This window comes from bacterium (genome assembly GCA_041648665.1).
GTDB lineage: Bacteria > UBA10199 > UBA10199 > 2-02-FULL-44-16 > JAAZCA01 > JAFGMW01.
Genome location: JBAZOP010000004.1, coordinates 1 through 56,904, shown reverse-complemented (window position 1 = coordinate 56,904; position 56,904 = coordinate 1). Strand labels below are relative to the sequence as shown.

Annotated in this window: 57 protein-coding genes, 2 tRNA genes and 1 pseudogene (1 of these 60 only partly in view); 44 read left to right on the top strand and 16 right to left on the bottom strand. The window is 57.8% G+C overall.

Features of this window, described 5'->3' with window-relative positions; all coding sequences use genetic code 11:
* The 6 genes from WC683_03465 to WC683_03440 form a co-directional block, all read left to right on the top strand.
* Positions 1–640, top strand: the end of a protein-coding gene (locus WC683_03465; GenBank protein MFA4971645.1) for a cytochrome c biogenesis protein CcdA. It extends 1,007 nt beyond the left edge of the window; 640 of the gene's 1,647 nt are visible here — the last part of the coding sequence; its start codon lies off the left edge, out of view; it ends in the stop codon at positions 638–640.
* Positions 641–670: 30 nt separating this feature from the next.
* On the top strand, positions 671–1,210 hold the full coding sequence (gene folE / locus WC683_03460) for a GTP cyclohydrolase I FolE (protein ID MFA4971644.1): 540 nt from the start codon (positions 671–673) through the stop codon (positions 1,208–1,210).
* Between the two features lie 97 nt (positions 1,211–1,307).
* Positions 1,308–2,333 carry a hypothetical protein gene (locus tag WC683_03455; protein ID MFA4971643.1) on the top strand — a complete coding sequence of 342 codons (1,026 nt, stop codon included), beginning with the start codon at positions 1,308–1,310 and terminating at the stop codon, positions 2,331–2,333.
* Positions 2,334–2,345: 12 nt separating this feature from the next.
* A complete protein-coding gene (locus WC683_03450) occupies positions 2,346–2,642 on the top strand; it encodes a hypothetical protein (GenBank protein MFA4971642.1) in 297 nt (98 codons plus the stop codon).
* A 322-nt stretch (positions 2,643–2,964) separates the two neighbouring features.
* The gene (locus WC683_03445; GenBank protein MFA4971641.1) at positions 2,965–3,828 is read left to right on the top strand and encodes a sigma-70 family RNA polymerase sigma factor; all 864 of its coding nucleotides are present in this window, start codon (positions 2,965–2,967) and stop codon (positions 3,826–3,828) included.
* A gap of 449 nt (positions 3,829–4,277) precedes the next feature.
* Positions 4,278–4,802 carry a hypothetical protein gene (locus WC683_03440; GenBank protein MFA4971640.1) on the top strand — a complete coding sequence of 175 codons (525 nt, stop codon included), beginning with the start codon at positions 4,278–4,280 and terminating at the stop codon, positions 4,800–4,802.
* Between the two features lie 354 nt (positions 4,803–5,156).
* Here WC683_03440 and WC683_03435 read toward each other — a convergent pair whose 3' ends face one another.
* Positions 5,157–5,855, bottom strand: a complete 699-nt coding sequence (locus WC683_03435; GenBank protein ID MFA4971639.1) for a transposase — start codon at positions 5,853–5,855, stop codon at positions 5,157–5,159.
* 249 nt (positions 5,856–6,104) lie between these two features.
* Here WC683_03435 and WC683_03430 point away from each other — a divergent pair, with 249 nt between their 5' ends.
* On the top strand, positions 6,105–6,551 hold the full coding sequence (locus WC683_03430) for a hypothetical protein (GenBank protein ID MFA4971638.1): 447 nt from the start codon (positions 6,105–6,107) through the stop codon (positions 6,549–6,551).
* A gap of 51 nt (positions 6,552–6,602) precedes the next feature.
* Here the strand turns inward: WC683_03430 and WC683_03425 are convergent, their stop codons facing one another.
* The 3 genes from WC683_03425 to WC683_03415 are packed head-to-tail and all read right to left on the bottom strand — an operon-like array spanning position 6,603 to position 9,008.
* Positions 6,603–7,496, bottom strand: coding sequence for a hypothetical protein (locus WC683_03425; protein MFA4971637.1), 894 nt, complete (start codon positions 7,494–7,496; stop codon positions 6,603–6,605).
* A 43-nt stretch (positions 7,497–7,539) separates the two neighbouring features.
* Positions 7,540–8,181 carry a tRNA (guanosine(46)-N7)-methyltransferase TrmB gene (gene trmB, locus WC683_03420; GenBank protein ID MFA4971636.1) on the bottom strand — a complete coding sequence of 214 codons (642 nt, stop codon included), beginning with the start codon at positions 8,179–8,181 and terminating at the stop codon, positions 7,540–7,542.
* 41 nt (positions 8,182–8,222) lie between these two features.
* Positions 8,223–9,008: an EI24 domain-containing protein gene (locus WC683_03415; protein MFA4971635.1), complete on the bottom strand. Its 786-nt coding sequence runs from the start codon at positions 9,006–9,008 to the stop codon at positions 8,223–8,225.
* Between the two features lie 37 nt (positions 9,009–9,045).
* Here WC683_03415 and xerD point away from each other — a divergent pair, with 37 nt between their 5' ends.
* The 6 genes from xerD to WC683_03385 are packed head-to-tail and all read left to right on the top strand — an operon-like array spanning position 9,046 to position 14,096.
* Positions 9,046–9,939, top strand: a complete 894-nt coding sequence (xerD, locus tag WC683_03410) for a site-specific tyrosine recombinase XerD (GenBank protein MFA4971634.1) — start codon at positions 9,046–9,048, stop codon at positions 9,937–9,939.
* Positions 9,940–9,985: 46 nt separating this feature from the next.
* Positions 9,986–10,657, top strand: coding sequence for a site-2 protease family protein (locus WC683_03405; protein ID MFA4971633.1), 672 nt, complete (start codon positions 9,986–9,988; stop codon positions 10,655–10,657).
* A 13-nt stretch (positions 10,658–10,670) separates the two neighbouring features.
* On the top strand, positions 10,671–11,669 hold the full coding sequence (trpS, locus tag WC683_03400; GenBank protein ID MFA4971632.1) for a tryptophan--tRNA ligase: 999 nt from the start codon (positions 10,671–10,673) through the stop codon (positions 11,667–11,669).
* Complete coding sequence (locus WC683_03395) at positions 11,662–12,474, top strand: segregation/condensation protein A (GenBank protein ID MFA4971631.1); 813 nt, start codon at positions 11,662–11,664, stop codon at positions 12,472–12,474. The genes trpS and WC683_03395 overlap by 8 nt, the downstream gene beginning before the upstream one ends.
* Entirely contained in the window at positions 12,467–13,420 is a 954-nt protein-coding gene (scpB, locus tag WC683_03390) for an SMC-Scp complex subunit ScpB (GenBank protein MFA4971630.1), read from the top strand. Before WC683_03395 ends, scpB begins: the two co-directional genes overlap by 8 nt.
* Positions 13,386–14,096, top strand: a complete 711-nt coding sequence (locus tag WC683_03385) for a pseudouridine synthase (protein MFA4971629.1) — start codon at positions 13,386–13,388, stop codon at positions 14,094–14,096. Before scpB ends, WC683_03385 begins: the two co-directional genes overlap by 35 nt.
* Here WC683_03385 and dnaK read toward each other — a convergent pair.
* Positions 14,085–15,991, bottom strand: a pseudogene (gene dnaK / locus WC683_03380) (molecular chaperone DnaK). The gene WC683_03385 and the pseudogene dnaK overlap by 12 nt on opposite strands.
* Before the next feature lie 96 nt (positions 15,992–16,087).
* The gene (locus WC683_03375; GenBank protein MFA4971628.1) at positions 16,088–17,461 is read right to left on the bottom strand and encodes a thrombospondin type 3 repeat-containing protein; all 1,374 of its coding nucleotides are present in this window, start codon (positions 17,459–17,461) and stop codon (positions 16,088–16,090) included.
* A gap of 173 nt (positions 17,462–17,634) precedes the next feature.
* Here WC683_03375 and dnaJ point away from each other — a divergent pair, with 173 nt between their 5' ends.
* From dnaJ to WC683_03360, 3 genes are read left to right on the top strand one after another with little or no spacing between them, the layout of a single operon-like run.
* A complete protein-coding gene (dnaJ, locus tag WC683_03370) occupies positions 17,635–18,702 on the top strand; it encodes a molecular chaperone DnaJ (GenBank protein ID MFA4971627.1) in 1,068 nt (355 codons plus the stop codon).
* Positions 18,703–18,747: 45 nt separating this feature from the next.
* Positions 18,748–19,668 (top strand): lysophospholipase, encoded by a 921-nt coding sequence (locus WC683_03365; GenBank protein MFA4971626.1) that lies wholly within the window; start codon positions 18,748–18,750, stop codon positions 19,666–19,668.
* Positions 19,638–20,201: a hypothetical protein gene (locus WC683_03360; GenBank protein MFA4971625.1), complete on the top strand. Its 564-nt coding sequence runs from the start codon at positions 19,638–19,640 to the stop codon at positions 20,199–20,201. Before WC683_03365 ends, WC683_03360 begins: the two co-directional genes overlap by 31 nt.
* Before the next feature lies 1 nt (position 20,202).
* Here WC683_03360 and nadB read toward each other — a convergent pair whose 3' ends face one another.
* Entirely contained in the window at positions 20,203–21,777 is a 1,575-nt protein-coding gene (gene nadB, locus WC683_03355) for an L-aspartate oxidase (GenBank protein MFA4971624.1), read from the bottom strand.
* Between the two features lie 92 nt (positions 21,778–21,869).
* Between nadB and pgsA the strand changes: the two genes are divergently transcribed.
* The 6 genes from pgsA (at position 21,870) to WC683_03325 (ending at position 24,874) form a co-directional block, all read left to right on the top strand.
* The gene (gene pgsA, locus WC683_03350) at positions 21,870–22,463 is read left to right on the top strand and encodes a CDP-diacylglycerol--glycerol-3-phosphate 3-phosphatidyltransferase (protein MFA4971623.1); all 594 of its coding nucleotides are present in this window, start codon (positions 21,870–21,872) and stop codon (positions 22,461–22,463) included.
* A gap of 55 nt (positions 22,464–22,518) precedes the next feature.
* Positions 22,519–22,590 (top strand) — tRNA-Gly (locus WC683_03345).
* A 106-nt stretch (positions 22,591–22,696) separates the two neighbouring features.
* A complete protein-coding gene (locus WC683_03340) occupies positions 22,697–23,338 on the top strand; it encodes a hypothetical protein (protein MFA4971622.1) in 642 nt (213 codons plus the stop codon).
* Complete coding sequence (locus tag WC683_03335; GenBank protein ID MFA4971621.1) at positions 23,322–23,657, top strand: HGGxSTG domain-containing protein; 336 nt, start codon at positions 23,322–23,324, stop codon at positions 23,655–23,657. The genes WC683_03340 and WC683_03335 overlap by 17 nt, the downstream gene beginning before the upstream one ends.
* A gap of 344 nt (positions 23,658–24,001) precedes the next feature.
* A complete protein-coding gene (locus tag WC683_03330; protein ID MFA4971620.1) occupies positions 24,002–24,367 on the top strand; it encodes a Rap1a/Tai family immunity protein in 366 nt (121 codons plus the stop codon).
* Between the two features lie 33 nt (positions 24,368–24,400).
* The gene (locus WC683_03325; GenBank protein ID MFA4971619.1) at positions 24,401–24,874 is read left to right on the top strand and encodes a hypothetical protein; all 474 of its coding nucleotides are present in this window, start codon (positions 24,401–24,403) and stop codon (positions 24,872–24,874) included.
* Between the two features lie 150 nt (positions 24,875–25,024).
* Here the strand turns inward: WC683_03325 and WC683_03320 are convergent, their stop codons facing one another.
* Entirely contained in the window at positions 25,025–25,591 is a 567-nt protein-coding gene (locus WC683_03320) for a recombinase family protein (GenBank protein ID MFA4971618.1), read from the bottom strand.
* A 79-nt stretch (positions 25,592–25,670) separates the two neighbouring features.
* On the opposite strand from WC683_03320, the gene WC683_03315 reads away from it, so the two are divergent.
* The 7 genes from WC683_03315 (at position 25,671) to WC683_03285 (ending at position 30,957) form a co-directional block, all read left to right on the top strand.
* On the top strand, positions 25,671–25,883 hold the full coding sequence (locus WC683_03315; GenBank protein ID MFA4971617.1) for a helix-turn-helix transcriptional regulator: 213 nt from the start codon (positions 25,671–25,673) through the stop codon (positions 25,881–25,883).
* 22 nt (positions 25,884–25,905) lie between these two features.
* A complete protein-coding gene (locus tag WC683_03310; GenBank protein MFA4971616.1) occupies positions 25,906–26,193 on the top strand; it encodes a hypothetical protein in 288 nt (95 codons plus the stop codon).
* 88 nt (positions 26,194–26,281) lie between these two features.
* Complete coding sequence (locus tag WC683_03305; protein MFA4971615.1) at positions 26,282–26,965, top strand: hypothetical protein; 684 nt, start codon at positions 26,282–26,284, stop codon at positions 26,963–26,965.
* A 379-nt stretch (positions 26,966–27,344) separates the two neighbouring features.
* A complete protein-coding gene (locus tag WC683_03300) occupies positions 27,345–27,713 on the top strand; it encodes a hypothetical protein (protein MFA4971614.1) in 369 nt (122 codons plus the stop codon).
* Positions 27,703–29,214: a hypothetical protein gene (locus WC683_03295; GenBank protein MFA4971613.1), complete on the top strand. Its 1,512-nt coding sequence runs from the start codon at positions 27,703–27,705 to the stop codon at positions 29,212–29,214. The genes WC683_03300 and WC683_03295 overlap by 11 nt, the downstream gene beginning before the upstream one ends.
* Positions 29,214–29,579 carry a hypothetical protein gene (locus tag WC683_03290; GenBank protein ID MFA4971612.1) on the top strand — a complete coding sequence of 122 codons (366 nt, stop codon included), beginning with the start codon at positions 29,214–29,216 and terminating at the stop codon, positions 29,577–29,579. Before WC683_03295 ends, WC683_03290 begins: the two co-directional genes overlap by 1 nt.
* Before the next feature lie 235 nt (positions 29,580–29,814).
* On the top strand, positions 29,815–30,957 hold the full coding sequence (locus WC683_03285) for a site-specific integrase (protein MFA4971611.1): 1,143 nt from the start codon (positions 29,815–29,817) through the stop codon (positions 30,955–30,957).
* Between the two features lie 89 nt (positions 30,958–31,046).
* Here the strand turns inward: WC683_03285 and WC683_03280 are convergent.
* Positions 31,047–31,117: transfer RNA gene (locus WC683_03280), tRNA-Gly, on the bottom strand.
* A gap of 178 nt (positions 31,118–31,295) precedes the next feature.
* Between WC683_03280 and WC683_03275 the strand changes: the two genes are divergently transcribed.
* Positions 31,296–31,694, top strand: coding sequence for a response regulator (locus WC683_03275; GenBank protein MFA4971610.1), 399 nt, complete (start codon positions 31,296–31,298; stop codon positions 31,692–31,694).
* Positions 31,695–31,707: 13 nt separating this feature from the next.
* Here WC683_03275 and WC683_03270 read toward each other — a convergent pair whose 3' ends face one another.
* A complete protein-coding gene (locus WC683_03270; protein MFA4971609.1) occupies positions 31,708–33,333 on the bottom strand; it encodes a hypothetical protein in 1,626 nt (541 codons plus the stop codon).
* Positions 33,334–33,420: 87 nt separating this feature from the next.
* On the opposite strand from WC683_03270, the gene WC683_03265 reads away from it, so the two are divergent.
* Genes WC683_03265 through WC683_03245 form a run of 5 tightly spaced genes read left to right on the top strand, consistent with a single transcriptional unit; the run spans position 33,421 to position 39,378 of the window.
* Positions 33,421–34,785 (top strand): radical SAM protein, encoded by a 1,365-nt coding sequence (locus tag WC683_03265; GenBank protein MFA4971608.1) that lies wholly within the window; start codon positions 33,421–33,423, stop codon positions 34,783–34,785.
* A gap of 14 nt (positions 34,786–34,799) precedes the next feature.
* Positions 34,800–35,705: a class I SAM-dependent methyltransferase gene (locus tag WC683_03260; protein ID MFA4971607.1), complete on the top strand. Its 906-nt coding sequence runs from the start codon at positions 34,800–34,802 to the stop codon at positions 35,703–35,705.
* Between the two features lie 51 nt (positions 35,706–35,756).
* The gene (locus WC683_03255) at positions 35,757–38,027 is read left to right on the top strand and encodes a xanthine dehydrogenase family protein molybdopterin-binding subunit (protein ID MFA4971606.1); all 2,271 of its coding nucleotides are present in this window, start codon (positions 35,757–35,759) and stop codon (positions 38,025–38,027) included.
* Positions 38,028–38,029: 2 nt separating this feature from the next.
* Positions 38,030–38,515 (top strand): (2Fe-2S)-binding protein, encoded by a 486-nt coding sequence (locus tag WC683_03250; protein MFA4971605.1) that lies wholly within the window; start codon positions 38,030–38,032, stop codon positions 38,513–38,515.
* Positions 38,512–39,378 (top strand): xanthine dehydrogenase family protein subunit M, encoded by an 867-nt coding sequence (locus WC683_03245; GenBank protein ID MFA4971604.1) that lies wholly within the window; start codon positions 38,512–38,514, stop codon positions 39,376–39,378. The genes WC683_03250 and WC683_03245 overlap by 4 nt, the downstream gene beginning before the upstream one ends.
* On the opposite strand, the gene WC683_03240 is transcribed toward WC683_03245, so the two are convergent.
* Positions 39,341–39,988 carry a nucleotidyltransferase family protein gene (locus WC683_03240; protein ID MFA4971603.1) on the bottom strand — a complete coding sequence of 216 codons (648 nt, stop codon included), beginning with the start codon at positions 39,986–39,988 and terminating at the stop codon, positions 39,341–39,343. The two genes, WC683_03245 and WC683_03240, sit on opposite strands and share 38 nt — an antisense overlap.
* The gene (gene xdhC, locus WC683_03235) at positions 39,970–40,761 is read right to left on the bottom strand and encodes a xanthine dehydrogenase accessory protein XdhC (protein ID MFA4971602.1); all 792 of its coding nucleotides are present in this window, start codon (positions 40,759–40,761) and stop codon (positions 39,970–39,972) included. Before xdhC ends, WC683_03240 begins: the two co-directional genes overlap by 19 nt.
* A 183-nt stretch (positions 40,762–40,944) precedes the next feature.
* Here xdhC and WC683_03230 point away from each other — a divergent pair, with 183 nt between their 5' ends.
* A complete protein-coding gene (locus WC683_03230) occupies positions 40,945–41,346 on the top strand; it encodes a hypothetical protein (protein MFA4971601.1) in 402 nt (133 codons plus the stop codon).
* A 42-nt stretch (positions 41,347–41,388) separates the two neighbouring features.
* Positions 41,389–42,654, top strand: a complete 1,266-nt coding sequence (guaD, locus tag WC683_03225; GenBank protein MFA4971600.1) for a guanine deaminase — start codon at positions 41,389–41,391, stop codon at positions 42,652–42,654.
* Positions 42,655–42,665: 11 nt separating this feature from the next.
* On the opposite strand, the gene WC683_03220 is transcribed toward guaD, so the two are convergent.
* On the bottom strand, positions 42,666–43,763 hold the full coding sequence (locus WC683_03220) for a DUF748 domain-containing protein (GenBank protein MFA4971599.1): 1,098 nt from the start codon (positions 43,761–43,763) through the stop codon (positions 42,666–42,668).
* Positions 43,764–43,799: 36 nt separating this feature from the next.
* Positions 43,800–44,273 (bottom strand): (2Fe-2S)-binding protein, encoded by a 474-nt coding sequence (locus WC683_03215; protein ID MFA4971598.1) that lies wholly within the window; start codon positions 44,271–44,273, stop codon positions 43,800–43,802.
* Between the two features lie 111 nt (positions 44,274–44,384).
* Between WC683_03215 and WC683_03210 the strand changes: the two genes are divergently transcribed.
* The 3 genes from WC683_03210 to WC683_03200 all read left to right on the top strand — a co-directional run bounded on the left by WC683_03210 (position 44,385) and on the right by WC683_03200 (position 47,603).
* On the top strand, positions 44,385–45,095 hold the full coding sequence (locus tag WC683_03210; protein ID MFA4971597.1) for a hypothetical protein: 711 nt from the start codon (positions 44,385–44,387) through the stop codon (positions 45,093–45,095).
* A 374-nt stretch (positions 45,096–45,469) separates the two neighbouring features.
* Positions 45,470–46,483 (top strand): PDDEXK nuclease domain-containing protein, encoded by a 1,014-nt coding sequence (locus tag WC683_03205; protein MFA4971596.1) that lies wholly within the window; start codon positions 45,470–45,472, stop codon positions 46,481–46,483.
* Positions 46,484–46,532: 49 nt separating this feature from the next.
* The gene (locus WC683_03200) at positions 46,533–47,603 is read left to right on the top strand and encodes a hypothetical protein (GenBank protein MFA4971595.1); all 1,071 of its coding nucleotides are present in this window, start codon (positions 46,533–46,535) and stop codon (positions 47,601–47,603) included.
* A gap of 29 nt (positions 47,604–47,632) precedes the next feature.
* Here WC683_03200 and WC683_03195 read toward each other — a convergent pair whose 3' ends face one another.
* Together WC683_03195 and WC683_03190 are read right to left on the bottom strand one after the other, a co-directional pair.
* Complete coding sequence (locus WC683_03195; GenBank protein MFA4971594.1) at positions 47,633–50,512, bottom strand: DNA methyltransferase; 2,880 nt, start codon at positions 50,510–50,512, stop codon at positions 47,633–47,635.
* A gap of 244 nt (positions 50,513–50,756) precedes the next feature.
* On the bottom strand, positions 50,757–53,009 hold the full coding sequence (locus tag WC683_03190) for a xanthine dehydrogenase family protein molybdopterin-binding subunit (protein ID MFA4971593.1): 2,253 nt from the start codon (positions 53,007–53,009) through the stop codon (positions 50,757–50,759).
* Positions 53,010–53,260: 251 nt separating this feature from the next.
* Here WC683_03190 and WC683_03185 point away from each other — a divergent pair, with 251 nt between their 5' ends.
* From WC683_03185 to WC683_03170, 4 genes are read left to right on the top strand one after another with little or no spacing between them, the layout of a single operon-like run.
* A complete protein-coding gene (locus WC683_03185; protein ID MFA4971592.1) occupies positions 53,261–54,502 on the top strand; it encodes a PEGA domain-containing protein in 1,242 nt (413 codons plus the stop codon).
* Positions 54,503–54,512: 10 nt separating this feature from the next.
* Positions 54,513–55,274 (top strand): hypothetical protein, encoded by a 762-nt coding sequence (locus tag WC683_03180; GenBank protein ID MFA4971591.1) that lies wholly within the window; start codon positions 54,513–54,515, stop codon positions 55,272–55,274.
* 9 nt (positions 55,275–55,283) lie between these two features.
* Positions 55,284–55,715, top strand: a complete 432-nt coding sequence (locus tag WC683_03175) for an OmpA family protein (GenBank protein ID MFA4971590.1) — start codon at positions 55,284–55,286, stop codon at positions 55,713–55,715.
* A 16-nt stretch (positions 55,716–55,731) separates the two neighbouring features.
* Positions 55,732–56,847: a hypothetical protein gene (locus WC683_03170; GenBank protein MFA4971589.1), complete on the top strand. Its 1,116-nt coding sequence runs from the start codon at positions 55,732–55,734 to the stop codon at positions 56,845–56,847.
* Positions 56,848–56,904: the final 57 nt, after the last annotated feature.

Here is a 56,904-nt window from a genome sequence, read left to right as displayed (position 1 = left end):
CTCGCCTTGTTCAGGACCCGTGCTCGCCGCGCTCCTCGGCCACGTCGCGCTGCAGAGGAGTTTCCTGGTCGGATTCGGGCTCCTCGTGGTGTTCGGCATGGGCATGGGCGCGATCCTCGTCCTCTTGGGCTCCTGCTACGGCGAGCTCGCGGGCAAACTTCGCGGCGGGCCGTGGCTCGTGTGGGTTAAACGACTCCTCGGCGTCATGCTCCTGTTCCCGGCCGCCTTCTACATGGGAAGCCTTCTCGGCTGGAGCGCAGGCAGTTTCGCTCCTTCGTTCAGGCCCGGGATACAGTGGCTGACCGACGAGGCGGAGGCGCTTGCGCAGGCAAAGCGCGCGGGCAAACCCATGATGATGGAGTTCACGGCCGATTGGTGTCCGCCCTGTCGCACGCTCGAACGCGACTTCTTCAGCCGCTCCGACATCATCGAGCTGGGCGCAAAGCTCGTCTGTCTCCGCGTGGACGCGACGGTGGAGACCTCGGATGTCCGCGATCTGATAGAGAAGTACCGGGTCATGGGCTGGCCCACCGTCATCTTCCTCACCCCGGCCGGCAAGCCGATCGATGAGCTCAAGGTCGGGGACTACGATCCGACCGCGGTCGAGGAGGGGATGCGCAAGGCGCAGGAGCGCCGGTGACCTGTTCACAGCCTGGGAAGGAATTGACCGATGGAAAAAATAATAAGAGGGCTTCTTGAAAAGTTGGGCGAGGACCCCGAGCGCGAGGGGCTCGCGCGCACGCCGGCGCGTGTGAAGGAATCCCTTGCGTTTCTGACCGAGGGCTATCGACAGGACCCGAAGAAACTCATCCAGAACTCGGTGTACTCCGACAAACACGAGGAGATGGTCCTCATCCGCAACATCCCGATCTACAGCCTGTGCGAGCACCACCTGTTGCCGTTCTTCGGCAGCGCCCATGTCGGGTATATTCCGAACGAGAAGATCGTGGGGATATCGAAGATCGCGCGCATGGTCGATCTCTTCGCGCGCAGGCTGCAGGTCCAGGAGCGGCTCACCAATCAGATCGCGGACACGCTCATGGAAACCTTAAAGCCAAAGGGCGTGGCGGTGATCATCGACGCGGAGCACCTGTGCATGCAGATGCGCGGGGTGCAGAAGCGCGGCACCTCGGTCGTCACCTCCGCCATGCTCGGCGCCTTCCGCCGCCGCCCCGAGACCCGCGCGGAGTTCATGAATCTCATCAAGTGAGCGCCCTGGTCCCGTATCCAGCATTTTATGCTGTTGCCTGCCTGAGGCAAATCGGCTAGGGTGCCCCTCAAATCCAAAATCAAAAAGGGAGGTCACTATGAAGCGTTTCATGGTTGCGGCGGTTGTGCTCGCGCTCTTTGTCTTCGCAGGATGCGGCGGCAGCAGCGACAGCGGTGGAGGCGGTGGGGACGACGATCCGGCTGCCGAGACCTTTACGAATGGCGTCAGCACGCTGAACGCTTCGACCACGACCTCCGGCGGCACGATGACGACGGTGGTGACCGACGCGAGCGGAAACCAGATTTTGACTGCGGCGCTCACGGTCAACGGATTGAGCCTCACCTCTCCCGGACAGGAAGGGAGCATCGATACCGTCTTCAGCGAGGCGCTCGCTGCGCTTCCCACCAACTATGCCGCCAACATCCTTGCGACATACATCGCAGGCCAGGTGACCTCCGCCGCCTCGGCCCAGACCTTGGGCCTTGCGGCTAACTGCCTCCTCAACAAGGACAGCCCGGGCTGCGACTGGTTCCCGGACACCCAGTGCACGCTCGGCTGCTGCGCTGATCATGACTACTGCTATGATCTCAACGGCTGCAGCGCAGCCTCCTGGCTGATCATAGGGCAGTCGGTCGAGTGCATAAACTGCAACGGCATCGCCGAGGTCTGCATCGCCAGGGCGTGCGCCAACGTGGATGAAACGAGGACTGAAGACCGCTGCTACGACAACCGCTGCCACCAGTTCTACGACTGCGGCGAGGCGGACTGCTACACCTGCACGTCGCCGTGTGATGAGATCTCGCCCGCGGCATGCACTGCCGGCAGCGTGTCCAACTGTTGCGGCAACGGGACGTGCGAGGTGCTTGAGACGCAGGAAAACTGTCCCGGCGACTGCTCGGACGGTGACGGCTACAACACCTGCTGCGTTGCTAGCGACGACTGTCCCTCCGAAACTGCGTATACTTGCCCCGGGGCTTGCTGCTGCTGCGGTTACGGCGAGGTCTGCACCCAGGATGGCTCGCACGTCTGCACCGGCTCTGCGGCGCAGGTGGTGAGGGAGGCTGATGCGAGCCCCTTCCTTCCTGAGAGCTGCCTGGACAAACCGAAATCAGAGTGCAATTGAGCATGGAGAAGCATGAACGCGACTAATGCAACGGCGGCGGCGATGATCCCTCTGATCTTCGCCGCCGCCCTGTTTTTCGGGGCGATAATCCTCGATATCATCCTCATACGCCGATGGCGCGGGTGGTGGAGGGGTGCGGCATGCGTGCCGATCGCGGCGCTCGTGGTCTGGGCCGCCGTCATCGTCGTCGGGATTATTCGAAACCCCACCTCTCACAACCTCTGGCCCATGGAGCTCATCCTCTGGGGCGCAGGCGCGCTCGTCGCACTTGGCCTCCTCTCGCTCCTCAAACGCCTCATGAAGGCCTGATCTTGTTCCCGAAACCCCTTGAAAACCCGCGAAAAAAAGTGCTAGGCGTCGCATAATTGTTGAGGTATAGCAGGGGGCCATGCCTCAGTTCACTACAGCCCTGTTTCCCCAGTTGCGCGCCATGTCGGATTTTGCCGCTGTCCGCGGTATCGCTGCCTTCGGCCCGGTCTGGTCCGCTGTCGGCCGTGCGGTGCTTACGCCCAACGGCATCGATGCAGGTGCCTTCGGCAATCTTCCCTCGTCATCGGATGATCACGCCCGGTTCGTGCGGTTCAGGGAAAAGGTGATCAAGAAAGTGAGGCCGACGCTCGATCGCCAGGTGATGCGTTTTGTCGATGAAGAGAGTCCGTTCAATCACGAGGCGCTTGCACTTCATGGTTTTGACAGCCCGTCGCAGGTGATCCGATTCGCCCACGCTGCTCGCGCTCAAAAGGTCCTCTCCTTCGAGCCCGCGGAGGTGCTCATCGCATCCGCACTCGCGCTGATCGAGGGCGAGAGGGCATCGATACAGGGGCTCGATCTCTATCCCGGCATCAAGGCAAAGCGCGCGAGCGGAGGGGAGCTCCTGGATCGGGATGAGAAGATCTTCCTGCTCGAGTCGGCAAAGGCCGGCGACAACAAGGCGCTCGACTGGTTGATCTTATTCTATATGCCGTTGATAGCCGGTATCGCTCATAAAATCAGGGCCAAATTCGGCAATGGACCTTTGACCGATGATGAGCTGATTCAGATAGGGAGGGTTGAATTTTCCACTATAGTGAGACTTTATGAGGCATCGCTTGCGAGTTTTGAAACGTACGTCAAGCGTTCGCTTCCTTTGCGGCTCAGGAATGCTGTTGTTCAAAATAGCCGGAGCATAAGCAGGGAGGTCTCCTTGAACGCCCCGCTGGGCGATAGGGACGATCGCACTTATGAGGACTTGATTGAGGATACCAATGTCGTCTATCCGGAGGACGACTTCCTGGACCTGGAGCTGAGGGAAAAGCTGTTTTTGGCGATAGAGGGTTCGGGGTTAGAGAAGAGAGAGAAAATCGCCCTGTTCGAATACTACCTTGAAGAACTCACATATGAGCAGGTCGGTGAAATGCTGGCCGTTAGCAGGCAGATGGCCAGCAACCTGAGCAAATCCGGCATTGGAAAAATCTTGAGAGGATCTCATGCCGCGGATTTAAGAGATTTGTTGTGACTCCGTCACATCCCGGTCTTTCCACCTGTTTTATTCCCTTGATATCTTTAGCACTTTTCGGCAACTTCTGTGAGTAGTGGTTGGTTTCCCCTCTCCCTTGAGGGGAGAGGGCAGGGAGAGGGTGATCCCATGAAGTTCTTTGAGACTTGAGTTTTCTCAGCAGACGGGCCGGGTCGGAGGCATTTGTTTCGCTTACGGCTCGCTTACTCAGACGCCGCTCGTTCGCCTGCGCATTCGGCGTCGCGGCATCACAGGCTTGGAAGGCGACGCCTCCTGACGCCGCTCAACAAACGCCTCCGACCCGTCCCGTCACTCGGCACGCTGTGCCGTGACCGACCTGCCGCGGTCACCAGGTGTGTAATTGGAAATGCATGTCGTGTCCCTGAAATTCCGGAATACACTCTTAGGAGAAAGAGCAACGATAAAGAAGTAACAAAGGAGGATAGTAAATGAATAGCGAATCGATATCGACCGGTACTATGAACGTCTTATTTGCTGGTACTAATATCATACCAACCTCTACTGACATTGCTGGAGTCGTGGCAGGGATGGTAGTTCTTATTTCGTTTATTTTTTTTCTACTGTTACTTCTCCGTAAAAAACGCAAAGAGGGATTACTAGATTTGCTTAAAGCAATATCAGTAATTGTCATCGGAGTCCCCTTTTTTATTGGACTTATAATTTTAGGAGTTCAAATCCATTATTGGTTTTTAAATGGTACTTGGATATCGGTTGAATTGTTGTATCTTGTGTCGCGGGTATGGGGTGACACAACCACGTATGAATGGCTTCTTATGCCTACTTCATGGTTTGGTCTTCATAAAGCTGTATTTTGGATTTTTCGTTTGTCATTGCCTTGGTCTTTAATCATTTTTGGAGGGATAATATTTCTTCCACTATGGGCAGACAAAGGAAGGAAATCTCTCGATCGGTTTATTGATGTGATTGGGCATTCGTCAGATGCTCGGCAATAATTGTAAAATGGTTTGTAACACACAAAAACCTTCAGACGGAGCAAGTTCACAAAACCTTCAGACGGAGCAAGTTCACATAAAACCTTCATACACACAGACGTAGTACGTGCATAGTACGTGCAGACGGAGCAAATTTAGGAAAAATGATATCGTAAGTTTGCCAGTGGCGTGATCCAGTCACAATTGTGGTTGTGCTGAGTTTAGCTCTGTGCCTTTTGAGAGCGAACATATTTCTATTATGATGTTGAAATGATGCAGGACAGAGAGTTGGTGTATCTTCATACACTTCAACAGCAATTTTCTCTGAATCAGGATATGATTGCATGAGATGAATCTGTCAGACTGAAAGGTAGGCTACGCTGGCGGACTCGTCAGACGTATAACTGTAACATCAGTAACTTTGCGGCCCAGTCTCTCGCACAACTCTTGATATTTCCTGAGCACCCAGTCTGGATTGCCTATAAAATGTGTATGCGAGATATTCATCATTCGCCGATTTTCCATCAGCGCTTCAACGATAGCCCGATACTCGCGCTGACGCTCCAGCGTATTCCTTCCCAAAGCTAGATACGAAGGAGAGGGCGTGATGAGCGGGTCTGCCTTGCCGTAGGCATAGTAGCTGTATGAGGACCAATCGTTCTTTCTGGGATGGGTCACCTTTTTGGCCCGGTGTTGATTGAGATCGACATACGCCATGACCGTAAGCATATGCTCGTCCGACTCGATCAGCGGGGACTTAAAGCGGTCCATGACCACCTGCCCGCGCCGTTTTAGCTGCTTGTTGACGATCCTGGCGAACTGGCTGTTCACCACCCTGAAGAATGCGGAGAAGCTGTCTTTACTCTGTAAATGGCCCGTCAGGTGCGGGTGATTATCCATAAAGTTGTAGGAGTAGATCTCAACACCGTACTTGTCCTTATATTTGAGCAGGAGGTCATAGTAGGCACGTTTTGCCCATTCCCACTGAATGAGCCAGTCTTTGTTATGGCACTGCCAGGTGACATGGAAGTAAGCATCGTCATGTATGATCTCGTATCTTGGCAGGTAGGGCATACTAACAAGCATAAGCAAATGCCGTGCCAGGCAATGCCCTAATAGAAACGAGCTGAAGGGAGGTTATAAGGAAGTGGCGTTGTACACCTGCTGCGTTTCGCTGCATCGCTGCCCAATTTCGCTCCGTCTGCAAAAACGGAGGAAGGATAGCCCGACCCTCTCCCATAGACATGAAATGTTGCCCTATCGGGCACGCTGTGCTAATTTCCGATTTGTCATTTGTATAAACAATAACGAAGGGGGGAAAATATGAGATATCTGTTTGTGGTGCTGGCGCTTGTGACCCTGGTTGGCTGCGGCGGTGGCGGTACGGAATGTGCGTTCTCTGAACCCGCGACCCCGACCTATGACCTGGACGGCCAGACGTGGGAGCTGGTGGGAACCACGCCGGAAAACGACTGCCCGGTTCCCGTGACCACGTTCGACGTGAGCGGCACGTTCACGCAGTCCGGCAACACGCTCTCGGTCTCCAGCGAGGGCATCACGCTCACGGGCGAGATCTCGGCCAACCAGATCATGTGGGGCGGATCGATAACGATCGGCGGCGAGACGACCACGATCGAGTGCACAACGATGACCGTGGCGGGCGTCGAGATTGGCGACACCATGTCGTTTGCCAACGCGGCCTGGACCGTCGATTACGGCGACGGGACTTGCAGCGGCACGGCCTCGGGCACGTTCACAAGGACGCTGTAGCAGGCAAGTTTGTTTCAGATCGAAAAAAGCCCCCTTTCGGGGGCTTTGCTTTTATCTGCGGCGCAGGACGATGAGGCGGTTTTCGTATTGGAAGTGGTTGGTGGACATCACCAGGCCGGCGATGGGTTCGACGCCCATGCTGACCCTGGTTATCTCCTCCCACGCATATGGATCGAAATCGATATCCTGAATGACGACGCTGTCGGCCTGGATCACGAGAAAACCGCCGGCCGAGACGTCCCTGCCCAGATATTCCTCCAGATCGCCGAAGAAGAGGCGCGTCTTCCCTTCGTCAGACAGCGCGTCGCGTGAGAGCATGCACGGAGTTGGATTCGTCCAATAGACGATATCGGCCGAGCCGGGCGTGTCGATCTCGTCGAGATCGACCGCGTGCGTGATCAGGTGTGCGATCTCCGGCATGACCTTGTCGATCAAACGAAAATGATCCCGGGCGCGCACGTGCGACGGCTCTTTCACCGTGACCCTCGTCCCCATCCTCCCCAGGGCGCAGGCGAGGTTTGGAATGTCGCCGGGCCCGTTGTCGATCGCCGTGAGGTCGCCGGGGTCGCGGCCTTTGCAGAGCAGGCGGTGGATCGCCTCCAGTCTGGGGAAGCGCAGCTTGTTGCCGGCCAGGAGAATCATCTGTTCTTCCGAGGGTTCGGCGATCATCGTAGGGCGGCCTTGCTCATCAATGATGAAGGGTTCCCTGAGCAGTATCTCCTTTATCTTTCTGTCCAGCGCCGCAGCGCTCGTTTCGCACAGCGGCGCGAAACGAGCAGCGCTCCTCTTCAGGGCTGCGGCAGCGCCGCATGTTGCGGCGCTCGGACCGACGATTTGAAAAGGACAGGGTGAAACGGCTGCGCTGAATGCGCCCGTGGCCATGGCTTGCATGGCCGTGGGCAAAGGGGACAGAAACGCGTACGGCGCTTTGACGCAAAAACTCATGGCTCGTTATCGGCGGTTCACTTATAAAGTTTCGTGTTATTTTTTACACGGTTACCCTTGGGGAAGGCAATGGCTTGATATACCTCTGGTAATATATCGTGCGGCCCTCGGCCTTCCACTTCTCGCTGAAAAGGGTGGGGAATGCGTCGGCAAGATCAGTGACAAAAGGGGCCTCGTAGCAATTTGTCAGCCCCTTGGTGCGCGCGAGCATGCCTGACGAGAGCTCGGCGTATGGCCTGTGGTCAGTTATGAAGCTGAGCGTGCCGCCGGGCCTGAGTACCCTCGCGCAGTCCGCGAGCAGCTCCTCGTTTATCGGCCTGTGCTTCTCGTGTCGCCTCTTGGGCCACGGGTCCGGGAACTGGATGTGGATCTCGTTCACCGTTCCCTGGGCGAAGTGGCGGGGGAGGGCGGCCCTAGCATCGTCCTGGATGATGGTCACGTTCGCGAACCTGCGCCGCTCGATCCTGGCGATCAGCTTGTCCACGCGCTTTCCCTTGATCTCGATGCCGACTATCTCCGCGTCGGGATTTGACTCGGCCAGATGAAAGAGGAAGTCCCCGCGTCCCGGCCCGATCTCCACGATGAGCCTGTTGCCGTGCGTAGGATCGGATGCGCAGGGATACACGAAGGAGGCCTTATGCCTTTGGGTTTGTGTTACAGTGTCTTTAGAACGCCGTACCGGCATGACGGGTGTTATGCAATATCAACGCGATGGGTGTCAATCCTTCAAGTTTTTTCTTTAAGGTATTTCTCGACGTACAAGAGCGTCCCGCCGACGACCATGGGGGGCGCGAAGATGAGGGCGAAGAAGGGGACGATGAAACCCGCGCCGAGGCCGATGAGCGCCCACTTCTCGCGTCTGGCGAACGCCCATCTAGTTTTGAAGGGCACGGCCTTGCGGCCAAAGGGGAGGTCTGCGTAGGAGAAACCCAGGTCCCATGCGCCGAAGAAGAAGATGAGGACCACGTACAGCGGGCCGCCGACTATGGGGATGAAGCTCACAACGAACAGGACCACCGGTATGGCCAGCAGGACCCCGGCCTTCGTGGACTCGACCTTTATCGTGCGCCACAGGTCGGAGAGGAACTTCTTCAAGGTGAAGGGAGGGGGCGGGATGCCCGTGACCATGACCTCCACGCGCTCCGAGAGCATGTCGTTGAACGGGCCTGCCACGACGAAGCTCGCGGCATACGAGACTATGAGGAAGATGATGAGGCTGAGCAGCACGATCAGGATCTGGAAGAGCATGTTGCCTGCCCAGATGATCCAGTTTATGAGGTGCTGCCACCAGGCGTCCGCGACGGCGAAGCCGTGGATTCCGAGCCTTGCCGCGAGCCACGTGTACAGGTCCCCGTAGAAGTGGGCGAAGAGGGCGATCATGGCCGCGAGCAGTATGATGTTGATGACGGTCGGCATCACGGCCCAGGCCCACAGCCTGGGATTGCCCGCCAGGAAGGTGAAGCCTTTGAGAAGATATCTGAAGCCTGCACCGAGATCCTTGATTATGCGCATGCCGATGTATTAGATTAGTTTTCAGATTGAGGCAAGAATGTTGATCGACCACGCCATCGACAAATACCTCACCCACCTCAGGGTCGAAAGACACCTCTCTCCGAACACGCTGGAGGCGTACGGCCACGACCTGCGCAGGTTCGCGGAGCACATGGCGGCCGCGGACGTGACGGACGCGCAGGTCGCGAGCGACAAAGAGGTGCTCTCGTTTCTGGTCTTGCTGCACAAAGGGGATCTGACCTCGCGCAGCGTGACCAGATACCTAGTGGTCATACGCGGCCTCTTCGCCTTCCTTTTGCGCGAGAAGGCGATAGAGAAGGACCCGACCGCGCAGATCGAGTTCCCGGCGCGCTGGAAGAAGCTCCCTCATTTCCTCTCGCTCGAACAGGTGGACGCGCTGCTGGCCGCCCCGGATCGCCGCACGGTCTTGGGTCTTCGCGACCACGCCATCATCCAGCTGTTCTACGCGTCGGGGTTGCGCATCTCCGAGATCAGCACGGTCACGACCGACCGCATAAACCTCCAGCAGGGCTACGTGATGCCGATGGGCAAGGGCTCGAAGGAGAGGATTGTGCCCATGGGAAGGAGCGCGATCGATGCGCTGACGGAGTACCTTGCCGACGGAAGGCCCAGGCTCGCGGGCAAGCGCATATGCGAGAGGCTCTTCCTCTCCAATCACGGAGGCGGGATATGCCGCCAGAGGCTGTGGGAGCTCATAAAGGAACACGCGCGAAAGGCCGGGATTTCGATCAACGTCACCCCACACATGCTGCGCCACTCGTTCGCAACGCATCTCATCGAGCGCGGCGCCGACCTCAGGATCGTGCAGGCCATGCTGGGGCATGCCGATATCTCCACGACCCAGATCTACACGCACGTCTCCCGCGCGCACCTGCAGGATCTGTATAAGAAGTTCCATCCCAGGGCGTGAAAGCCCGCGAATTGACTTTCCGGGCGGTTTCAGATAGCAGGTCTCAATGCACAGCCGGATCATCGACTTCGTCCTCTTCTACCCCCTGTTCCTCTTCTCGCTCTCGTTCCACGAGGCTGCGCACGCCTATATCGCCGATAAATTCGGCGATCCGACCGCCAAGCTCCTCGGCAGGATCAGCCTCTCCCCGTTCCCGCACATGGACCTGATAGGCACGGTTATCCTGCCCTCGATAGGCATACTCACCGGCGCGCCGGTGATAGGTTGGGGCAAGCCGGTGCCGGTCAACCCCTACAGGCTCAAGGGAGAGGCTAGAAAGTCGAACCTGTGGGTTGCGATCGCGGGCCCTGCCTCCAACATATTGCTGGCCCTCGTATTCGCGGCCCTTGTCAGGCTCTTCGTGGCCCTGTTGCCGAGCCTCCCTATGTCGTGGCTCGTATCAGGGAGCATCGGCGCGACAATATTCGGCGGGATGTACGCCATCTTCGAGATGGGCGTTGTCCTCAACCTCGTGCTTGCGGTATTCAACCTCCTGCCCATGCCGCCGCTTGACGGAGGCTCGGTGTTGAGAGGCATCCTCCCCGCATCGAGTCTGGATTCGTTCGACCGCTTCTCGCGCTACAGCTTCATGATTTTGCTTGTATTGTTCGTAACCGGATTGCTAAGGTACATCCTCGTCCCGGTCCTCTATGTGGCCGGATTTCTGCTCCCTAGTTGAGCCAGAGGGCAAGATGGCGGCAAAGAAACGGATACTCAGCGGCAATCGCCCGACCGGAAGGCTCCACTGGGGCAACTACTTCGGCGCGCTCAAAAACTGGGTCGGTCTGCAGGACGAGTACGACTGCTACTACTTCGTGGCGGACTGGCACGCCCTGACCACAGGCTACGAGCACACCGAGGGGATCTGCGAGTCGGTCAAAGAGGTTCTCAAGGACTGGCTCGCGGCAGGCCTCGATCCGAAAAAATCCACCATCTTCATCCAGTCGTGGGTCCCTGAGCACGCGGAGCTGCACCTGCTCCTCTCGATGTTGACCCCGCTGGGCTGGCTCGAACGCGTGCCATCGTTCAAGGACATGCAGGCCCAGCTCGCCGACCGCGACCTCAACATGTACGGGTTCCTCGGCTACCCGCTCCTGCAGGCCGCCGACATCCTCATCTACAAGGCGGACTTTGTGCCCGTGGGCGAGGACCAGCTCGCGCATCTGGAGTTCGCGCGGGAGCTCGTGCGCCGCTTCGCGTTCATCACAAAACACGACGTCTTCTCCGAACCCAAGCCCATGCTGACCGAGGCCCCGCGCATCCCCGGCATCGACGGCCGCAAGATGAGCAAGAGCTTCGGCAACGCCATATACATGGCCGACAGCGATGAGGAGATCCGCAAGAAGATGATGGCCGCGATCACGGATCCGGCCAGAAAGCGCAGGCAGGACCCCGGCGACCCGGATGTCTGCAACATCTTCGCGTATCACAAGCTCTACACCGACCGCGCGAAGGTCGCGGAGATCGCTTCGCAATGCCGCTCCGCCGGCATCGGTTGTGTGGACTGCAAGAAGCTCTGCATCCAGAATGCGATCGAGTTCTGGACGCCCATAAGGGCCAGACGCGAGCGCTGGGAAGGCAAGGACGATGAGCTGCTGGCGATGGCCAGGGCCGGCTCCGAGAGGGCGCGAGAGGTCGCGCGCCTTGTGATGGAGAAGGTCCGCAAGGTGATGGGAGTGGTCTATGGATGACTACAGGGTAAATCTTGAGGTCTTCGAGGGGCCGCTGGATCTGCTCATGCACCTCATCAAGAAGAACGACCTCGACGTCTACGATATCCCGATAGCGTTCGTGCTCGAGGAGTATGTGCGCTACATCGACACTCTCCAGGAGCTGGACATCGACCTCGCAGGCGAGTTCCTGCTCATGGCCGCGGAGCTCGCGCACATCAAGTCGAGGCTTCTGCTGCCCGAGGGCGACGCCGAAGGCGAGGAGGATGAGCTGGACCCGAGGGCGGACCTGGTGAAGCGGCTTCTCGAGTATCAGCGCTACAAACAGGCCTCCGAGCAGATACTCGAGCGCGCCATGCTGGGACGCGACGTCTTTACGCCGATGCAGCCGGAGAGGGTGCTCGTGGAGTCGCAGGGCCCTGTCGAAGGGGACATATACGAGCTGGTGGAGGCGTTCTCGAACATACTCAAGAAGGCGCCGCAGGGGGAGTTCCACGACGTGGCGGTGGACCGCATCTCGGTCAACGACCGCATCTACCAGATAGTGGGTTTGCTCCGGAAGGGCGCCACCACCTCGATCGAGGAGCTCCTGCCGGAGGCGATCACCCGCTACGACATAGTCATCACGTTCATCGCGCTGCTGGAGATGGCGCGCATGAAGATGATCAAGGTGTATCAGAGCAGCACCTGCGGCCTGATCCACATACAATACACGATGGATGATGTGCCGGAGGAGGAAGTGCTCCGGCTGGTCGAGAAGGAAGCCACCGGCTTCGACAGCCCGAAGGCGGATGCTGATGGATCCACAGGGAGGCAAGATGGATAATTCACAGCTCAAACCCATCATCGAGTCCATGATATTCGTCTCTGAGGAGCCGCTCACGGACAGCGCCATCGCGATCGCCCTTGCGGACGCAGGGGTGGAGAAGGCCCAGGTCTGCGAGTGCGTGGTCGAGATAGAGAAGGAGTGGAACGAGAATCCGGCCAGGGGGATCGGTCTCTCCAAGGTCGCTGGCGGCTATCAGTTTCGCACCAAGGAGGAGTGCGCCGAGTGGCTGCGCAGGCTGGCCATACCCAAGCCCATGCGCCTCTCGGGGCCGGCGCTGGAGACGATGGCGATCGTCGCATACAGGCAGCCGATCATGCGCAGCGAGGTGGAGAAGATCCGCGGCGTGGATTCCGGTGGTGTGCTCAAGACGCTGCTCGAGAGAAAGCTGCTCCGCATAGTCGGCCGCAGCCAGGAGCCGGGGCAGCCGCTCCTCTACGGCACGACCAAGGAGTTTTTGGAGATCTTCAATCTCAACACGCTCAAGGACCTCCCGACGCTGAAGGACCTTGACGATCTGATGAGGGAGCGCCGCGAGCAGCTCGGGGCCTCCGCAGGCGCTAAGGCGCAGGGGTCGGGCGACGACGAGGAGGACCTGACCGAGGTCATCGGCTCGGATGAAGAGGAGGAAGAGACCGAGGTCATCAAACGTCGCCCGCTCGACGAGGGCGAGGAGAACGAAGAGGACATGGAGGCGCTCTCGGAACTCGAGAGCCAGATCAAGGGGCTCAGGCGACTCGAGCGGGAGATATTCCCCTCGCAGCAAGAGGAGTCGCTGGAAGCGGTCGAAAACCCGGTGCAGGGAGAGGGCGGGGATGCGCAAGATGGAACCGGAAAGATGGAAACGACCTCTGAAAAAGAGGCGTCCGAAGCCGCGGCCGTATCAACAGACAATCCGGCTGCCGGAGAAGATGCGCCTCCAGAGGTTTATCGCCCTGTCGAGTGAGCTGTCGAGGCGGGCTGCCGAGGCGGCGATCGCGCGTGGCGAGGTGTCGGTGAACGGGGCCGCGGTCGCGGGCAAGGGGACCACGGTCGATCCGTCGCGCGACCGCGTCGAGCTCGCAGGCAAGCTGCTTCAGATTCCGCAGGGCCGCACGTACATCGCGTTCTTCAAGCCGCACAACACCATGGTCACCAAGAGCGATCCCGAGGGCAGGCCGCTCCTATGGGACCTGATTTCGGAGTGGAAGGGAAGGCTCAATTCGGTCGGCAGGCTCGACTTCGACTCAGAGGGCCTCATCATACTCACCGACGACGGCGACTTTCTCAACATCCTCACGCATCCCAAGCATGAGATATGGAAGACCTATCGCGTGCGAGTCAAGGGTGAACCCGCTCCCCATGACCTCGACGCATTGAAGAACGGCGTCCCGCTCTCAGACGGCGCTGCCCTGCCTGCGCGCGTGCGCAGGATCGACAAGGGCGACGGAAACGCGCTCATGGAGATATCGATCCGCGAGGGGAGGAACCGCCAGGTGCGCAGGATGTTCGACGCGATCGGCTATCCGGTGATCAGACTCCGCAGGATCGCGGTAGGTCCGGTGAGGTTGGGCAGGCTCACGCCGGGCAAGTGGCGGCACCTGACGCACGACGAGGTCCAGGGACTCATGTCAGTCCTTTGATTCTGTGAACTCGGCGTCCACGACCTTCTCGTCCTTCTTCTCCTCATCCTTCTTGGGCTCCTCCGCGCTTCCCGTCGTCTGCGGTCCGGGCTCCGTCGAGGTGGCCTTGTACATCGCCTCGGCCATCTTGTGCGAGGCCTGGGTGAGCTCCTCCATCGTCTTCTTTATCTTTGCGGCGTCCTTTTCCTCTATCGCCTTCTTGCATGCCTCGCAGGCCTCTTCGATCCGCTTCGCGTCTTCATCCGCGACCTTGGAGCGGTTCTCCTTCAGAACCTTCTCGGTGTTGTAGACGAGCCCGTCGGCCTGGTTGCGCAGATCGATCTCCTCGCGTCTCTTCTTGTCCTCGGACTCGTGGGACTTCGCTTCTTTGACCAGCCTGTCGATGTCGTTCTTCTCAAGGCCGGAGCTCGCGGTTATCGTGATCTTCTGTTCCTTGCTCGTGGCCTTGTCCTTGGCCATGACGTGGACGATGCCGTTGGCGTCGATGTCGAATGTGACCTCGATCTGGGGGATGCCGCGCGGCGCCGGCGGTATGCCGTCAAGGTGGAAGCGGCCGAGCGTGCGGTTGTCGCCCGCCATTTCGCGCTCGCCCTGCATGACGTGGACCTCGACCGAGGTCTGGCTGTCGGCCGCGGTGGAGAAGACCTGGCTCTTGCGCGTGGGGATCGTGGTGTTGCGTTCGATCAGCCTCGTCATCACGCCGCCCAGCGTCTCGATGCCCAGCGAGAGGGGGGTCACGTCCAGCAGAAGCATGTCCTTCACCTCGCCGGCCAGCACTCCGGCCTGGACAGCGGCGCCTGCGGCGACGACCTCGTCCGGATTCACGCCCATGTGGGATCTTTGCCGAAGAAGTCCTTGACGATCTTCTGCACCTTAGGGATGCGCGTGGAGCCTCCGACCAGCACCACCTCGTCGATCTCCGAGGCGGATTTACCCGCGTCCTTGAGCGCTTTCTGGCACGGCTCCAGCGTCTTGACCAGCAGGTCGTCCACGAGCGCCTCGAACTTGGCGCGCGTGAGCTTCAAGTTCATGTGCTTGGGGCCCGAGGCGTCTGCGGTGAGGAACGGCAGGTTGATCTCGGTCTCCATGGTCTGGGAGAGCTCGATCTTCGCTTTCTCGGCGGCCTCCTTGAGGCGCTGCAGCACCATCTTGTCCTTGGACACGTCGATGCCCTGATCCTTCTTGAATTCGTCGATGAGGTATTCCATCAGCCTCTGGTCGATGTTGTCGCCGCCCAAGTGCGTGTCGCCGTTTGTGGAGTGCACCTCGACAACGTTCTCGCCGACCTCCAGGATCGATATGTCGAATGTGCCGCCGCCGAAATCGAACACCGCGATCGTCTCGTCCTTCTTCCTGTCGAGGCCGTAGGCGAGCGCGGCCGCGGTCGGCTCGTTGACTATCCTCTTCACGTCGAAGCCCGCGATCTTCCCGGCGTCCTTGGTCGCCTGGCGCTGGCTGTCGTTGAAGTAGGCCGGAGTGGTGATCACCGCCTCGGTGACCGGCTCGCCGAGATAGTTCTCGGCGGCGCGCTTTAGCTTGCGGAGTATGTGCGCCGAGATCTCCGGCGGGGCGAAGGTCTTGTCGCCGACTATCACCTCCGCGTCGCCGTTGTTCGCGTGGCCTACCTTGTACGGGACTATGCGGATCTCCTCAGGGACCTCGTCGTACTTGCGGCCCATGAAGCGCTTGATGGAGTAGATCGTGTTGTCGGGGTTGGTGATTGCCTGGCGCTTGGCGATCTGGCCCACCAGGATCTCGCCGTCCTTTGTGAACGCCACCACCGAAGGGGTGGTGCGGCTGCCCTCCTCGTTCGGTATGATCTTGGGCTCGCCGCCCTCCATAACAGATACGCAGGAGTTGGTGGTGCCCAGATCGATTCCTATTATCTTTCCCATATTTGCCTCCATTGCCGGATTGATGAATCTGAACGCAGGGCTGATATGGGGTCTTTTTGCAGTGTAGTCAAGGGCTTTGGGGATATCGGCGTGCGGCTACGTGGTGCCGTCGATCTTGAAGGAGACGCTCTCGGCCAGCTCGTCCTCATCCAGGCCGTCGGCGCTGAAGGATGCCTCGCAGATCACCTCTTCGTCGGCCGCAGGCGAGGGCAGCTTGAAAGTGATGTCCTTGAAGAATATCTCGCCCGGGTCGATCGTCTCGGCGCGGCAGAGGACAAAGGTGCCGTAGTTGAGGCATCCGGCCGGGGCCTGTATCACCGAACCCGCTGGCGGGCTGAAGCGGAGGTCGCCCTTTGAGACCGCGCTGTGGCCGCGGTTCTCCACCAGCACCTTCACCTGGGCGTTCGATCCGGCGGCGAGCATGCCGGACGAGGGTATCGGCGTGGTGAGGCTCTGATAGACGGCTACCGATACGTCGCGTATCAGGTCTATGGGGATTGCCTCCATCTCGAGTTCCTGTTCGTAGCATTCGGCTGAGGGCTCGAGCTTCACCTCAGTGGCGCCGATCTCGATATCCTCGTCCACCGCGAGATTCAGCGTGACCATAGTGAACCCGCTTGCCGAGAGGGAGGGGCCGCCGGTCTGCGCCTTTTCGGAGCTCGTCGTGGCCTCGCTGAAATTGACGATGTTGAATATCTGGTCGTAGGAGTCCACGCCGGTCTGCGTGGCCGACTGATCCAAGGTGACTCCCTCGGGCAGGTTGAGCGGGTCGAGCACGCAACCCTGCGGATACGGTATCTTCACGACGCACGTCTCTCCTGCATAGCATTCGATCTTGAGGCGCTTCGGCATCTCTGCGAGGACCTTTGAGAAGTTCATCGACACCGGTATGTCCACCTCAAACCCCTTGAACTTGACGTTGCGGCAGTACTTGGAGCCGCTCCAGCCGTCGGGTTCCGTCGTCGTCGTGGTGGTCGTGGTTTCTTCCTCGCTTTCCTCGTCTTCATCATCGTCGCAGAGATCTCCTATGTCGTCGCCGTCCGTGTCGAGCTGGTCCGTGTTGACGTCGTACGGGCAGTTGTCCGCGGTGTCGATTATGCCGTCGCCGTCGCTATCTGAAGTTGAGGTCGTCACGGCCTTTGGCACTTGCGCCGAGACTTCCTGTCCCAGCGACTGCATCACGTAGGCGAAGTTTGCCTCTGCGAAGGAGAGGTCGGTCTCCACGCAGAGGTAGCCTGACTTTGCCTTGACCGGGACGTTGAAGAGCCCGGCCTTGTCCGCATATTGCTCTGCGACGAGCTTGCTGTCGCGCGTGACCATGAGTTTTGCGAATGGGATGCCGGACTCGCCGCTGTTCATCTCGCCGTTTCCGTTTTTGTCCAGGAAGACCGTGCCGGTTACGCTGCTCTGGCATCCGGCGAGGATGACTGCCGTCGCCATGAGCCCGAGGAGAATGATGGTTTTTCTCATAAATTCACCTCTTGGTTTTGCCACCGATTATATCTTAAGCAAAGCGCGTGCCATAGCATTTAGATAAAAAATATTATAAAACAAGCAATTAAGATGAGAAACGATTCTCTATTTGAGAGGATTGTCAATATGTTGACGATTGAACTGCCGGCTGATATGCGCGGGGACTCGATATGATCAAGAGGGACTACTACGAAGTTCTGGGGGTCGCGCGCAGCGCGGGCGATGCCGACATCAAGAAGGCCTATCGCAAGCTCGCGCTCGATTTTCACCCTGACCGGAACCCTGATCCTGCCGCAGAGGAGAGGTTCAAGGAGGCCTCCGAGGCCTACGAGGTGCTTTCGGATTCCAGGCGCAGGCAGATATACGACGCCTACGGCCACGAGGGGCTCGCCGGCGCCGGGTTCCACGGGTTCACGGACATCGGCGACATCTTCGGTTCGATGGGGGACATCTTCGAGGAGTTCTTCGGCTCCATGGCGGACTTCGGCTTCCGGAGCGGAAGGGGCGGCAGGAGGAGGGCGCGCGCCGGCGCCGACATGAGGTACGACCTCACGATATCTTTCATGGAAGCGGCGGAGGGCGTGGAGAAGGAGATATCGATCTCGCGCGTGGCGCTCTGCGAGGTCTGCGGCGGCAGCGGCCAGGAGCCGGGTTCGAAGAGGGAGAGCTGCAGGGCTTGCGGCGGCAGCGGAGCCATCATGCAGCGACAGGGCTTCTTCATGATCCAGACCACCTGTCCGGAGTGCCGCGGAGAGGGCGAGCGCATAGAGAAACCTTGCAAGGAGTGCAAGGGAGAGGGGCGCAGGCCGAGCCACGACAAGATAAGCGTGAAGATTCCGGCGGGTGTGGAGAACGGGATGCAGCTCGTGCTCCGGGGCAAGGGACATCAGGGGGAACGCGGGGCGCCGGCCGGCGACCTCTTTGTTTTCGTGAGCGTCACGCCGCATCAGCTCTTCGAGAGGTCAGGCGACGACATAGTCCTCACCATGCCGATCTCATTCCCGCAGGCCGCGCTCGGCGACACGATAAAGGTGCCCGGCCTCAAGGACGAGGCCGAAATAAAGGTGCCGGCCGGGACGGAGACGGGAGATGAGATCCGCATAAAGGGGGCGGGCATCCCTCGCCTGAGGTCGAGCGGCAAAAAGGGAGACGAGATAGTCCGTTTCGTGGTCAAGACGCCCAAGAATCTGAGCAAGCGACAGAAGGAACTGCTCAGGGAATTCATAAAAGAAAAATAGCTTTGCGTTGCATTCTCCGCACGGATTTATTAACAGGATTTTGCGATGCCGATGAATATCTCCATAAAGTACGCGACGTTCTCCGGCGGGATCAAACACTTCTATCAGCACTGGATCCCCTCCGATCCGCAGGCGCTCGTCGTATATGTCCACGGGCTGGGCGATCACTGCGGCAGGTACTCGAGGCTCGTGCAGGCGTTCTCCGACGCAGGCATAGCGGTCGCAATGTACGATCAACGCGGGCACGGCCTCAGCGAAGGGAGGAGGGGCCACGTCGAGCGCTTCAACGAATGGGTCGATGACTTGGCCGCGTTCGTGCAGTTCTCCTCTTCGGCCGTCTCTCTTGAAACGCCCATCTTCATCGTGGGTCAGAGCCTCGGCGCGCTGATCTCTATCAATTACGTCCTGACGCATGCCGCGAGGATCGCAGGAATCGTTACGATTTCAGCTGCGCTGCAGCCGACGGTGAATATCCCCGGCTGGAAGAGGAAGGTGGCGACGAGGCTCTCCGCCGTGGCTCCGTGGTTCACCATACAGAGCGGCGTAAAGCTTGCTGATCTCACGAGGGAAGCCGAAGAGGTCGAGGCGCTGGCCAGGGACCCCTTGTTCCACACCAGGCTCTCCATCGCGGCAGGTCTCGAGATCGAGAGGAACGCGGGGCTGGTGGGCGGCATGCCGCACAGGCTGCACGAGCCGCTGCTCATGCTCGCCGGCACGGCCGATCGCGTATGCGACCCGCAGGCGAGTTCGTGGTTCGCCGCGCGCGCCAGCTCGATCGACAAGGCGTGCAAGGTCTACGACGGCATGTCACACGACCTGTTGCACGATCACGGCTGGCAGGAGGTCGCGAGGGATATGCGCGACTGGATCTATGAGAGGGCGCGGACGATATCCGCGCACGGCAATCAATATCATCTGGGCGGGAGGATCGAGGTATGTCAAGACGTCTCACATGCGCAGCGATAGCGTTGGTCCTGTTTTTGGCGCCGTCAGCCTCGCAGGCCGGGTACCGGTGGGATCTCAACAAGATGACGAAGACCGGCCGCATCTATCATACCAGCGCTTGGGACGCAGAGCTCATCTGGCACGCGACATTCTTCGACGACGCGTTCCGCGAAGTCTTCAAAAAACAGCACCGGAAGATAAAGCATCTCGACCCGATAGACGCCGAGCGCTTTGAGATGGAGCAGGGCCAGCGCCACGGCGAAGGCTGGGATTTCTTCGTGTCGATGTACACCAAGGATGAGTATAAGGATTTCTCGACCTATGAGGATTCGTTCTGGCGCATCGAGCTCAAGACCGGCGACGGGGAAGTCGTAAAGCCGATGCTCGTGGAGAAGCTGCAGATCACTCCGTACGAGCGGAAGATGTTCCCTTACCTCGACAGGTGGTCGAGGGGATACAGGGTCACCTTCCCGAAGGTCCCATTGGGAAACGAGATTGAGCTTACGATCATGAGCGTCGTCGGCGCATCGACGGTGAAATGGAATATCCGCTGACCTATCTTCTGAAAGACCTTTTGAGGATCGTGTCCTTCCTGAACTTGTCCTTCTTTTCCGGGTGATCGATGGTGAAATGCAGGCCCCGGCTCTCCTTGCGCGCGAGGGCGGATCTTATGATGAGCTCCGCCACGAGCGCTATGTTCCTCAGCTCCACCAGGTTTGAGGTGACCGTGAAGTTCCAGTAGTACTCGTCGATTTCCTTCTTGAGGAGGATGATCCTGTTCTTCGCCCTGATGAGCCTCTTGTCGGATCGGACGACGCCCACGTAGTTCCACATGGTCCGGCGTATCTCGTCCCAGTTCTGAGTGATCACGACCTCCTCGTCGGAGTCCGTGGCTCCGCCCGGGTCCCACGGGGGTATCGGGGGCAGCCTATCCTTTTCTTCGGAGAGCCTGAGGATGGCGGCCTTCGCGGCCCTGGTCGAGAGGACCACTGCCTCGAGCAGCGAGTTGGAGGCCAGCCGGTTCGCGCCGTGAAGCCCGGTGCATGCGCTCTCGCCGCAGACCAGGAGCCCGTCAACGTTCGTCCTCCCCTCGATGTCGCAGGCGACGCCGCCGCAGAAGTAGTGGGCCGCCGGGACCACGGGTATCGGCTCCTTCGTGATGTCTATGCCGAAGTCCAGGCACGTCTCCAGGATGTTGGGGAAGCGCTCCCTCAGATAGTCCGCGCCGAGGGCGCGCGCATCCAAATAGACGTAATCGTCGCCCGTGCGCTTGAGCTCCGCGTCGATCGCGCGGGCCACGACGTCGCGCGTGGCGAGGTCCCCGCGCTCGTCGTATTTCTGCATGAAAGGCTCGCCGCTCTTCAATGTGAGCGCGGCCCCCTCGCCGCGCACCGATTCGGATATGAGGAAGGACTTCGCCTTGGGATGATAGAGACACGTGGGATGGAACTGCACGAACTCCAGGTTTGCGACCGCCGCGCCGGCCCTGTATGCCATGGCGATCCCGTCGCCGGAGGCGACGTCGGGGTTGGAGGTGTACAGGTAGACCTTGCCTGCGCCGCCGGTCGCGAGCACGACCGTGCGCGCGGCGAACGGCTTTATCTTTCCCTTCTTTATATCCAGAACGTAGGCGCCGATGCAGCGCTTGCCTGCGGTGACCAGGTTGACCGCTATGTGGTGCTCGAATATCGAGACGTTCTTGTGTGCTGATAGGGCCTTTAGCAGCGCGTTTTCGATCTCGCGGCCGGTTGTGTCGCCGGCGTGGAGGATCCTCCGGTGGCTGTGCCCGCCCTCTTTCGTGAGGTCGAAGGGCCATTTCTCGCCCTGCGTGAAGCGCACGCCCCAGTCCACCAGTCTTCGCGCCTGGGTGGGTCCGTCGCGCACCACATCCTTCACCACCTGCTCCTTGCAGAGCCCGTCCCCTGCGGAAAGGGTGTCCTGTATGTGGCTTTCGAAGGAATCGGCCTCGCTGACCACCGCGGCGATGCCGCCCTGGGCATATGTGGTCGCGGTCTCCTCAACCTCGCGCTTGGCGAGAAGGGCGACCGACCCGCTCTCCGCGACGGTCAAGGCAAAGGTCAGCCCCGCGATCCCGCTGCCTATGACGAGATAATCGTAGTTGTTCTCCACGCGCGGTAAGTACCAGAGATATCCGGGCTTTACAATCTCTTTGACAAAACGGCGGGCAGGGCATACAGCCTTCAGGCTCGTGGGGAGGGCGCTTGTCCGGAGCTTATCTCAACCTGCCTAACTGGATAACCATGGCGAGGCTGCTCGCCGTGCCGGTCATATTTGTGCTCATGCTCTTTCTCGACGACTCTGATCCGGGCATTCGCCTCAACAGACAGCTCTCATTCACCGCAGCCCTCTTCTTCACAGTGGCCATGTGTTCGGACATGCTCGACGGTTATCTGGCCAGGAAGAGGGGGATCTCCAGCACTTTCGGCAAATTCCTGGATCCGCTCGCCGACAAACTTCTCTTCCTCGTCCCTGTGATCATGATGATACCGCTCGGCAGGCTGCCGGCCTGGCTGGCGGTCGTCTTCCTCGTGCGCGAAGTCACCGTGACGGCGCTGCGCGGGATCGCCATCGACGAGGGGGTCGTGATCGCCGCGAGCCACTGGGGCAAGTACAAGGCTGTATTCACCACGGTGGCCTGCGTCGGGCTGCTGGCGCACTATCCGTTCTTCGGCATCGACTGGAGGCTCATAGGATGGGCGTTCATGCTGCCCTCCGTCATCCTTTCGATCGGCTCAGGTATTCATTATGCGGCCGGATTTTTTAACGGGCTCAGGCGAAAGCCCGCGGTCGCTTGACATGGTTTGGGGGCGATGATAAACCCCCGCAGCTTTTTTTAGACATTGAAAACTTGCGGGAGTAACTCAGTGGTAGAGTGCAACCTTGCCAAGGTTGACGTCGCGGGTTCAAATCCCGTCTCCCGCTCAAAGATGTAGAAAAAAATCAGGAAGTTAGAAAAGGCTGAGGCCAATTTGAGCCCAGCCTTTTTGCTTTTTGGGATAGATGCGAATGAGAAAGTGGGGGCCATAAATTGAAAGCGACTAACGATCAAATAACTTTGGCAGCGGTGGAGCAAAACACTGAGCTGGCCGCGTCTCCTTCCAGTGCAGAGATTGCCCGCATGGCGGCCTTTGTTCGCCGGGTGAGGGAAGCACCCAAGCCGCCCAAGCTAAGTCGCAAGGCAGGCGACGATAAGGACGTGACGCGGATTGACAATTCCTGCGATTATATGGCCCTTGTTGAAGCAACTGGGACTATTGACGGTGATTTGTCGGGAGTATTCCTAGATCAGGCACAACGAACTGTACCGTACCGAGAGATGCCAAAGGTTGACAGATGTAATATCGCCCTCGCCGCATTGCACGGCATTAAGCCTAAGGATGAATTGGAGGGGATGCTTGCCGTGCAAATGGTCGGGACTCACAATCTGGCAATGACTTTCATGGCAAGGGCAATGTTGGAGGGGCAGACCTGTGATGGCGTTGACGCCAACATCTCCAGGGCCACGAAACTCATGCGGACCTTCACAGCCCAGATCGAGGCCCTCAACCGTTATCGAGGGCAAGGCCAGCAAAAGGTCATTGTCGAGCACGTCCACGTCAACGAAGGCGGTCAGGCGATTGTCGGACTCATAGGGGAGGGGGGAGGGGTCAAGCATGGAAAGGGCGGATAAACCCCATGCCCAGCGGCGGGGCTGGCTGAAAAACGGGAATTTGCCGGGGGACTTTTCAAAAGCTCCCAGATGCGGCGCAAAGACAAGGCGAGGGACTTCCTGCATGGGGCCTGCCATGCGCAACGGGCGGTGTCGGATGCACGGCGGGTGCAGCACAGGCCCCCGGACTCCCGAGGGGTTGGAGCGGATCAGGCGGGCGCATTTGAAGCACGGCCATTATTCAAGAGAGGCAAGAAATGAGGCTCGCCAACTAAGACAGCTTTTTAATGAGTGGCAGTCATTACAAGAAACGATGGACGGAGAGCCGACTTTATTCTAGCCCTTCAAATAATTCAGATATAGAGATACCGAAAACCTTGCAAAGCCTATATGCTGTCTTCAGATTTATGGGCAGGCCTGCCTCGATCCGCTGATAATGACGCGTAGAAAAGCCATGGGACAGCATGTCCTCTTGAACCAAGCCCTGATCCATGCGAAGCTTCCGCACGCGTTGGCCGAGGCGCTTAAAGAATCTCTCAATTTCCTTATCTGTCAGTCGGATAGCCATTGGGGCTATCCATTGCCTTGATGCGTCTTTTTGCACCACGCCACAAAAGACGTATTTTATTGACCCTATTTGACCGTCATGATTAGTTGACTTGTCAATTTCATTGGAGGGAGATTATGAAAATAATACTTATTGCTGGATTGATTTTGTCTTTATCAAGCGTTGCTTTTGCGGGTGATAAAACCGCAGGCGAACTTTATGACGAATGTCACAAGTTGGGGAAAGCGCCCTCCGATCCTAAAGCTCTCATATCCGATGTATATTGCGCCACATATATTGACGGTGTTATCGATGGTAACAGGATCACGTCCGACCTCTATCCTCAGAGCCGATTCATCTGCATGCCTAACAGTGGGGTATCCGTTGACGATGCAATCGGAATATTTTCGAAATGGCTGCAAAAGTATCCCAAGGAGAAAAAAACACCTGCTCGTTCTGGCGTGCTGCTTTCTTTAAAAGAAAAATTTCCTTGTAAGAAATAGCTATCAACGGAAAGGAATTGGGAAAAATATATTATGAAGATTCACTTGGCGTTAGGTTTGATTGTAATAGTGTGCATTGCTCTTAGTGCTGGTTGCGATATTGCACATGAGAAAACCGTTTATGTAATTGTATGTGATCGAACATCTAGCCGACCCGTTAAGGTTAGGTTGTTAATGGAAGGCCCGGAAAAGCATGAGTATAAAATTTATCCAGTAGGGCAAGTTGTCACGAAGAAAATAGATTCAATTGGTTCGATTACCTATCAGAACTGCTCCATTTATGACGCGGATAACTGGACATGCCTTGAAAAGGATCAAATAATTTCTGCTGGAATGGCCGACGGTACTTATTCACCCCTTTATAGAAAATTATCAGAAAATCTTTTTGAAACGCGTATTCATTGGTTAAGGTATTGGATTTTGAAAGCTCGATCATTAATCAATAAGGACGCTATCATTTCATCCTGTGAATATGAGAGACAAGTTTTAGACTTAATGGGTCCTTAGAGATTTCAAAACCTTCACCTTTTGAGACAGCGAAACAGCCCGATTGAGGGTGCGTAATTACAGGGAGTTTGAGGCTCGGTTTTAGGGACCCTTTTGAAACAAGAAAGCCCCGCTCGATGGCGGGGCGTTTCTTTATCAGGCTGGCCGTCCTTATGCCGCGAGTGCTCTTGAAAGCGTGGCAGTCGAGACCCCAGCGAGAGCAGCCACCTGGCGCAAGGATTTGCCCTCAGAGCGGAGTTGACGGGCAAGGCTGAGGTCAAGGCTGGCCTTCGGGCGTCCGCAATGCTTCCCTCGGCTCTTGGCTGCCTTCATCCCTGCCTTGACCCTCTCCGCTATAATCGCCCGCTCAAATTCCGCCACGGCCCCAAGGAAGGTAAAAACCATGCGACCCGCAGGCGTGGCCGTGTCGATTGCCTCTTGAAGGCTCACAAATGCAACCCCAAGGGCTTGCAGCTCGGACAGGACCTTAAGGAGATGGGAGACTGAGCGGCCAAGCCTGTCAATTTTCCACACGCAGACCGCGCCGATCCTCCCGCGCCTGGCATCGGCAAGCATCTCATCGAGGGCAGGGCGGCTCTCCTTGGCCCCGCTGATATGGTCAACATATTCCTTATGTACCTCAAGCCCCCGGGCCTTGGCATATTGGCGAAGGGCATCGAGCTGAAGGTCGGCTTTCTGATCTTCGGTTGAAACACGGCAATAGATTGCAATCTTCATATTTGTCCCTCCATATGTCCTTTATATAGGACACCTGGAATAACTTGTCAACGCCAACCGTCTGTTATATAGGACACTTATGATTAAATATAAAATAGGTAATATGGCTAAATCAAAGGGGTTTTCAGCGAGGCGGCTTGCGGATGCAGCGGGTGTAAGCCCTAACACAGCCGCTTTGCTGATAAAGGCAAAGAATCATAAAGATTACAATGTCTGCACTGATGTGCTTGATAAGGTCTGCACTGTTTTTGGTTGTCGGCTGGACGATATATTGGAATATCGAAAGAGGTAAGTTCACATATGGGGGGAGAAACATGTCGCGCAAACAGTTGAAGGTGATCGCCTGGACGCTTTGGCTTATAGCTTTTGTGTGCGCATTGGTTGCTTTTTCACATATCTACAATCCTAATTATCCGAGATGGGTTAATTACGAAGGAGGGGGACGGGGTAGATCGCGGTATGTGTCACCGTCAGAAACGGGCTATAGGTTTTCACCCGGGCCGGACAACGGTGCGGGCTGGGTCATCGGCATGATCGCATGTATTGGTGCGGGAATGTTTGTTAATATAACAGCTAAGAGGATAAGCGAAAAAGAGAAGTGAGATAAAGACGGGGCTAGGGTCGCTCCCGAAAAGCGGCATCCCTATCCGCCTGCCCCTTCAATCTTTCAGGGAGACTGCGAGGGGCGGGGTGAAAAAAGGGAGAAGGTCCGAAAGACCTGGATCGGATTATGAGAAACTCAAAATAGCCTTGAGATGTGGTCTGACAAAATACCAGCAGTACACGCCAATACGCACGGAAACCGTGGTAGATGGCGTAAAGAGAATCAGCGGTTGGTTTTATAAAATTGGCTGTGATGACGAAGCCGTTCTTTCCTACCTCAATAAATTGAGTGAAAGTGGGATTAAGAGCATAAGACCCTTCTGTTTTATCCTTGCTGACATTATCGAATGGTACCATTTGGCTAGCGAGAAACGTTTTCAGTTCTCTCGCGACAACATGAAGAAAGTAAAAAAACTGCTCGAACTGACTCGTTGGTTTAATAAGAACTACACTTACGAGCATGTCATTATGAAACGACCGCTATCTGTGAGGCATGTAATGTGTGATGCAGAGGATGTATTGGAAGATGTGATGAAGACTGCACAGCAGCGCAATCAAATGCCTAAAATATCTTGGAATGAATCTCGTGATATGAATATTGCCTGCCTTGTTTCCTGCTTGGTTGTGGACTGCGGAAAGAGCCACCAAGAGGCAATAGACACATTGGCATTTCTCTACGAACAGCATCCTTGCAACAGTGATCGACGCGTGCTCAAAAGCAGTACGATCAAGACGATTGTCAAAAGAGAGTTCGAGAGACTGCAAATATAGTCTGGCCTGCCATCAACACTTGGGTGTTGATCTCACACCCATCTGAAACCTCCACTTACTAGTCATTGTAATTCTTATTCTATAAACCTCCGGTAAGCAAACTGGAGGAATAGATGCTATCTCAACAATTCAAAGATAGATTGAAGCTCTGGCACGAGCCGCAATATCGTGTGGCTCTAAAAGCCGATGTTAATCCCTCACTCTTGAGTAAGTGGGTTATTGGAGCGCAGCGCGTCCGTAATGGCGATGCGCGCCTTGTTCGCGTTGGGCAAATACTAGGGCTAAAACCGGATGAAATATTTGAGAAGGATTCGCGGAACTCATAAACAAATGCCCCGGCAGCTTGTCGGCGGACCGGGGCAGAAAGGAAATGCAGATAATGAATAACGTTAATTCAGGGACGTATCAAGAACTAAATTTCTTTGACCATGAAGTGGCAATTGTTGCCTTACATGTTTACCGCAGAAATGCTGTCGAACGTTGGAAATGGCTTGACCGCCTCGTTGCAGATCGAGCCTGCCTGCAGACGCAGATCGCTCGCAAACTGCATAACGAAGGCCGGTTGAGCGATGAAGACTTGAAGCGCGTATGGGCTGAAATTGATGAACAGCTTTATGCATACGACGACGCGCTTAAGGTGCTGTATAGGCGAGAATTGCTTGCGGAAATTGATGCCACTATTGCACGTCTAAGGAGGGCAGCGCGGACCGACCGTGAACAGCGAGAGGGGGCTTGTCATGCCGCATGAAATCGCGCCAACGCTTCAAGCTGCTTTGGAGCAACCCTGCCTAACAATCGCACACTCGTCTCTCAAGCGTGTATATGAGGACATGAGGGAGGCCGTGCGGTGTTCATTCCCAGCATTGTGGCCTCAGCTCCATGCTTATCTTGCTGCAACTGCGTCCCTATGTCTTTCAGATTTCCCTTTGCCTGTAACTATGATCGCTATGGGTCCGTCAGGCTCCGGCAAAACTGAGCCGCTGACATGGATTATGAGGTCCGGCCTTGTCGGGATCGTCAGATGCGATAGTTTTACGCCGAAGGCATTTGTCTCTCATGCTTCAAATGTCAAAAAGGAACAGCTTGAAAAAATAGATTTGCTGCCAAAGTTGCGCGATGCGTGCCTTTGCACAAAGGAGTTGGCGCCTCTCTTTTCCGGGCGTGAAGATGATATTCGCGTTGCCTTCGCTCAGCTTACAAGTGTGCTTGACGGCGAGGGACTCGTAACATCTAGCGGCACACAAGGAACGCGCGGCTATTCCGACCCAATCAATTTTGTCTGGCTTGGCGCTACAACGCCGCCGCGTCCTAAAGTCTTCGGTCTGATGGCTGCTCTCGGAACGCGGCTCTTTTTCATTTCAACGGATTCAAAGCGTCCTAGCGCCCGTGATTATGCTGCGTTGATTCGTGGTACAAAGAAGCCGTCTGTCAACCGCGAGGAGTGCGCTGACAAAGTTAGGGTGTTTTTAGAAACGCTATTTGAGAGCGTCCCTCGACGCTCTTTGTCTATTCATAAGATTGGAGTGTCCGAGGAAATTGCGTCTTCAATCGGCCTATACTGTGAGGCCCTGACTCTGCTACGCGGTGGACTGTCTCTGAGCGATGGCAATACAACGGATGATGACCGCCATGGGGCGCCCGCGATTGAGCACGGTTGGCGAGCCGCCCAAGTCCTTCAAGCACTTATAGCGGGTTCGGCACTGATTCGCGGGGCAAGTGCCGCTGAGTTGGAGGATTTGCAGTTTGTGGGACACGTTTGCCTCAGCTCAATGCCGGAATATCGGCGACTTGTCTTTGAGGCCATGCTTGAAGCTGGCGGTCAAACAACTGCCTTGGAAGTTGCCCGACTAAAGGGGATGGCCAAAAAAACGGCCTTGCATCACCTTAAAGAGCTGGCGGTGCTTGCGGTTCTGGACGCTGATACGGATGGCGAGCCGTACAAATTCACGTTAAAAAAAGATTTTCATCCTCTCCTGACGCACACACGGGCAAATCGAGTAACACCTCCCCCGGAGCACAACCGCATTTCGGGTAACACCCTAACCGCTCAAAATGACTTGCTTGCAGGTGTTACTCAAAATGACGGTGTGTGTGAGACATCGCCTTCATGGGATGGCGATGCAGTGCAGCGGTACAAGGATTCCTTCTCCCGGACATCGCAGCTGTCGTTTTCTCCGCCTTCATTGCCACATCAGGGCGACGAAGATGAGGGATATGTGCCGGGACCCGACTTGCCGGAGGGCTTCTGATGAAAGCCAGCTCCGAAATCCTTGAGCTAATCGAGGGACGATTTGAAAGGATCGAGTGGGCTGACTTCGTCCAGCTCCCGGTGAGAGAGATATGCCGCAGGCCCTTTGTCCTCAAGGCGCACGGGCTTTATTTCGTGGGAGACGGCTGGGGAACGGATGTTGGCAAAATCGTTGCTCGGAAGTACCCCGGGAAAGTCCGGCACCTGATTGAGTGGCTTGAGATCGTCCTGCCTTATTGGTCCTCAGACCTCATGGACAAGCCCCTTGCTGGCATTCCGCTGCGAAAGATCGGGGACGGCAACGCCTCGGAGATATTGGCGAGGATTCTGGAGTTGGCAAGGCAGCAAGCGGAGGCGGTTGCGTGACGGACGCATGCAATAAAACCGGGAGGCCCTTGACGCATAAGGAACTCTGTGACTTCCTGCAATGTGCCAAGTCCACGGTAGATCAATACAATCGTGAAGGGATGCCGCGTTTTTATGTCGGCAAAGGATGCCGATACGTTCCTTCCGAAGTCCTGACTTGGCTGAAACGGAGGTGCAGCCACAAAGTGGCACCCACAGAGGAGACGACGTTTGACCCTAGAAAGGAGCTGGCTAGGTGACTTCAAACGTCTACGTACGGCATTACCGAACCAAGAAGGGCGAGAAGCGGTATTACCTTGTGGTACGGGAATATGGGCGTAGTGACAGAAACATTCAGCTGGGATGCATCGGCAAGAAAGAAGCCGAGATACGAAGGATGGCCGTACTGAATGAATTGCTGAACGGGACGCACCAGCAAACGCCCACGGTGCGGCTGTTTTTGGGCGAGTTTTGCGATAAGTTCCTTGCCGATTTTGCGCAAGGGACACGCGCCCCCGGTACGGTGAGGCTTTATCGGGATCGGTTGGGGAAATTGCGGCAGGAGTTTCAGGGTTGCCATTTGGACCAGATCAATCGCGAAGGTCTGGAACGATTCATCGGCACCCAGCTGCTCAACAACCGCTCCAAGAATATCCTGCTTAGCGTCTTGCGGCTTCTGTTTCAGAAAGCAGTTGAATGGCGGTATTTGGCCGTATCCCCGGCGCAAGGTGTCCGTCGTTGGACCGAAGAAAAAGGCGGCAGTCGTTCTTTGACAGAGGCGGAATTGGGTCGTTTGCTGGACATGGCTACCCCGTGGCAAAAGGCGGTGCTCTTGGTCATGGTCCAGTCGGGCATGAGGCCGGGCGAACTCTCCCAGTTGAAATTCGAGGATATCAATTGGGACGACCACTTGCTCAAGATTGTGTCCGGCCATGAGCGCAAAACCAAGAACAGGGAATCGCGGGTTATCCCGATGGCTCCTGACTTGGAAGACACGCTCGAATTTCTCAAAGAAAACTGGCCCAATATGCAATACGGCAACGGAACCAGCCCCCGCCCTTATTTGCCGCGCACCACGGCACAGAGGGAGTATGTGTTTTGTCATGGGGATGGCCGTCCGGTCGGCATATTCCGCCCCAGCATGAACCGGCTCTTCAGCAAGGCGGGGATTCAGGGAGTGACGTTGCACGGATTGCGCAAGACTTTCTGCTCCCTGTTGGCGCGGCACGGAGCGCATCCCAAGGAAGCACAGACCTTGCTGGGCCATGCCGACGTTCGGTTAACGATGGAGATTTATACCGAGGTTCAAACGGATCAACTGCGGCGCGCAGTGAATTTATTGCCGACGATTCGGGACCTGCAAAAGACAAAATTCCGAGTCGTAGAAAGCGCAGTTTGACCCGGCTTTTTGAAAAATTGTGGGAGTATTGTGGGAAAATCAGAGGGATGAAAGCGGCGGTATTCTTATAACTGCTTGAAATTCCTTTGAGCGGGTGATGGGAATCGAACCCACGTATGAAGCTTGGGAAGCTTCCATTCTACCATTGAATTACACCCGCTGATTTTACCGATATTACACCCGTTTATTTCGGGTTGCCCCCTATAACACCGCATTTTCCCAGAGGCAAGCGGATCATTTAGTTGATGGGTATCAGCGGATTTGCCGGGGCTGGGTTTTTGAGCCTTTTTGTAATATAATAAGTATAAGGAGCGTGTTTTCCCCCAAGGGGCGTTTATATGAGGGCAGAGCCTGCAAAAAAGATCAGGGTGATGATCGTGGAGGACAACCAGGACATGCTGGATATCTACAGGGGCATGTTCGCGGGCGAATCGGGTTTTGAGATCGAGCTCATGAGCGACGCGATGCAGGGGCTGCGCAGGGTCGAGGGCGGCCGCTTCGATGTAATAGTGCTCGACATCATCATGGAGCCGCTCTCGGGCGAGTCCTTTTTCGTCTATCTCAGGGGCAACCGGAAGACCATGAGTTTGCCGGTGATCGTCGTGAGCTGCCTTGATCCCGAGTCGCTCTCGACGATAGAGAAACTCGATCACGCCATCATCCTGCAGAAGCCGATCCGCAAGGAAGACCTCTTCGGAGCCATAGGCGAATGCGTCGCTAAGTACGGCCGATCGTAGCCGAAGATCGAAATCACGGCTTCCATCCCTCGATCAGGGCCAGGGGAATGTTCTCATGCAACATGACCTTTTGTTTTTGCGGAATGATGACCTGCATGATTTGGTCGGCATGTTTCCGTAGCAGATCCCCTACATTTTTATGCCAATCAGGCAAGTACCCCTCTATGCTCCAGCCATAAACAGGGTGGGGGGCTGGGATGAGCTCGGGCGCCTGTTCGTCTTTTTCCGGTATCCAGGGGAGACCGCCGACCATCCATACCCGGCCGCCGGATCGCAGGGTTTTTGTCATCTTCTCGATCAAGGGGTCGATCGCCTTTTGCGGGGATTCCATGTGTCGCCGGATCACCTTGTCGTATTCCGCCAGCTCTCCTTGCGGTATGGGAGGCAGGGTCATCCATGGCGTTTTGCCGGCGTAGTAGCGGTCGAACGAGATGCCGCAAAAATAGGGCACGACCACGACAAAATCTCCCGGCCGTTCGTTGTGCATTATGTTGGCGGCGATTATATCGATATTCGTCAGACGGACGTGGGCCCGGCTCCAGATCGTGGGGAGGCATATGGAGATAATGAGGCATGCTGCGGCCATCCTTCCGACCCATGCGCGGCGGCTCTCGCCTAAGGCGCCTGACGCAGCTTCCACCGCCATCGCGAAGAGCGCTATCAGAGGGATGGTCCTCCACGGGGAGGGGCCTATCTTGACGAACCATATAAAAAGGATCTGCCCCAGGGCTGAGAGCAGTATGGCGCCTGCGGCGTACAGGCTTGTCGCGAACCGCTCGCGCCTTTTTTCGGCGTCCTGGCCTGACAGCATGTAGAGCACGGGCGCGATCAACACGCCGGTGATGAGCAATGTCCACAGGTGGGTCATGGCTGATCCGGCGGAGCCGAACGAATTGTGAACCACTTTCCAGAAGGAGATTTCCATGAGCTGCGCCTCAATCGTGGCGATCCAGTCGCCGTCTTTAAGCAGCGCCAGGGCATAGGGGATTAGCGAGAGGCCAGCGATCGCTCCTGCCGCTAAGGCGAACAGCGCGCAGAGCTTTTTGCCGGCCGCGATGCCGGCGACGGCGGTCGCTGCGCAAAGAGCGGCCACCAGGTGGACGCCTTGAAAACTCGATTGCACGACAAGGATTGCGGCGACGGCCGCAAAGGCGGCGTTCTTGAACGACGGCTCCTCAAGCATCTTTTGCAGCAAGCTGAAAAGCACAACGATAAAAATCACGGCAAGTCCGTACGAGCGCAGAGAGGCGCCCCAGTAGAAGACGGTCGGGTTGAAGGCCAGGAGCGCCAGGGCCAGCAGCGGGGGGCGCCTTCCGAATTTGATCCCCCGCCAGACCAATGCAGCCGCTATCCCCAGGGAGATGAGGAGAGGGAACAGGCGGAGCCAGGCGTCCGAGGCGGCCGTCCCGATTTTTATCCAGAAATGGAGGATCGCGGTGAACAGCGATGGGGCGCCGGCTATTTCAAAGTTGGCCAGGGTGCTGAAGAACGTCGGCATGTCCGCTACGGTGAGGCTGCTGACTTCGTCGCGCCATAGGGCCCCGACATTCACATAAAACACGCAGTTCAAAAAAATGAAGAGCAGGCAGGCCAGGGAGAAGAGGATCCAAGAGATCAGCTTGAGCTTGTGGGCCGACATTGACGACTTGCATAATAAGGAAATGGAGCGCAGTTGGCAACGAATCTGATTGCTAAAGAATATATATCCCCTTATCCTTGGGGCAAGATGTCACGCATTTTGCTGGTCAATCCACCCTCCCGGAGGAACGTCTATCTAGCCACCAACGTCCGTGTCGGCGCACCCAGCTATCCGAGCCTCACCCTGGCCACGATCGCCGGTCGGCTGGCGGATTCGCACGATCTTCGCCTCCTGGACCTCGACCTGTACGGCGACCTCGGCCCTCCGATCGCAACTGAGCTCGCCCGGTTCCGGCCCGAGATCGTCGCCTCGACGGCGAATACCCCTGATTATCCCTCCGTCGTGCGGATCATGGGGCATGTCAAGGCGCTGGACCCACGCATCGCAACGATAGTCGGAGGGGTGCACGTGACTGCGCTTCCGGGCGAGGCCATGAGGGAGCCGGCCTTCGACGCCGTAGTCGTGGGGGAGGCGGACGATGTCGTGCCGGGGCTTTTCGCCTCGCCGCCCAGGCGCGGCGACCTAGCGGTTCGGGTCGACGGGTCTCGCGTCTTGGACCTCGACGCGCTCCCCTATCCGGCATGGCGCCTGTTCGCCCTCGATCGCTATCGGAACTCGCGCCTCTCCTCCAGGAAAAATCCGGTGGGCCTCATTGAGACGAGCCGGGGGTGCGCGTATCACTGTTGTTTTTGCAGCAAGCTGACGTTCGGAAGCGCCTTCAGGGCCAAGGATCCGGAGCGCGTCGTGGACGAGATGGCCTTTCTGCTCAAGAGCGGATTTCGGGAGATCCACATTACGGACGACAGCTTTACGCAGGATATCGATCGGGCCAAGAGGATCTGCGAGGGGATATTGCGCCGCGGGCTCAGATTCCCCTGGTCGCTCATCAACGGGATCCGCGTCGATTTCGTGGATCGCGAATTCTTCAGGCTGGCGAAGCGCGCGGGCTGCTGGCAGGTGGGGTACGGCATCGAGTCAGGGGATCAGCGCATCCTGGATATCGTGGGCAAGAAGACCACTTTGGGCCAGATCGAAAACGCCGTCACGCTCGCGCGCGAGGCCGGCGTCGCCACCTTCGGCTTCTTCATCTTCGGCCTGCCGGGCGAGGACGCCGAGTCGATGGAGAGGACGATCTCCTTTGCGAAGCGGCTGCCGCTGGATATCGCCAAGTTCGACATATGCATCCCTTACCCCGGGACCCCTTATTACGAGGAACTTCGCTCGAGCGGATCGATCCTCACGGATGACTGGGCGCTCTACAACTGCCATCAGGTCGAAAAACCGCTCTTCAGACATCCGAATCTCAGCTGGGAGGAACTCGTCGTTTATTATAAAAGGGCGTTTCGCGAATTTTACTTCCGGCCGGGCTATATAGCGCGCCGTTTTGCGAGGAGCCTTTGCAGGGGGGACCTGTTCTCCGACGCCAGGGCGCTCCTGATGGGCAGGTGGTGAGAGGGACCGAGATCATGTGCGATCATAATCATGCGACGCCGTTCGACAGCTTCGATGGGAAGCGTCTGCTTCGATGCGAGAGCTGCGACCTGATCTTCCTGGAGGCGTCGCGGACGGAGGAGGAGGATAGGGCGCTGTATGAAGACTATTACCACAATGAGATAGCGGGACGGTTTTTATTCGGCGTCGAATCCGTCATCCGCCTCTTCCGCCTGTTTCGCGCCTTCAAGATCGTCAGCGTCTGCCGGCATGCGAAAAGGATACTCGACGTGGGGAGCGGCCGCGGCTTCACTCTCTATTATCTGCGAAAATTTTTCGGTTTCACCAGGACCGTCGGAACTCAGATATCGAGGCCGGCATATGAATTTTCGCGAAATTTCCTCGGCCTTGAGATATACGACCGCGACCTGCTGGAGCTGGACTTCGGGGAGGAAAACTTCGACGTGGTGATCATGTGGCACGTCCTGGAGCATCTGCGCGAACCCGAATCGTACGTCCGTCGGATATCAAAGCTTCTCTGCAAGGGGGGCGCGTTCATAGTCGAAGTGCCCAACTTGAACTCATGGACCCGCCGGATGACTGGAAAATATTGGCTGGGTCTTGATCTCGAGCACCATCGCTGGTTCTTCACCCCGGAATCCCTCACGCGGCTCCTGGAGCGGTGCGGGTTGACTGTGGGGAAGGCGCATACCTTCTCGCTTGAGTATTCTACGTTTATTTCGGCGCAGAGCCTGATCAGCAAGGCCACGAAAAGCGATCATGTCTTTTTCCGTTTTCTCCAGAACGGCGGCTTGACCTGGCGGGTGTTTTTTCGCATGGCGCTTTTTTTGATAATCGCGCCCTTCTGTCTCATCGCCAACCTCCTGCTCTATTTCTCGAAGCGGGGCGAAGTCATCTTGCTCGTGGCTCGTCGCGTATAGAGAGCGGTCTTTGCCCTTGATTTCAGGACGGCCGGCCGTTAGAACCTCCGTATGGCCGAAGTTGGACGAAGCATTCCGCGCGCCGACGCGGGGGAGAAGGTCACAGGCGCCGCCGCATACGTAGACGACATACAGATGCCCGGCATGTGGCACGGCGCGATCGTTCGCTCCGACATCCCCCGAGGCAGGGTGATATCGATCGAACTCGATCCGGCGTTCGACTGGAACCGTGTTGCGGTCGCGGGCGCAGAGGACATCCCCGGCAAAAACTGCGTGGCCATGATCCGCGAGGACCTGCCGCTCATCGTCGAAAAAGAGATAAGGCATGCGGGCGAGGCCCTCCTCCTCGTCGCGGCGCCTACCCGCGAGCTGGCCAGGGCCGCGGTCAGGGCTGTGCGCGTGGAGAGCGAGGCGCTCCGCCCGGTGCTCACGATCGACGAGGCGAAGGCGGCCAAGACGAAGATATTCGCGAAGGACAACGTCATCCATCGCTGCGACATAAAAAAAGGCGACGTCGAGGCGGCCTTGAGGAGAGCGGAGATCGTGGTGGAGGGCTCCTACGAGACCGGGCCGCAGGAACACATATACATCGAGACTCAGGGCATGATCGCGGAATGGAAAGAGGGCGGGGCCCTGTCGGTCGTGGGGTCGCTGCAGTGCCCCTACTACGTGTCGCACGCGCTCTCGGTGCTCATGGGGGTGCCGGAGGAACGGATATCGGTGCGCCAGTCCGTGGTTGGCGGCGCATTCGGCGGCAAAGAGGACTATCCGTCGATACTTGCCGGCTACTGCGCCGTGCTCTCGCGCAAGTGCGGGCATCCTGTGAAGATCGTCTATGACCGCGACGAGGACATAAGGGTCACCACCAAGCGGCATCCCTCGCGGGTGACGCACAGGACCGGGATGAAGAGGGACGGCACGCTCGTGGCGATGGACATCTCCTTCGAGCTCGACGCCGGCGCGTACGTGACGCTCACTCCGGTCGTGCTCTCGCGCGGCGCGATCCACTGCGCGGGACCGTACCGCTGCCCGAACGTTCGGGTCCGCGCCAGGGCCTTTGCCACAAACACTCCGCCCAACGGCGCGTTCCGCGGCTTCGGGGCGCCGCAGGCCTTTTTCCCGCTGGAGGTCCACATGGACCGCGTGGCAGAGGCGGCGAGGCTTTCTCCTCTTCAGTTTCGAAGGAAGAACTGCCTGAAAAAGGGGGATACGACCGCTACCGGACAGAAACTCACCGAGAGCGTCGCGGCGCTGCGCGTGCTCGAAGAGGCCGCGAAGCGTTCAAAGTTCGACAAGCGCGCTAAGGAGTCGGCCAGGCCCTGCGGCAATATCAAACGCGGGATAGGAATGGCGCTCTTCATGCACGGTGCGGGTTTCACCGGCTCCGGCGAGGCGAAGCTCAAGGGCAAGGCCTCGTTGAGGCTGGAGCAGGAGGGCAGGATCGCGATACTCACCGCATGCACCGAGATGGGGCAGGGCGCGCACACGGTGCTTCGGCAGATCGCTGCGGATCAGCTCGGCGTGGATGCGGATATTGTGACCCTGCCCACGCCCGACACCGCGTATGTCCCTGACAGCGGTCCCACCGTGGCGTCGCGCACCACCATGATCATGGGCGTCGTGCTGGGGAAATGCGCGGCGAGGATCAAAGAGGAGCTCTTCAGGTTCGCCGCAAAGGAGTTCGGAACAAAACGCGACAAGCTCTCGTTCAGCGGCAGGTATCTCGTGGATGGCCGCAAGCGCATCGCGGAGGCGGGGGAACTCATAAAGGCGTATGTCTTCAAGAAAGGCGTCCATGTCGTCACCGATGAATACGAGATGCCGCCGGGGCTCAGGTGGGACGACAAGACATATCGCGGCGACGCCTATCCCACCTATTCCTGGGGCTGCGACGTGGCGGAGGTGGAGGTGGACATGGACACCCTCGAGGTGCGCGTCCGGAAGATGTGGCTCGCGCAGGACATGGGCCGCGCCATCAACCCGGTGCTCGCGGCGGGTCAGATCGAGGGCGGCACGCTGCAGGCGCACGGCTGGGCGACCATGGAGCGCGTGGCGATGGACGCGGGGCTTGTGAAGAGCGACAGGCTGCAGACGTATATCATACCGACCGCGATCGACGCGCCCGAGATGGAGACGATCATAATCGAGGAGCCGTACAGCCTTGGGCCCATGGGTGCAAAGGGGCTGGGTGAGCTGCCGATGGACGGCGGAGCTCCTGCGATAGCGAACGCGATCTACAGCGCCACGGGCCTGCGCATGTGCAGCCTGCCGATCACGCCGGAGAAGCTGTACGAGGAGTGGAAGAAGAAGGAAGGCGAGTGACGATGTCTTCGATCATAAAAAAGATTTTTGTCAACAACACAGAGCGCATCGTCGATGCGGAGCCACAGATGCGCCTGCTCGACGTGCTCCGCGCAAGGCTCGGGCTGACCGGCACCAAGGAGGGCTGCGGCGAGGGGGAGTGCGGCGCCTGTTCGGTGCTCCTCAATGACGCTGCGGTGGACTCCTGCCTCGTGCTGTGGGGCCAGCTAGCCGACGGCGACAGGCTCGTGACCGTGGAGGGGCTGGGGAGTGCTGCGCATCTTTCGCCGCTGCAGGAATGCTTCGTGAACAAGGGCGGGGTCCAGTGCGGTTTCTGCACGCCAGGCATGCTGATCGCCGCGCAGGCGCTCTTGATCAAAAACCCGTCGCCCACGCGAAATGAGATCTCGCAGGCGATCGCGGGAAATCTCTGCCGCTGCACAGGCTATGCGAAGATCGTGGACGCGATAGAGGAGTGCGCAGCCAGGCGGAAGGGAAAGAAGAGATGAGCTTCGAATATCACAAGCCGCCCACCCTGGGCGAGGCCATGGGGCTCTTGGTGATGTACAAGGGTAAGTTCGCGGCGCTCGCCGGCGGCACCGACCTCATCGTTCAAAGGCGCACGGCCGCGCGCGAGCTCTCGGGCGTGGTCGACCTCTCCTCCATAGAGGAGCTCCGCGGCATTGCGCTCATGCCGCAGGCGGTCGAGATCGGCACGATGGAGACGCACGCGGCTATCGCGGCGAACGATGCGGTGCGGAAGCATCTGCCCGCGCTGGCGGAGGCGTGTCTCACCATAGGCGGGGCGCAGATCCAGAACAGGGGCACCATAGGCGGCAACGTGATGAATGCGTCGCCTGCCGGAGACACTCTGCCGGTGTTGCTCGCGCACGGGGCCGAATTCCTGATCAAGAACCTCGAGGGCGAGCGATGGGTTCCTGCGGACAAGTTCTTTACGGGCTACAGGAAGACCGCGGTGGAGGAGGGCGAGCTGCTCGCGCGCATCCGCATCCCCAAGTCCGACAGCAAGGAGCGCGCCGCTTACTACAAGATCGGCCAGCGCAGCGCGCAGGCGATATCAAAGGTCTCCATGTGCGTGCGCGCGAGGATCCGCCACGGCGGCATAGAGTGGATAAAGATCGCGCTGGGCAGCGTGGGCCCAGTGCCTGTGCGCGCCTCCGGCACCGAGGCGCTGCTCAAGGGGCAAGTCTTGAGCGAGGGGCTGCTAGGGAGGGCGCGCGAATCGCTCGCCGACGAGATCGCGCCCATCGACGATATGCGCTCCACGGCTCAATACAGGAAGTTCGCTGCCGGCGGGCTGATCGTGAGGTTCCTCAGGTCTGTGAGGAAAACCTCTTCCAATCATCCATAGTGTTTATGTTCCTTACGACCGATGGGCTATTGACCGGCAGGCCCATCACGTTGCACGCAGCCTTCAGTTGCGCATCCAGACGCGCCGAATCCTGGCCAGGGTCCAACGCGGCCAGGGCCTCGCAGAAGCTCTTCGAGAGATAGACAGGGTGTCCCTTTTTCCCCTCGTACTCAGGCACGACGGCCTCAAGGTGCGGATTCCTCAGAGCGGTCTCTATGAGGGCTGTCACCACCTCTGTCGGGATGCCGATCGCATCCACCGGGAGTATGATCGCGCCGCAGGCGCCCGCAGAGAGCGCATTGCGGATTCCTGCGACGAGCGACGAGAACTGTCCCTTCTCCCATTCGGAATTCACTATCAGCTCTGCGCTGAGCGCGGGGAGGGCCTTCCTTATCGTGCCTGCGTCCGCGCCCACGACCACGGCGACCCTCCTGCAGCCCGACTCCGCAAGCATGTTGCACTGGATCTCGAGCAGGGTCTTGCCCGAAGCGGTCGCAAGCAGGGCCTTTGGTTCGCCCATGCGCTGCGATGCTCCTGCTGCGAGCACTATGCCGAAAATGGAATGATCCGTGGGCTTCATGAATTCATCCTTCACAACTTGAAGTGGCATCTGCCGGTTTCAAAGTCATCCGGTTTTTCATGTAGCTGTATCAGCTGCGCAACTATCGCCACTGCGATCTCGAACGGGGTTTCAGCTCCTATGTCGAGTCCGATCGGCACGGAGACGTGCGAGATCTGTTCGTCCGTGAAACCCTCTGCCTTGTATTTTTCAGAGAAGAGCTTCCACTTGCTGCGCGAGCTTATGACGCCGAGATACCTGGACGGCTTCTTTAGGCAGTATCGCACGATTGCCTCGTCGTGCACGTGTTTGTGGGTGATGCAGACCACGTGGAGGTCCTCTGCGAACTCTATTTTGGGTAGAAAATCGCTGGGCAGCTCGTTGATCTTGTGCAACACGTCCTTGAACGCGTCGGCTGCGAGCCGATCTTCGCGCTCGTCCACGAGCGTGACCTCGAAGTTCGCTTCTGCGAGCATGGGGCAGAGTTTTTCAGCCACGTGCCCTGCGCCGAAGACCACGATGCGTTTGGGGGGCACGATCGGTTCGAGGAATATCTCCACCTCCCCGCCGCACGGCTGGATGCCCTGCTCCGTGAGATCGTATTTCTTGAGTTCCGGCGAGCGTCTTCGCAGGATCTTGCGCGCGTCATCTATCGCTTGGTGCTCGACTCCGCCGCCGCCGACTGTGCCGAAGCTCTCGCTTGCGGTCACGATCATCTTCGCGCCTGCGTGCCTGGGCGCCGAACCCTTCACTTTGACCACAGTGGCAAGGCAATAAGGGATCTTGGATTTCCTGAGTTCATTAGATTTGTTATCTACGTCCATAGTCCCCCTCTTTGTAAGGAGTCATAACATATGTGGCGCCAGGCTCCAATTCATTGACGCCCTTATCATTTCGAAAATCAGCCAAGCTTGTAACATCCCGATTTATAAGGTTAAATTATCATCAAAAACTGGCATCCATTTTGCTCATTTATCTCTTCGTCGGCCTGTCCGATCGGAGGGGATATGGGAAGGCTGTATTCTCCTGTAGTCATTATCATCATTATCATGCTCATCGCCGGTTCTGTCGAGGCGCTCGACCAGGCGCAGGGGAGCATCAGGATCGAACCGTTGCCTGAGCAGACGGGCGACATGTCCAGCGCAGTGGTCGCGGAGGAGTATAGCTGCGTGTTCGAGGCTCACGGAGGGCACGGATATGGCTATGCGTGGGGGCACAGCGTGCTGCCTGTGGGACTCATCCTTCAGATGGATGCGGAGGTGGAGGGCAAGGTCTATATCGAGGGCATCCCGGAGAAAGAGGGCAGATACGAGATCACGGTCAAGGCGACCGACGTGGTCGATTCATCGATGGGCGGCGAATTCCATTATACCCTGACCGTCTCTCCCAATCCTGCAGCTGCCGAGTGAACTGCCCTTGAATTTTCCGGGGCAGGCGCGTAGCTTCAGCGCATGGCAGAACATACGATCTTCCGAGGCCGAATAATAAATCCGCTGAGTCCTGAGAGGACGGACGACATCCGGGACGGGATGCTGTCCGTGGACGCCTCCGGCCGCATCGCATCCTGCGGCGCGTTTGATTCCAAAGCCAAAGGCCGCGTCGTCGATCTCTCGAACAGGCTCATCATCCCTGGACTTGTCGACTGTCATTCGCATATTCCGCAGCTCGACGCGCGCGGCAGGCATGGCGCCACGCTGCTCAAGTGGCTGGAGAGGTTTATTCTCCCTGCAGAGACTGCTTTCTCCGATCCAGCGGTCGTCGATGACATCGCGCGCCGTTTCTTCAAAAAACTCATCCTCAACGGCACCACGACTTCTGGCCTCTATTCCAGCGTGCACGAGGACGCGACTGACCGCTGCTTCGAGATAGCGTACGGTTCCGGCGTCCGCTGCTTCATCGGAAAGGTGATGATGGACCGGAATGCGCCGACAGTCCTCATCGAGAAGACCTCTGATTCGCTCGCAGCGAGCGAGAGGCTCTGCGCGCGCTGGCACGGCGCGTGCGACGGCAGGATCTCTTACGCATTCACGCCCAGGTTCGCGCCGACCTGCAGCATGGAGCTGATAAAGGGCGCGGCCGATCTCGCCCGCAAATCCGGCGCCTATTTCCAGAGCCACATCGCGGAGACGCTGGATGAAAATGCGCGCGTGCACGAGCTCTTCCCAAAGTACCGCGACTATGTGGAGCTATTCGAGGACGCGGGCGCGCTGGGTGAGCGCACGATACTGGCGCATGCGATCCATCTCTCTGACGATGAGTTTGCGCGCTTGGGCAAGTCGGGCACAAAGATCGCGCACTGCCCGACCTCCAACTTCTTTCTCAAGAGCGGGAATATGCCTGCGGACAAGGTCGAGTCTGCGGGGATAATCTACGGCCTCGGCACCGACGTTGGCGCCGGCACCTCGATATCGATCTTTACGGCTATGCGCCATGCCGACTACGCGCAGCCGCGCGCGGCTGTTGGCCCCAGGAAGGCCTTCTGGCTCGCCACCATGGGCGGGGCCGCCGCGATGTCCATGGAGCGAGAGATCGGCAATTTCGCTCCGGCTAAGTTCGCGGACTTCTGCGCAGTGGACCTCTCCGGTATCGATCCGAACTGCAGGCAGTCGGAGCTGGCGTGCGACGAGATACTCTCGCTGCTCATGTACCGCGGCGACAGCAGGGCGATCGAAGCTTCATATGTAGCAGGGAACAAGTTGGACGTGGACGCGATCTGAAGGGCGCGAATCTAGCGTTTGAACAGACCCTTTACTCCCTCGCCGATGGATTTTGTCTTGCTCATTATCTTTTCAGCCGGGCTCAGGAGGTCGGGTATCGCCTTGGCCTGAGCCAGTATTCCATCGCCTATGCCGGCGGAGATCTTGGAACCCACGTTGAAGTCCCCCTTTTCGATGTTGCCCTTCACCGTGACGTCCGCTTCCACGGGCGCGCGTTTTTTAAGCACAAAGGCGTTGATCAGGTCTCCCTTTATCCCGCCGCCTGCGCGTAGGTTGTAGATCGTGGCGTGATTGTTGGCCAGGAGTTCGCTCTTCTTGGAAGTGGCCTGGCTGGTGATGGAGATTGTGCCGCCGACGATCGGGAAGGGCGTGCTCCCCGCGTAGAACGAGCGGTAGTAAGTGATCGGCGAGTTGCCGATTATCGAGCGCAGCTTGAAATTGACGCCCTCTGCGAAGAGGTTCAGCCTGCCCCTCACGTTCAGCATGCCTTTGTTGTCGTCTATCTTGGCGTCGATGTTGAGTTGTGTGGGCAGTTCGTCGGGGTTGTCGTTCGGCCGTATGTCGCTCACCTGCATATTGAGCTTGGTGAGCCTCAACCTGTGGCCTTCGGACTTGTCGACGTATGCGATCTCTCCGTCGCGGATCTTGACCGAATCGATCCTGACCTCCCACTCATCCGCCTTGTCCTCATCGGCCTCGGTCTTGGCCTTCTCCTCGTCCGCCCCAAGGTCGAGCGCATCCCAGTTGAAGTCGGTCTTCGTTTCCTTGATGACGTTGATCTTCGGATTCACGAGCACGATCTTGCGCGCATGGATCGTCTTTACCAGCAGATCGCGGGGCGAGAGCGCAACGCGCAGGGCGTCGGCCTTTGCGAGGATGTGCTCGTCATCCTCCTTGCCGGCTGGGTATATCTTGATGTCTTTGAGCACCAGAGATGCGGAAAACAGATTGACGCCGTAGTCGCCCACGTCGATCGCAAGACCGATGATGTCGTGCCTCTGCCGCTCGATTGCATTGATGGCTCCCCTGGACGCGAGCGCGATGGTCCCGACCATGATTGCGACGAGCGCGACCGCTGAAAGGATCGTTATGATGAGCTTGTTTTTCATATTTGTCCCCATGTCGTGTCTGTGGTCGCAGCGCCCCTATTTCAGCAGCCTGGCCGCTTTTTCCACGGCCTGGAATATCTGCTGATATCCGGTGCATCTGCAGAGGTTGGCCGACAGCGCCGTCCTTATCTCCTCCCTCGTCGGATCGGGATTTGAATCTAAAAGCGCCTTTGCGGCGAGCACCATGCCGGGCGTGCAGAAGCCGCACTGTATCGCGCCGCAATCTATGAAGGCCTGCTGGATGGGGTGGAGCTTGCCGTCCTGCTCCAGCCCCTCGATCGTCGTGATATGCGGCGAGTCGTGGGCGATTTCGCCGATCTTGATGCGGCACGACCTCCGCGGCTTGCCGTCGATGAGGACTGTGCATGCGCCGCAGGCGCCTATTCCGCAGCCGCGCTTTGCGCCGGTGAGGCCGAGGTCCTCCCTGATTATGTCGAGCAGGGTCCGCCCCGGCGGGCAAGAGATGTCCACCTGTTTGCCGTTTACTATTATTCTGTATGAGCCCGTCATCGTCTCCTCGAACGGAATATTCTCTAATAATTATAGCGCGATAATGAAAGCAAAAATTTTTCAGCTGATTTGCCTTTTGCCTTTGCCCCATGATCGGGTAAAATCCCCCAAATGAAGGTCCTTCCGCTCCGTCTCGTGATGATAGCCGCGCTTGTCTGCGCTGCGCACTTGGCCTTGGCGCAAGAGGTGGAGCCTCTGTCCGGACAGGAAGAGGCTGCGGTTGTCCCGGCCGGAGATCGGTGGCAGCAGGTCATATCAGAGGAGGGTAGGTTCAGGGTCGAGATGCCGGCCCTCCCCACGTTCAAGACCAGGACCAGGGAATACGCGGTCGGCGAGATCGAGGAGAACTCCTACGAGCTTGAGACAAAGGACGGCGTTTTCGCCGTCGAGTACACCGATCTTCCGAGGATTGTGCTGATGTTCGGCCGCGGCATCATCTACAGGATGGCCAAACGGAACTTCCTCAGGGAGAACCATGCCCGCGAGGTCGATTGCGCTGATTTCGATCTCGGGCCGTTCGAAGGCAGGGAGCTCCTCTTCAAGGTGGAGGACGAGGGCAAGGCGCCGGCGCGCGCCGGCGTGGCGCGCTTCGTGCTGGCGGGCAAGAGGCTCTATGTCGTCATGGCAGAGGCAAAGGGAAAAACCATGGACGTGGGATCTATGGGGTTTTTCCTTGATTCGTTCGAGATTGTGGCGGGCGTCTCGGGCAGGAGGATGCATAAGTACCGCGAGATGCAGCAGGAGACGCTCTCGCCGGAGACCTTGCCTGCGAAGATTGCGCCCAAGTCAGTAGTACCCCCTGATGAACTCATAACAAAGTGAAGCAATAGGGGACGGTATTTTCTGTAGACGGGGCGGACCGTGGACACCCCTCTCGCTACGGTTCCTCGACTCAGACGCCGTCTCGTCACCTGCGCATTCGGCGCCGCAGCATTGTAGGCTTGGAAAGCGGCGCCTCCTGACGCCGCTCGCGGGATATCCCCGGCCCGCCCCATCAAGCGGTACCCAACGCCATACTCGACAAACACTCCAAAAAGGAAAAGCAGATGGTTGGCGCAGTAATTGCATTAACTGAAGATCGGTTTTCTTAACAAACAGTAAAACAAAGGGAATTCCGCCATGTGGATGCCGAAAACACTGCAGGGGTGCTGCGAAACGCTGCAGTTGTATACGCGGGGATAGATCTAGGAGGTTTTATGACAAACCTTGTTCCACGTGATTATGGCGGGCTCCTCCGGTCTATAAAGGATCGAATTCGAGCTGCACAATACGCGGCGCTGAAAGCCGTGAACAGACAGCTTATTGAGCTCTACTGGGATATCGGCCGCATGATTGTTGAGAGGCAGCGGGGCAGGACATGGGGAAAGGCGATCGTGGAGCGACTTGCGAAGGATCTGCGGAACGAATTTTCAGGCGCCAGAGGTTTTTCGGCCTCTAACCTATGGAGAATGAAGGTTTTTTATGAAACTTATACCAAAAGCCCAAAACTCGCGCCATTGGCGCGAGAAATTGCCTGGTTCCATAACGTCATCATCATGGAGCGGTGCAAGGATGAGGCGGAGCGGACGTTTTACCTCATGATGACGCGAAGGCATGGCTGGTCCAAAAATATCCTCATCCATCAAATAGAGAACCAGAGTTTTCAGAAATACCTCGCCAATCAGACGAATTTTGAAAAGGCCCTCCCTGTGGAGACGCGGGTTCAGGCAGGGCTTGCGGTTCAAGACGAATACACCTTCGATTTTCTGGGGATTGGCGATGAGCATGACGAGCGCGAGCTGGAGTGCGCTATTCTCTCAAAGGTCGAAGCGTTTCTCAGAGAGATGGGCGGGATATTCTCATTCATCGGCAGCCAGTACCGGCTGGAGGTCGGCGAAAAGGAGTATTTTATCGATCTGTTGTTATTTCATCGGACGCTCAAGTGTCTTGTGGCCTTGGAACTCAAGGTCGGAGAGTTCATGCCGGAATATGTGGGCAAGATGCAGTTCTATCTTGCGGCGCTCGATGATCTCGTGCGCATGCCCGACGAAGGCTCCTCCATCGGCATCATCCTGTGCAAGTCAAAAGACAGGATGATCGTCGAATATGCGCTTCGCGAGTCGAAGAAGCCGATCGGCGTAGCGACGTACAGGGTTGTCTCAAAATTGCCGCGCAAGTATAAGGATTTGATGCCTGTCCCAGAACGAATTGCAGCTCTAATTATGCCTTGATAATGCATTCGGTCACTGCAATAAATCATAAGGCTAACGGGAGAACGTCGTGCCTTATAAATGCGTATATTGTGGCGTTGTCCAAGAAGCTCCTTTTAAGAGGGAGCATGTGATTCCTCGTGGCATTGGGACATTCAGGGACGAAGGTGGTAATGAGTTCATTTTGACAGATAAAGTGTGCTCCATTTGCAATAATGAATTAGGTATTTGCGAGGGCGAGCTATGTTATGCAGGTCCAGAAGCGATGTTCAGACGGATGGCAGGAATAAAGGGACGAAGCAGAAAGGAAAAAAACAATCCATTTTACTCCAATCGTTATTCAAGAGAACCTATAAGGCTTGAAGGGAGATTTAGGGATTCAGATTTTCCAGCTCTGTTTGAGATCGATCCGCACACGGGTTTAATGAGGGACTGCTCTCAGATGGTATTTATTAATCCGACTTCTGGGCAATGGGAGCATATACGGCTTGAGAAGGGCATGAAAAAAGAGGACCTTGTTGCGGAGATTAAAAGAAAGGCTGGGCGAACTGATATTGAATTTAATATCCTTTATGACGAAAAACTTGATGTGGGCTGGTTGAAGCCCCTTTTAGGCGATGATTACAATAGAATTACATTAGTTAAGGAAGGGCAAGCCGATTATCATGAAAAAATTGATACGACGGGTATTTTTACGATAACTGAGAAGCATCATAGGGCAATTGCTAAGATTGCATTTAATTATATGATGGTTCAGAGAGTCTGTGGTATTTCCGGATACGAATACGAATTTGAGGCTGTTAGAAACTTTATTCGATATGGCAAGGGTCATCCGAATGATTTTGTCAGACTTACAAATGAACACGTGCTCGAAAATGCTGATATTGGGTGGCGGCCAGGCGAGTATGGTCATATAGTGACGTGCAGTGTTAATAAAATTGTCTATTCATGCGTACACTTATTCACCGGTAAACTTTCACATGGAACATATAAGGTGAGGCTTGGGAGATCTCCTTATACGTTGATTCAATGTTCTGACACGGTTGCGCATTGGTTCAGAATTACATCAAGACCGAAGGATGACAAAGATAGTGGCGAGATTATACCCGTAACAGTTATACGCCATGTAAAGAGGCCATGATAAATGAATGTTACGACAAGTGTTTGTTTTTAGTTATCATGCATTCGCACGTAATCTTCAGTTACAAACTCCGAGGGGTCATCCACAATGGCAGGGAGGCCGGGGCCCTGGACAGGCTTGCCTTCGGATTCACGCTCGGCGACCTCGTGATTGAGACCTAGGAGGAAGGCGAGGATGTCGTCACCAGGCTTCATGCCGTAGACATTGCGTACTGCGGCGTCGAGCTCATCTTGAGCGTCCCGTAGCGCATTGTTGCCCGGCAAGTCCAGCGTGCGGTAGAGGTCGCGCAAACACCAGTTATTTTCAGCCATAATCCTTCGCCTGAGCGCGCGGAGTTCGAACGCGGCTTTAGCGATCGCACGGACCTGTTTTATCGTGGGTGCCTGGGGCCAGGGAAAGCTGTTGAACACGGTCTCTGATGTATATCGAAAATCACCTTTAAGGGTCGAACAACGTTCTTTAAACCATACCCAGTGTATTGCTGATTGCAAGATGCCGAAGGAATAGTCGTCAGGGAGAGGGAAGACCTGCAGGGCATCATTCGGATGGATGGTGCTTGAAATAAATTCAAATATCGGGCGCTTTGTGACTCGTCCGCAGGTAATGTATCGATTGATGTTTCTGATTTTGATGATGAGTTCTTCTCTCGCGTATGAAAGCAACCACCATTTGTTCAAAAAGTTAGCGTGATGGTGATTGACCTTTGCCCTTGGATTGTCGGCAAGCGCCTTGTGATTTCGTGATTCTTCTTTCGCAGCAGCCTCTTGACGGTCGGGCAGCACAATTTCTTCGATGCGTGAAAAAAGCTTTCCATAACTCTTGGCTTGAAAGATATCTCGTGGATGAAAGTCGATGACATAACGCCGTGGCAATGCGGCAATATTTGACAGCATTTCATCAGCGGTAAGGTAGGGGGAGAGGATCTCTTTGAGAGAGGGATCTGCGGCGATCATTGTTCGAGCTTCGTCCTCAGGGAGCAGAAATCCCTCATGTCCGTGTGTCTGACCCTGGTAACAGGCTGATGATTCCGCGTTGCATCTCAATGTCTCGGCGCCTGTCACATCCGCATGGCTGGAGAGCGATGAATTGATGGAATCGAGTCTCTCAACTCTCCAGGGGCTGTCGATATTGTCACCTAATTGCGTGAAGAGCTTTTTCTTTCCCTTCTCACGGCCTTTTACCCAATTGACTATCGAGACATGGACCGCTGAGTCGCCGGACCAGACCTGGGTGGCGACTGCCTCCGTGATCGTACCGCCGTTTTCCACTATGTAGTCGAGCCCGCTTTTGCGGGAATAGGTCTGACTTATGGTGTTGGTGCCCACGAGGCCAGCCCTTCCACCCTCCGCGAGCTCGTCATGCGCACGCCGGAACCAATACACGCAATAATCGGCCCGTCCGGACATCTCGGGGTATTTCTCGCGTATTCGATTCACATAGTCCCGGCCAAACTCCTGTTGCATCTTGTTCTTTGACTGATAGGGCGGATTGCCGATGATCGCATTTGCCCTCGGCCACGTGCAGAAGAGGGCATCGTCGCAACGTATGTTGTCGTCTAGGTTGTCAAGGGGGAGAGGGTGATCAAAATGGAAACTGTCCTGGCCGGAGCGCTGCCGCTTCTGCGCCTCTGCCACTGCAAGTTCTTTTGCCAGCATGAGCGTGACCTTGGCCAACTCCACGGCAAAGGAACTGATGTCGATGCCGTAGAACTGCCTGGTGCTGACGAGTGAGGTCATGGAGGCGCTGTCGCGGAACTTTTTGCCGAAGGATTTCCGGATTGTCGCCAGTACATCCATTTCAAGGCGCTTGAGCTCGCGATAGGCGACATAGAGAAAGTTGCCACATCCGCATGCGGGATCCAGCATAATGAAGGCGTGGAGGTCGCGAAGGATGTCGTTGAAATCCTTGATCGTCTTTGCAGCCGCGATGCGCGATTGCCACGGCCGCACGATAGTTGGCAGCACAATCTTCTGGATGTCTGCTTCGCTGGTGAAATGCGCCCCGAGGGCGTGTCGCCGTTTCTGGTCCATGCTGCTCTGAAAGAGGGTGCCGAAGATGGGCGGCTGGACTTTGGACCAGTTTTCCAACGCCGCTTCGATGAGAAGTTCGATTTCATCATTCCTGAGTTCAATAGGCTGACATTCGCGGAAGAGTCCTCCGTTGAAGTATTCGACATCCTTGTAGCGACCACCGCTTGCCGATACCTGGGTGCCCATCTGTCGGAAGAGACCGCCGAGAAGATCGTAGGAATGACCGCTGTTGCGGCAATCATAAAGCAGTTCCGTGAAGATGCCGCGTGGCAGGAGATCAAAGTCCTCGGCAAACATGGTGAGGACACACTGGAGGATGAAGCGCTGCGCCTTCTCACGTTCTTCGCCGCGGGCAATGAGGGCGTTGAACGCCGAGGCGACCTTGTCGGCTGCTACGCGCGTGACAGCGACGAGATCGTTGCCAAAGAGCGGTTTTCCGCCCTCGGGGAAGAGGAAATTGAGGGCCGTATAACGATCCGCAAGTTCTTCAATATTCAGCCTGTCGACAGGATCTTCGATCTGGGCGTCGAAATCGTAGATCCAGAATTCATCAAAATTGCAGAGAATGACATAGCGAGGACGATGGGGAACGAGCTGCAACCAGTATTCAAAGGCCTGACGATAATGATCTTCCAGATCTTCACCACGGCTCTTCATCTCCATGAGGAGAAGGGGCTTCCACAGGAGATCTGCGTATTTTGTCGTGCCGCCTTTTGCTTTGACGCGGTACTCTAAGGTGGCGCCTGCTTCCTTGTAGCCTGCATGACCGAAGGCCTGAAAGAGGCGATCACAGAAGACCTGAGCCTCGCCCTTCTCGTCACCCTTCAGGGATCGCCAGTAATCTATGAACTCCCTGATTTTTGAGACTGTTTCACTCAATCGCTTGCCTCCGAGCGACTAAGCTAATGGTAAAAGCTTATCGGGTCAACCTTCAAACAGTTCTGCGGTAAGGGGTTAACCTGCGGTTGGCTTCGGGTGGCGCCGGATCGGGGGACCCCCATTTGACGCCAGCAGCCGCGGAAAGTCATTCGCATAGACTCTGTGATTGAGTGCGGCGATGCCGCAAATGGGGGTGATCCGCCGACAGGACCCGAAGCCACCATGTTGCTCCGGGTTCATGCCCCTATCTTTTCAACACATCGAGGATCTTTTCGGGCGTGATCGGGAGTGAGAGGATGCGCCTGCCGGTGGCGTAATATATCGCGTTCGCCACGGCCGCCCCCATGAGCTCGTTGGTCGGTTCTCCGAGCGATTTCGCACCGTACGGCCCGTCCGGGTCCGGGTTCTCCACCAGTATCGCCGTCATCTCGGGCGCGTCGGTCGAGCGCGGGATGCGGTAGGTGTTTAGGTTCGTGTTCTGTATGATGCCGTCCTTGTGGACGATCTCCTCTTTGAGGGCGAAGCCCAGTCCCATAACGATTCCGCCTAGCACCTGTCCTGCGGCCATCTGCGGGTTTATCGTCTTTCCCACGTCGTGCGCCGCGACCACGCGCAGGACAGAGACCCTGCCTGTCGCGGGATCGACCGTGAGCTCGCACGCCTGGCAGCCGTAGACGTATGTGAAGTAGGCGTTCCCCTGGCCGTTCCTCTCGTCGAAGCCGACTTCAGGGCCCCGGTAGATGCCGAGCGCGTGCAGATACATCCTTCGATTGTGGCATTCCGCCACGGCCTTGTCGAAGAGGACCTCCTTCTTGCGTTCCGGGTTTCTGATCATGCCGTTCTTGTAGATGTATCCCTTTCTCGACGGCCCGATCAGCTCGCGCACTACCGGCCGCATGTCTGATTTTATCTTCCTGCACGCGTCGATCACTGCATTGCCGCCCATGATCGTGCCGCGCGACGCGACGGTTGGGCCGCCGTCCGGTATGGAGCTCGTGTCCGTGTCGATGAAGACCACGCGGCCGGGTCCGATGCCCAGTTCTTCGCAGAGGATCGCCGCCATCGCGGTCTTGAGCCCCTGTCCGTTCTCCGAGACCCCCACTTCGAGCAACGCGGAGCCGTCCTGCTGCACGTTCACGATCGCGGAGCAGAAGTCGTTGCCCTCCGCGCCGAGCGAGACCCCCCTGAAGCTGCACGCGAATCCCGCGCCGTAGAGGAGCCCGTCGCTGCGCGTCCTCCCCCTGGAGGAGGCCCTGAATTTGCCGTTCCATCCGAACTCCGAGAGGGCGCGTTCGGCTACCTCCGCGATCGCGACCTTGTGCCTCGAGAGCTTCTGGCCGGTGTGCGTGGCGGAGTTCTGCCTGAAGAAGTTTCTCTTCCTGAATTCGTACGGATCGAGGTTTGCCGCCTCGGCGCAGATGTCGATGAACGACTCGCAGGCGAAGACGTGCTGCGGGGATCCGAATCCGCGCATCGCGCCGGTGAAGGTGTTGTTCGTGTAGACCGCGCGCGAGTCGCACTTCACGGCCGGTACGGCGTAGGGTCCTGCGCACTGGACCGTGGGCCTCCAGATGACGAACGGCGAGGTGGAGCAGATGGGACCCGAATCCGCGGTGATGTCTATCTCCATCGCGGTGAGCTTGCCTTCGTTGTCCATGCCCGCCCTGTAGGAGAGCTCCATCGGGTGGCGCTTGTACGATTCCCGGATCGACTCTTCGCGCGTGTATGTGATCTTGATCGGCCGACCGGTCTTTATGGCCAGAATCGCAGCGCGCGCGCAGACCACGGAGATGGTGTCGTCCTTGCCGCCGAAGCCTCCGCCGAGCGTCGTCTGCACGATGCGCACGCGCGAGAGCGCGTGTCCCGTGGCCGCGGCGACGAAACGGCGCGTGGTAAATGGGTGTTGCATGCCGCCGTAGACGACAAGCGATCCATCCGGCTCAGGCGCCGCCACGCAGGACTCAGGCTCCAGATACGCGTGCTCGACAAACGATGTCGCGAACTTCGCATCGACCAATAGGGCGCTTTTTTTGAGCGCAGGGGCGGTCTTCCCCTTCCTTATCTTGAACGAGGTTACGACGTTTCCCCGCCCTTCGTGCATCCGGGGCGCGTCGGGCCTGAGGGCTTCTTCAGGTGAGAATATCGGCTTGAGCAATTCGTAATCGACTTCGATGAGCGAGGCCGCTTCTCGCGCGGCGTCCGCGCTCTCGGCCGCGACCATGGCGATCACGTCGCCCATGTATCTGACGCGATCTTTCGCCATGACCTGCTGGTCGGCGATGATCCCGCCCACGAGATTCGAGCCGGGCACGTCGCGCGCGGTGATCGCCGCGGCTACTCCGGGATATGCGAGTGCCTTCTCCGTGCGCACGGCCTTTATCCTCGCTGACGGATGGGATGAATGGAGCGGCGCGGCGTGGAGCATGTTGTGAAAGACCAGGTCGTCCGCGTACCTGGCCTTTCCGGTAACCTTCTCGTGGGCGTCGATGCGCTTCATGGGTGAGCAGTGTAATGATCGAAGAGGATCGAAGTCAACCGACTGCTGTGATTTCGGCACAGGTGTATCGATTCGCTGCACCCGGCGCAGGACAGAGGCTTTGCGATCAGCGTCCCCCGCACGGGCTGATCCGAGAAATTGACGCGTGAATACCGCCGGTTGTCTCGATGCCGGCCTCGTTATGGGAAAAGTTGGCACGTCGATTGCTTATATCCGACGACATGCCCTTCCCAAAGGCGGTCCAAAGATCGATGGCAATCTTGAGCGCAGCGCTCGTCATGGCGCAGCCGGCCCTCTGCTCGGCCGGGGCGCAGCGCTCGGTGGCCGTACAGGCGATTGCGGATGACGATTCGGACGATGCCAGCAGGGAGATCGCGCGCGAGATCTCTGATGCGCTGAGGGCCTCTACCTCGCACCATATCGTCGACTCCGATCTTGCGGCCGGAGTCGCGGCCTACCAGGAGCCGTCTGCCGCCTCATTGCCGGACGCCGCTGTCCTCATAAGCGCGGCCAAGGACCATTATTTCAACTTCAGATACGACGACGCGAACCAGTCCCTGGAGCGCGCCATCACGCTGCTTAAGGCCGATGGGGGCGCGGCCGATGCAAACGCGCTTTTGCTCGATGCGTACGTCTCCAAGGCGCTGATCGCGAACTCGCGCGGGAAGAAGACCCCTGCGCGCGAGGCGCTGGACAGGGCTATGCAGATAAACCCCATGCTCAGGATGACCGCGGACGATTATCCGCCCAGCATGATCTCTCTCTACGAAGAGGTGAGGGCGTCGCGCGCAGGGCTGCCCGCCGGCTCGCTCTTCGTCCGCAGCATCCCGGAGGGCGCGGAGGTGTTCCTCAACGGCATATCGCAGGGGATATCGCCGCTCGCGCTCGAGGGGCTGCCCGCAGGGAATTACTCGCTTGCGCTCAGGGCCAACCGATACGCCAGGGTCGAGAGGAGCGTCGCCATAGCCGCAGGCATAAGGACGCAGGTGAAGCAAAGGCTCAAGTGGGCGAAGGAGGGAAACGGTCCCGACGGAGGCGCTGCCCACGGCGAGGCCTCTGCGGCGGTGCGCGACGGAATACGCATAGCGGATGCGCTCAAGATCGAGCGGGCCGTGCTCATAGATGCGGATGCGGCCGGCGAAGGCTCTTGGGACGTGACTGCGCGCACGATCGATCGGACGCTTCGCGCGGGAAGCCGGCCGCTCAGGATCGAGGGGCTGGGCGCTGACGAACGAAGCGCGGCGCTGGCAAAACTCGTGAAAGGGATTTCGGGCCAGATCGATCTCGACATGGCCCGGGACCCTGCCGCCAGCATCTATCCTCAGGGCGAGGCCGACGCGATCGTCCTGGCGAAGCGAAAGAAGCCGCTTGCGCGCAGGCCGCTGTTCTGGGGCGCTGTCGGCGTCGCGGCCGCCGGGGCGATAGTCGGCGGCATCCTGGCTGCGATGTCGGGCGGAGCGAAGACAGGGGAGATAAAGGTGACCTTCAAATGAGGGCGATCATATGACCATCGAAGAGATGAAGAGGATCATCGCGTTGCTCGCGCTGCTGGCGCTGGCGGGTTGCGGCGCGGGCGAGTTTTCCGGCGCCGGCGGGGGCATGCTGGCTGTCAGGGTGAGGCATGCCGCGAGCTTTAACCCAAACATAGAGCACGGCCGCATAGAGATGTATCGCGTGACCGTCGACGGCGAGGGGATGGAGCGGCCGATCGTGGCGACCTTCGACGGCAACGCTGAAGAGGGGATAGTGAGCGGCGTGCCCACCGGCGATAACAGGACCGTGGCGGTGGAGGCCGTCAATCCGAACGACGCGGTCATACGCGCGGGCGAGGCCTTTGGCGTGAAGGTGAATGGAGGTGTTACCGAGGTCCCGGTGGACATGGAGGCGGTGCCGATATTCACCAACATCGCTTCCGGAAACACGATCGACAACACGAGGCTCGTGTTCAAACTCTTCTCAGACCCGTCGAATCCCGTCGAGGTGCTCGAATATGAGGGCGATGAGCAGACAGCTCTGGTCGACGCGTCCACGAATCTCTCTGAGATATACCTGGATCAGTCCACCGGATTGGGAAAGTTCGCGCCGTTGCCGATACGACCGGGAAAGAGGGAGTTCGAGGTGAGGGACATGCTCACCGGCCGTTCGCACAGGGCGATCGTGCTCATGATCGATGGGACGCACCGCAGGCCCGCGCCGTTGGTGAGCACGACGGCGGTAGGCGAAGGGTTGTCGGGCTGCAGCGCGCCGTGGTGTGCTGCTTTGTGAGGAGGTGCTGTGAAGAACGTCATAATTACATCGTCTCTCGTCCTTATCTGCGCAGCCGGATGCGCCTCAACGGATAACGTGAAAGCCGCGACAGCGACCGCTGTCCGGACGATGCCGACGGAGCGGGTCCATTTTCCTACGGCCGGCAGGGCGGTGCTCGAAGAGGACCTTCCGAAGATCTCAAATAACGCAAGGTGGCTGGAGGAGAACCCCGGCGCGATCGTGGTCATAGAGGGCCACTGCGACGAGAGGGGCGGGCGTGAATACAATATGGAGTTGGGCGACCGAAGGGCCCGCTGGGTCATGGGCAGGCTCGCGGAGGAGGGGGTCGAGGGTTCGAGGCTCATCGTGATTTCAAAGGGTGAGTCGGAGCCCCTGGAGCCGGGACGCGGCCCGCGCGCATTGGAGAAGAACAGGCGAGTGGAGTTTGTGCTCAGATAACCAAAGGAGGTTTGAGATGAAGTCGTTCATGAGGATGGCGGTCGTGCTGGCCCTGTTTGCGCTGCCCGCGCTTGTTTCCGCCGAGCAGCCCTCTGTGCCGCAGGTGTTGGGCTTTCACTCGGTCATCCGCGACGAGGGAGGCAACCCGATTGCGGACGGCGAGCGGAACGTGGCGTTCAGGATCAAGGATGCGCAGGGCCTTGCGGTGTACGAGGAGACGCAGGGTGTGGCCTCGGTGGATGGCCAGATCTCCGCGCTGATCGGCAACGGGCTCGATGCGAACGGCGCGCCCACGGGCGGCGTTCCGCTGGAGGCGATAGATCCGGTAGTCGGGCGCTATCTCGAGGTGGAGGTCGAGGGATATTCGCCGATCTCAGACATGGAACTCGCCTCTGTGCCGTACTCGAGCTATGCGCAGGTGGCGCTCGGGGCTGTGGACAAGAGCGTAGGCTTCGAGGCGCTTGCCGACGGGGCTGTGGACGAGATCGCGAAAGCGATCACCGGCGGCGCAGGCAAGGAGGCCATAGTCCTGAGGGAAGAGCTGGACACGATCTACAGCGGCCAGGACTCCGCTTCGTATATCGGCGTTGCACCCGCCGGGCTCAGCTATTCGACCTCCACGGACCTGCAGAACGTGCTGGGCGACCTGGACGGCGCCATCGCGACGAACTCGCAGGGCATAGCGAACGAGGCCGGCCTTCGCGCGAGCGGCGATTCGCAGAGGATATCGAGGTCCGGCGATACGATGAACGGCACGCTCACCATGAACGCCGGCATCGTGATGGCCGACGGTCAGACCGTCGACGGCTACGACGTCGGAAATGAGTTTGCGGCGCTGAACTCGCGCACCGCGAATTTCGGCAGGATAATCTGGGGCAGCGTTACCGGAGGCGTGACCCCTTCGATCATAGGGCCGAACGTAAGCGTCTCATACGTCAGCGCGGGCACCTACAGGATCAATTTCAATTCGCCCATGCCCTCGGAGCAGTATGCGTTGATCGCATCGACCAGGGCAGGCACTTCGGAGACTCCGGGGGTGCCCAGGATATATGAGAAGTCCGCAAGCGGGTTCACGGCTCAGATCCCGGGCGCGGTCTCGAACAACTTCGACTTTGCAGCGATAGGCATGTGACTCGAATTCCCTCTCTCTCCGAAGTTCGCGGTTGCTTTTGCCGGTGTTTCCGCTAGG

Coding starts and splice junctions, on each gene's coding strand:
- folE (MFA4971644.1), top strand. CDS start 671: ATGGAAAAAATAATAAGAGGGCTTCTTGAAAAGTTGGGCGAGGACCCC.
- WC683_03455 (MFA4971643.1), top strand. CDS start 1,308: ATGAAGCGTTTCATGGTTGCGGCGGTTGTGCTCGCGCTCTTTGTCTTC.
- WC683_03450 (MFA4971642.1), top strand. CDS start 2,346: ATGAACGCGACTAATGCAACGGCGGCGGCGATGATCCCTCTGATCTTC.
- WC683_03445 (MFA4971641.1), top strand. CDS start 2,965: ATGCGTTTTGTCGATGAAGAGAGTCCGTTCAATCACGAGGCGCTTGCA.
- WC683_03440 (MFA4971640.1), top strand. CDS start 4,278: ATGAATAGCGAATCGATATCGACCGGTACTATGAACGTCTTATTTGCT.
- WC683_03435 (MFA4971639.1), bottom strand. CDS start 5,855: ATGCCCTACCTGCCAAGATACGAGATCATACATGACGATGCTTACTTC.
- WC683_03430 (MFA4971638.1), top strand. CDS start 6,105: ATGAGATATCTGTTTGTGGTGCTGGCGCTTGTGACCCTGGTTGGCTGC.
- WC683_03425 (MFA4971637.1), bottom strand. CDS start 7,496: ATGAGTTTTTGCGTCAAAGCGCCGTACGCGTTTCTGTCCCCTTTGCCC.
- trmB (MFA4971636.1), bottom strand. CDS start 8,181: ATGCCGGTACGGCGTTCTAAAGACACTGTAACACAAACCCAAAGGCAT.
- WC683_03415 (MFA4971635.1), bottom strand. CDS start 9,008: ATGCGCATAATCAAGGATCTCGGTGCAGGCTTCAGATATCTTCTCAAA.
- xerD (MFA4971634.1), top strand. CDS start 9,046: ATGTTGATCGACCACGCCATCGACAAATACCTCACCCACCTCAGGGTC.
- WC683_03405 (MFA4971633.1), top strand. CDS start 9,986: ATGCACAGCCGGATCATCGACTTCGTCCTCTTCTACCCCCTGTTCCTC.
- trpS (MFA4971632.1), top strand. CDS start 10,671: ATGGCGGCAAAGAAACGGATACTCAGCGGCAATCGCCCGACCGGAAGG.
- WC683_03395 (MFA4971631.1), top strand. CDS start 11,662: ATGGATGACTACAGGGTAAATCTTGAGGTCTTCGAGGGGCCGCTGGAT.
- scpB (MFA4971630.1), top strand. CDS start 12,467: ATGGATAATTCACAGCTCAAACCCATCATCGAGTCCATGATATTCGTC.
- WC683_03385 (MFA4971629.1), top strand. CDS start 13,386: ATGCGCCTCCAGAGGTTTATCGCCCTGTCGAGTGAGCTGTCGAGGCGG.
- WC683_03375 (MFA4971628.1), bottom strand. CDS start 17,461: ATGAGAAAAACCATCATTCTCCTCGGGCTCATGGCGACGGCAGTCATC.
- dnaJ (MFA4971627.1), top strand. CDS start 17,635: ATGATCAAGAGGGACTACTACGAAGTTCTGGGGGTCGCGCGCAGCGCG.
- WC683_03365 (MFA4971626.1), top strand. CDS start 18,748: ATGCCGATGAATATCTCCATAAAGTACGCGACGTTCTCCGGCGGGATC.
- WC683_03360 (MFA4971625.1), top strand. CDS start 19,638: ATGTCAAGACGTCTCACATGCGCAGCGATAGCGTTGGTCCTGTTTTTG.
- WC683_03335 (MFA4971621.1), top strand. CDS start 23,322: ATGGAAAGGGCGGATAAACCCCATGCCCAGCGGCGGGGCTGGCTGAAA.
- WC683_03330 (MFA4971620.1), top strand. CDS start 24,002: ATGAAAATAATACTTATTGCTGGATTGATTTTGTCTTTATCAAGCGTT.
- WC683_03325 (MFA4971619.1), top strand. CDS start 24,401: ATGAAGATTCACTTGGCGTTAGGTTTGATTGTAATAGTGTGCATTGCT.
- WC683_03320 (MFA4971618.1), bottom strand. CDS start 25,591: ATGAAGATTGCAATCTATTGCCGTGTTTCAACCGAAGATCAGAAAGCC.
- WC683_03315 (MFA4971617.1), top strand. CDS start 25,671: ATGATTAAATATAAAATAGGTAATATGGCTAAATCAAAGGGGTTTTCA.
- WC683_03310 (MFA4971616.1), top strand. CDS start 25,906: ATGTCGCGCAAACAGTTGAAGGTGATCGCCTGGACGCTTTGGCTTATA.
- WC683_03300 (MFA4971614.1), top strand. CDS start 27,345: ATGAATAACGTTAATTCAGGGACGTATCAAGAACTAAATTTCTTTGAC.
- WC683_03295 (MFA4971613.1), top strand. CDS start 27,703: ATGCCGCATGAAATCGCGCCAACGCTTCAAGCTGCTTTGGAGCAACCC.
- WC683_03290 (MFA4971612.1), top strand. CDS start 29,214: ATGAAAGCCAGCTCCGAAATCCTTGAGCTAATCGAGGGACGATTTGAA.
- WC683_03275 (MFA4971610.1), top strand. CDS start 31,296: ATGAGGGCAGAGCCTGCAAAAAAGATCAGGGTGATGATCGTGGAGGAC.
- WC683_03270 (MFA4971609.1), bottom strand. CDS start 33,333: ATGTCGGCCCACAAGCTCAAGCTGATCTCTTGGATCCTCTTCTCCCTG.
- WC683_03265 (MFA4971608.1), top strand. CDS start 33,421: ATGTCACGCATTTTGCTGGTCAATCCACCCTCCCGGAGGAACGTCTAT.
- WC683_03260 (MFA4971607.1), top strand. CDS start 34,800: ATGTGCGATCATAATCATGCGACGCCGTTCGACAGCTTCGATGGGAAG.
- WC683_03255 (MFA4971606.1), top strand. CDS start 35,757: ATGGCCGAAGTTGGACGAAGCATTCCGCGCGCCGACGCGGGGGAGAAG.
- WC683_03250 (MFA4971605.1), top strand. CDS start 38,030: ATGTCTTCGATCATAAAAAAGATTTTTGTCAACAACACAGAGCGCATC.
- WC683_03245 (MFA4971604.1), top strand. CDS start 38,512: ATGAGCTTCGAATATCACAAGCCGCCCACCCTGGGCGAGGCCATGGGG.
- WC683_03240 (MFA4971603.1), bottom strand. CDS start 39,988: ATGCCACTTCAAGTTGTGAAGGATGAATTCATGAAGCCCACGGATCAT.
- xdhC (MFA4971602.1), bottom strand. CDS start 40,761: ATGGACGTAGATAACAAATCTAATGAACTCAGGAAATCCAAGATCCCT.
- WC683_03230 (MFA4971601.1), top strand. CDS start 40,945: ATGGGAAGGCTGTATTCTCCTGTAGTCATTATCATCATTATCATGCTC.
- guaD (MFA4971600.1), top strand. CDS start 41,389: ATGGCAGAACATACGATCTTCCGAGGCCGAATAATAAATCCGCTGAGT.
- WC683_03220 (MFA4971599.1), bottom strand. CDS start 43,763: ATGAAAAACAAGCTCATCATAACGATCCTTTCAGCGGTCGCGCTCGTC.
- WC683_03215 (MFA4971598.1), bottom strand. CDS start 44,273: ATGACGGGCTCATACAGAATAATAGTAAACGGCAAACAGGTGGACATC.
- WC683_03210 (MFA4971597.1), top strand. CDS start 44,385: ATGAAGGTCCTTCCGCTCCGTCTCGTGATGATAGCCGCGCTTGTCTGC.
- WC683_03205 (MFA4971596.1), top strand. CDS start 45,470: ATGACAAACCTTGTTCCACGTGATTATGGCGGGCTCCTCCGGTCTATA.
- WC683_03190 (MFA4971593.1), bottom strand. CDS start 53,009: ATGAAGCGCATCGACGCCCACGAGAAGGTTACCGGAAAGGCCAGGTAC.
- WC683_03185 (MFA4971592.1), top strand. CDS start 53,261: ATGGCAATCTTGAGCGCAGCGCTCGTCATGGCGCAGCCGGCCCTCTGC.
- WC683_03180 (MFA4971591.1), top strand. CDS start 54,513: ATGACCATCGAAGAGATGAAGAGGATCATCGCGTTGCTCGCGCTGCTG.
- WC683_03170 (MFA4971589.1), top strand. CDS start 55,732: ATGAAGTCGTTCATGAGGATGGCGGTCGTGCTGGCCCTGTTTGCGCTG.